This is a genomic window from Streptomyces hiroshimensis (genome assembly GCF_014650335.1).
Taxonomy (GTDB): Bacteria; Actinomycetota; Actinomycetes; order Streptomycetales; family Streptomycetaceae; genus Streptomyces; species Streptomyces hiroshimensis.
Genome location: NZ_BMUT01000001.1, coordinates 350,051 through 407,721, shown reverse-complemented (window position 1 = coordinate 407,721; position 57,671 = coordinate 350,051). Strand labels below are relative to the sequence as shown.

Sequence of the window (57,671 nt, the reverse complement as noted above, 5' to 3'; positions counted from 1 at the left end):
GCTGATGCAGTCGGCGCGCGAGGGCGGCGCGATGATCGCGATCGAGGCCGGCGAGGCCGAGGTGGCGGCTTCCCTGGAGGGCCACGGGCGGGCGGTGTCGATCGCCGCGGTCAACGGGCCGGCGGCCGTGGTCGTCTCCGGCGACGAGGACGTGACCGAGGAGGTCGCCGCGCACTGGCGTGCGCAGGGACGGCGCACCCGCAGGCTGCTGGTGAGCCACGCCTTCCACTCCCCGCACATGGACGAGGTGCTGGAGGAGTTCCGCGCGGTCGCGGAGTCTTTGACGTTCCACGAGCCGTCGGTGCCGCTGGTGTCCACGGTCACCGGAGCGCTCGCCACGGAGGGCCTGCTGACCGACCCCGGCTACTGGGTGGGGCAGATCCGCGAGACGGTGCGCTTCCTGGACGCCACACGGACCCTGGAGGAGCAGGGCGCGACGGTCTTCGTCGAGGTCGGGCCCGACGCCGTCCTCACGGCGATGGCGCAGAACTCCTTCGCCACGGAGGGCCGCACGGCCGTGCCGCTGCTGCGCGCGGGCCGCCCGGAGGCGGCCGCGTTCGCCGCGGGGGTGGGCCGCGCCCACACGGCCGGCGCGCCGCTGCGCGCGGAGAGCTTCTTCCCCGGCGGCACCCGCGTGGACCTGCCCACGTACGCCTTCCAGCGCGAGCGGTTCTGGCTGGCCCCCCGGGCCCGCACGGACGCGCGCAGCCTGGGGCTGGACGCCGGCGGGCACCCGCTGCTGGCGGCGGCGATCGGGCTGGCCGACCGGGAGGACGTGGTCCTCACGGGCCGGCTCTCGGTGGCCGACCAGCCGTGGCTGGCCGACCACGCGATCGGCGGCACGGTCCTCGTGCCGGCCACCGCGTTCCTGGAGCTGGCCGTCGCCGCGGGCGACCGGACCGGCGCGGCGGGCGTGGCCGAACTGACCCTGCAGGTGCCGCTGGTGCTCGACGAGCGCCTGGGGGCACGGGTGCAGGTGACCGTCGGCGCCGCGGAGGCGGCGGGCGGGCGCCCGTTCACCGTGCACGCGCGGCCCGACTCCGGGGACGAGACGCTGCCGTGGACGCTGCACGCCTCGGGTGTGCTGGGCGACGGCGTAGGCCCGGAGGACGGGTCCGGCGAGCTGCGCGAGTGGCCGCCGGCGGGCGCCGTGTCCGAGCCGCTGACGGACGTGTACGAGCGGCTTGCCGGTCTCGGCTACGGGTACGGGCCGGCCTTCCAGGGCCTGAAGGCCGTCTGGCGGGAGGGCCGCGACCTCTACGCGGAGGTGCGGCTGCCGGAGGACCTGCACGAGAGCGCGGGCCGGTTCGGGCTGCACCCGGCGCTGCTGGACGCGGTCCTGCACCCGCTGGTGCTCGACGCCGCGGGCCGCAGCGGGGCGGGCGAGATCCGGCTGCCGTTCGCGTGGAGCGGCGCGGTGCTGCGGGCGGCGGGCGCGAGCGCGCTGCGGGTGCGGATCGCCGCCACGGGCGACGACACCGTCGCCCTCACCCTCGCCGACGCCTCGGGCGCCCCGGTGGCCTCGGTGGAGTCGCTGACGCTGCGCCCGGTGGCCAAGGACCGGCTCGCGCCGGCCGCCGGCGGCGCGGCGGACGCGCTGTTCGCCGTGGAGTGGCCCGTGATCGGCGCGGCCGGGCCCGCCGGTGACGCGCGCTGGGCCGAGGTCACCGGCGCGGACGGCCTGGCGGACGCCGCCGGGGCCGGCGTGGTGGCCGTCCGCCTCCGCGCGGACGACGCCGCCGCGCACACCCCCGAGGCGGCCCGTGCGGCGGCCGCGGGCGCGCTGGAGGTGCTGCAGCGGTTCCTGTCCGGGGAGGAGTTCACCGATTCCCGGCTGGTGTTCGTCACCCGCCGCGCGGTCGCGGCCGTGCCCGGGGAGGACGTGACGGACCTGACGCACGCCCCGCTGTGGGGGCTCGTGCGCGCGGCGCAGTCCGAACACCCGGGCCGGGTGGTGCTGGCCGACCTCGACGAGGACACGGCCGGGAGCGAGGAGCTGCTGGCCGCCGGCGTGGCCGCCGGGGAACCGCAGTTCGCGGTGCGCGACGGGCGGCTGCACGTGCCGCGCCTGGCCCGCGCCACGGTGCCCGCCCCCGCCGGGGAATCCGGCATCGATCCGGACGGGACCGTGCTCGTCACGGGCGGCACCGGCGGCCTGGGCGGCCTCTTCGCCCGGCACCTGGTCACCCGGCACGGCGCGCGGCACCTGCTGCTGAGCAGCCGCCGCGGCGCCGCCACCCCCGGCGCGGACGCCCTCGTGGCCGAACTCGCGGCGCTGGGCGCCGAGGTGACCGTGACGGCGGCCGACGCGGCCGACCGCGACGCCGTCGCCGCCCTGCTGGCGTCCGTACCCGCGGAGCACCCGCTGACCGCCGTGGTGCACACGGCCGGCGTCCTGGACGACGCGACCGTCGCCTCCCTGACCGGGGAGCAGCTGGACGCCGTGCTGCGGCCCAAGACGGACGCGGCCTGGCACCTGCACGAGCTGACGGCGGAGCTCGGCCTCGCGGCGTTCGTGCTGTTCTCGTCGGTCTCCGGGCTCACCGGCACGGCGGGGCAGGCCAACTACGCCGCCGCCAACACCTACCTCGACGCGCTGGCCGCCCACCGCCGGGCGCAGGGGCTCGCCGCGACCTCCCTCGCCTGGGGCCTGTGGGACGCCACCCACGGCATGGGCGCCACCCTGACCGCGGGGGACCTGGCCCGCTGGGCCCGCGCGGGCATCGCGCCGCTGACTCCCGGTCAGGGCCTGGAGCTGTTCGACGCGGCGCTGGCGGGCGACGCCGCGCTGGCCGTCCCGGCGGCCCTGGACCTGCCCCGGCTGCAGCGCTCCGAGGAGCCCCTGCCGGCGCTGCTGCGCGGCCTGGTCCGCCCCCGGCCGCGGCGTGCGGCGGCCGCCGCGTCCTCCGACGCCCCCTCGTGGGCACGGGAGACGGCGGCGCTGGAGGACGAGAAGCGGCAGGCGGCTGTGCTGGAGCTGGTGCGGGGCGTGGTCGCCTCCGTGCTCGGGCACGCGGGCGCCTCCTCCGTCGCCCCCGAGCGGGCGTTCAAGGAGATCGGCTTCGACTCGCTGGCCGGGGTGGAGCTGCGCAACAGGCTCGCCGCGTCCACGGGGCTGCGGCTGCCGGCGACGGTGGTCTTCGACCACCCCTCCCCCGGCGCGCTGGCGGCCTACCTGAGCGCGAAGGTGTCCGACACGGCCCCGGCCGCGGCGGCTCCGGCGGTGCGCACCGCGGCCCCCGCCGACGACGACCCGGTCGTCATCGTGGGCATGGCCTGCCGCTACCCGGGCGGCGTGAGCTCGCCCGCGGACCTGTGGCGGCTGGTCTCCGAGGGCGCCGACGCGATCAGCGAGTTCCCCGTCAACCGCGGCTGGGACCTGGACGGCCTGTACGACCCGGATCCGGAACGGACCGGCGCCTCGTACGTGCGGCACGGCGGCTTCCTGCACGAAGCCGACCGGTTCGACCGGGAGTTCTTCGGCATCTCGCCGCGCGAGGCGACCGCGACGGACCCCCAGCACCGGCTCCTGCTGGAGACGGCCTGGGAGACGTTCGAGAGCGCGGGCATCGACCCGGCCCTGCTGCGGGGTTCGAACACCGGGGTGTTCACGGGCGCGATGTACGACGACTACGCGTCCCGGCTCGCGGCCTCCCCGGCGGAGTTCGAGGGCTTCCTGCTGGCGGGCAACCTCTCCAGCGTCGTCTCGGGCCGCCTCTCCTACACCTACGGGCTGGAGGGCCCGGCCGTCACGGTGGACACCGCGTGCTCGTCGTCGCTGGTGGCCCTGCACCTGGCGGCGAACGCGCTGCGCACCGGCGAGTGCGACCTGGCGCTGGCCGGCGGCGTGACCGTGATGTCCGGCCCGAGCGTGTTCGTGGAGTTCTCCCGCCAGCGCGGCCTCGCCCCCGACGGGCGCTGCAAGTCCTTCGCGGCGGGCGCCGACGGCACGGGCTGGTCGGAGGGCGTGGGCCTGCTGCTGGTGGAGCGCCTGTCGGACGCCGAGCGCAACGGGCACCGGGTGCTCGCGGTGCTGCGCGGCTCGGCCGTCAACCAGGACGGCGCCTCCAACGGCCTGACCGCGCCCAACGGACCGGCCCAGGAGCGGGTCATCCGCCAGGCGCTCGCCGGCGCCGGGCTCACGGCCGCCGACGTCGACGCCGTCGAGGCGCACGGCACCGGCACGAGCCTGGGCGACCCGATCGAGGCGCAGGCCCTGCTCGCCACCTACGGGCAGGACCGCCCGGACGGGCGGCCGCTGTTCCTGGGCTCGCTCAAGTCCAACATCGGTCATGCGCAGGCCGCCGCCGGAGTGGGCGGGGTCATCAAGATGATCGAGGCGATGCGGCACGGCACGCTGCCCCGGACGCTGCACGTGGACGAGCCTTCCCCGCACGTGGACTGGGAGTCGGGCGCGGTCGCCCTGCTGACCGAGGAGCAGGCCTGGCCCGAGACGGGCCGGCCGCGCCGCGCGGGAGTCTCCTCCTTCGGCATCAGCGGCACCAACGCCCACGTCATCATCGAGCAGCCCGCCGGGGCCGCCTCCACCGCCGGGGCCCGGGCTGCGGCGCCCGCCGCCGGCGCCGTGGCGTGGGTGGTCTCCGGCCGGGACGAGACGGCGCTGCGCGCCCAGGCCGGGCGGCTGCACGCCCACGTCACCGCGCACCCGGAGCTGGACCCGGCCGACGTCGGCTTCTCCCTGGCCACCACGCGCGCGGCCCTGGAGCACCGCGCGGCGGTCGTCGGGACGGACCGCGAGGCGCTGCTCGCCGGGCTCGGTGCACTGGCCCGCGGCGAGGCGTCGCCCGCCGTGGTCCCGGGCGGCACCGACCGCCCGGGCGGCATCGCCTTCCTGCTGACCGGCCAGGGCAGCCAGCGCCTGGGCACGGGGCGGGAGCTCTACGCCTCCTCCCCCGTCTTCGCCCGCGCCCTGGACGAGGTGTGCGAGCTGCTCGACGCCGGGCTGCCGCAGCCGCTGAAGAGCGTGCTGTTCGCCGCGCCGGAGTCCGCCGAGGCGGCGCTGCTGGACCGCACGGTCTTCACCCAGGCGGCGCTGTTCGCCGTCGAGACCGCCCTGTTCCGGCTGGTGGAGCACCTGGGGCTGCGGCCCGGCTACCTGCTGGGCCACTCCATCGGCGAGGTCACCGCCGCCCACCTGTCCGGGGTCCTGGACCTCGCGGACGCCTGCACCCTGGTCGCCGGGCGCGGCCGGCTGATGGAGGCCGCCCGGGAGGGCGGGGCGATGGCGGCGCTGGAGGCCTCGGAGGACGAGGTCCTGGCCTCCCTGGAGCCCTACGGCGACGCGATCGCCGTGGCCGGCGTCAACGGGCCGCGGTCCACGGTCGTCTCCGGCGACGAGGACACCGTCGAGGAGGTCGCGGCGCTCTGGAAGTCCCTGGGCCGCCGGGCCAAGCGGCTGCCGGTCAGCCACGCGTTCCACTCCCCGCACATGGAGGAGGTGCTGGACGAGTTCCGCACCGTCGCCAAGGGCCTGGAGTTCCGCGCCCCCTCGATCCCCGTGGTCTCCAACGTCACCGGCGCCCTGGCCACGGCCGAGGAGCTGGCCTCGCCCGACTACTGGGCGCAGCACATCCGCCGGCCCGTGCGCTTCCTCGACGGGGTGCGCACGCTGGAGGCCGAGGGCGTGACGCGGTTCCTGGAGCTGGGCCCGGACGGGGTGCTCACCGCGCTGGTGCAGGACTGCCTGGCCGGGGAGCCGGGGACGCTCGCCACGGCCCTGCGCAAGGGACGGCCCGAGGCCGAGACGGTCACCGCGGCCGTCGCACAGCTGCACATCGCCGGTGCCCGCCCGGACTGGGCGGCGCTGTTCCCCGGCGCGCGCCGTGTCGACCTGCCCACGTACGCCTTCCGGCACGAGCGCTACTGGCTGGACGGCCCGGCCGCGGCCGGCGACGCCGCCGGGCTCGGCCTGATGACGGCGGATCACCCGCTGCTCGGTGCGGCCGTGGCCGTCGCCGACCGTGACACGTACCTGCTCACCGGCCGGCTCTCGCGCCGTACGCACCCGTGGCTGGCGGACCACGCCGTCTCCGGCACCGTCCTCGTCCCCGGCACGGGCCTGCTGGAAATGGCCCTGCGCGCCGCCGAACAAGCAGGCTGCGACGAAGTCGAGGAACTCACCCTCGCCGCCCCGCTCGTCCTGCCCGAGAAGAACGGCGTACAGCTCCAGCTCTCCGTCGGGGAAGCCGACGGCTCCGGCCGCCGCAGCCTGCACGTCCACTCGCGTCCCGACAACGCCGGGGCGCAGGAGCCGTGGACGCTGCACGCCACCGGCACCCTCACCGCCGGGACCGGGCAGGCTCCTGCCGCCGGGCTGCCGGTGTGGCCGCCGGCCGGCGCCGCCGAGGCGGACCTCACCGGCGCCTACGAGCGGCTGGCGGAGCGCGGCTACGCGTACGGCCCGGCCTTCCAGGGTCTGCGCCGCGCCTGGACCCTGGACGGCGACCTCTACGCCGAGGTCGCCCTCGGGGAGGGGCAGCACGCCGACGCCCGCCTGTTCGCCCTGCACCCCGCGCTGCTCGACGCCGCGCTGCACACCCTGCTGCCGGGGGTCGTGGAGGAGGACGGCCCATCGTGGCTGCCGTTCTCGTGGGAGGACGCGGCGGTGCACGCCACGGGCGCGTCCGTGCTGCGGGTCGGGCTGTCGCTCAGGAGCCCGGAGCCGGGTGCGCTGACGGCCGCGCTGACGGTGGCCGACGGCGCCGGGCAGCCGGTGGCCACGGTCGGCTCGCTGAGCCTGCGGCCCCTGTCGAAGGAGGCGCTGGCCGCGGCCGGGAGCACGGCGCGCGACGGCCTGTTCGCGGTCTCCTGGACCGAGCCGCAGGCCACGGACGGCGCTCGCCGCCCGGCGGACCCTGCGGGCTGGGCGGTGCTGGGCGAGGGCCTGCCCTCCCTGGACGGGGCCCGCCGGTACACCGGTCTCGACGCGCTCGCCGCGGACGTGACCGCCGGCGCCCCCGTGCCCGACGTGGTCCTCGCCCCGCTCACCGCCCCGCGCGGCGCGGACGTCGCGGAGTCCGCCCACGGTGCGCTGCTGGACGCGCTCGGCCTCGTCACGGCGTGGCTGGCCGACGAGCGGTTCGAGGGGGCCCGGCTCGCCGTGGTCACCCGCGGGGCCGTGGCCACCGGCGCCGAGGACGTCACCGACCTGGCACACGCCGGCGTGTGGGGCCTGCTGCGCTCGGCGCAGACCGAGAACCCGGACCGTCTGGTGCTCGTGGACCTCGGCGACGAGGCGGGCGAAGCCGGCACGCTGGAGGCCGCGCTGGCCACGGGCGAGCCGCAGATCGCGGTGCGCTCGGGCCGTACGCTCGTGCCGCGCCTGGCCCGGACGGGTCCGGCGGCCGGCGAGGTCACCACGCCCCGCTGGGGCGAGGGCACGGTGCTCATCACCGGTGCGACCGGCGCCCTGGGCGCCGTCCTGGCCCGCCACCTGGTCACCGAGCACGGCGCGCGGCACCTGCTGCTGCTCAGCCGCCGCGGACCGGACGCCCCCGGCGCCGCCGAGCTCCGCACGGAACTCGCCGAGCTGGGCGCCGAGGTCACCCTCGCCGCCTGCGACGTCACCGACCGCGCAGCCCTCGCCGGCACCCTGGCGCAGATCCCCGCCGAGCACCCCCTGACGGCCGTGGTGCACACCGCGGGCGTCCTGGAGGACGGCGTGGTCGCCCGGATGACGCCCGCTCAGCTGCGCAACGTCCTGCGGCCCAAGGTGGACGCTGCCTGGAACCTGCACGAGCTCACGCGCGACGCGGACCTGTCGGCGTTCGTGCTCTACTCGTCGGTGGCGGGCCTGCTGGGCACCGCCGGCCAGGCCAACTACGCCGCCGGCAACACCTTCCTCGACGCGCTCGCCGCCCACCGCCACGCCCAGGGGCTGCCCGCCACCTCCCTGGCCTGGGGACTGTGGGAGCAGGCCAGCGCCATCTCGGGGCACCTGGCCGACGCGGACCTCAAGCGCCTGGCGCGCTCGGGCCTGCTGCCGCTGGCCTCCGACGAGGCGATGGCCCTGTTCGACGCGGCCCCCGCCACGGGCGAGCCGGTCCTCGCGGTCACCCGCCTGGCCCTCGCCGCGCTGCGGGACTCGGGCGCGGAGCCCCCGGCCCTGCTGCGCGGCCTGGTCCGCAGCGCCCCCCGCCGTCCGGCTGCGGCCGCGGCGGGCAGCGCGGAGGCCGGGCCTGCGCTGGCCGAGCAGCTGGCGGCGCTGCCCGCGCCCGAGCAGGAGCGGGTGCTGACCGATCTGGTCCGCACCCATGTGGCCGGGGTGCTGGGGCACTCCGACATCACCTCCGTGGAGGCCGGCCGCGCCTTCCAGGAGCTGGGCTTCGACTCGCTGACCGCCGTCGAGCTGCGCAACCGGCTGGGCGCCGCGACCGGCCTGCGGCTGCCCACCACCCTGGTCTTCGACCACCCCAGCCCCGGCGCCCTCGCCGCCCACCTGCGCGGGCAGCTCGTCGACGACACGTCGGCGGCCGGCCCCGTCCTCGCCGGACTCGACGGCGTGGAGGCGGCGATCCGGGCGGCGGCCCTGGACGGGGACGCGCACGAACTGATCACCGCACGCCTGCGCGCCCTGCTGGACCTCGCCGACGGCAGCGGCGGCGCGGCGGACGGGTCCGCGCCCGGCGACACCGCACACGACGACCTCGAATCGGCAAGCGACGAAGAGCTCTTCGCGCTCGTGGACGAACTCGACTGACCGAGCACCTCGGAAACCGCACACACCACTTTCGACCGGCACCGGCCGGGCACGACTCTCTGGGGGCTGAACCCACGTGGCTGACGAGAAGGAACTCCGCGAGTACCTCAAGCGGGCCATCACCGACGCGCGCGAGGCGCGCAAGCGCCTGCGCGAAGTGGAGGAGAAGGCACAGGAACCCATCGCGATCGTGGGCATGGCCTGCCGCTACCCGGGCGGCGTGGCCTCGCCCGAGGACCTGTGGCGCCTGGTCGACGACGGGGTGGACGCGGTGACGGGCTTCCCCGTCAACCGCGGCTGGAACCTGGAGGACCTCTTCGACGCGGACCCCGGGGCCACCGGCAAGAGCTACGTGCGCGAAGGCGGGTTCCTGCACGACGCCGACCTCTTCGAGCCGGAGTTCTTCGGCCTCTCGCCGCGCGAGGCGCTCGCCGCCGACCCGCAGCAGCGGCTCCTGCTGGAGACCGCCTGGGAGGCCATGGAGCGCGCGGGCATCGACCCGCAGGAGCTCCGCGGCAGCCGCACGGGCGTGTTCACGGGCCTGATGTACCAGGACTACGGGTCCCGCCCGCACCTGCCCGCGGAGGGCTTCGAGGGCTACCTCTACAGCGGCAGCGCCGGCAGCATCGCCTCGGGCCGGCTCGCCTACACCTTCGGCCTGGAGGGGCCGGCGGTCGCGGTGGACACCGCGTGCTCGTCGTCGCTGGTGGCCCTGCACCTGGCGGTGAACGCGCTGCGCCGCGGCGAGTGCGAGCTGGCGCTGGCCGGCGGCGCGGCGGTGATGTCCACGCCGACCGGGTTCGTCGAGTTCTCCCGGCTGCGCGGGCTCGCCCCGGACGGGCGGTGCAAGCCGTTCTCGGCGGCCGCCGACGGCACCGCCTGGTCCGAGGGCGTCGGCCTGCTGCTGGTGGAAAGGCTGTCGGACGCGCGGAAGAACGGCCACCGGGTCCTGGCCGTGATCCGCGGCTCGGCCGTCAACCAGGACGGCGCCTCCAACGGCCTGACCGCCCCCAGCGGCCCCGCGCAGGAGCGCGTCATCCGCCAGGCGCTCGCCAACGCGGGCCTGGCCCCCGCCGACGTCGACGCGGTCGAGGCCCACGGCACCGGCACCACGCTCGGCGACCCCATCGAGGCCCAGGCCGTCCTCGCCACGTACGGCCAGGGCAGGCCCGAGGGGAAGCCGCTGTTCCTGGGCTCCTTGAAGTCCAACACCGGCCACACGCAGGCGGCCGCGGGCGTCGGCGGCGTCATCAAGATGGTGCAGGCGATGCAGCACGGCGTCCTGCCCCGCACGCTGCACCTCGACGAGCCGACCCACCACGTCGACTGGGAGTCCGGCGCCGTCGAGCTCCTCACCGAAGCCCGCGACTGGCCCGAGGCGGACCGGCCGCGCCGGGCCGCGGTCTCCGCGTTCGGCATGGGCGGCACCAACGCCCACGTCATCATCGAACAGCCCGCCGAGGACGCCGAGACGGCCGGAGCGGCGCAGGACGCCCCCGCCGAGCCCGCCACGGCCACGGCCCCCATGGCGCTCGGCACCGTGCCCTGGGTCCTGTCGGCCAGGACCCCGGCCGGCCTCACCGCCCAGGCGGAGCGGCTGCTGGCCGCCCTCGGCGACGACCCCGCCGCCGGTCTCGCGGACGTGGGCCGCTCTCTGGCCACCACCCGGGCCGCGTTCGACGAGCGGGCCGTCCTCGTCGCCACCGACCGGGACGGCGCCCTTGAGCAGCTGCGGGCGCTGGCCGCGGACGAGCCGGCCCCGGGCGTGGTGCGCGGCCGCGCCGCACCGGGCGCGAAGACGGCCTTCCTCTTCCCGGGGCAGGGCTCGCAGTGGGCCGGCATGGCCGTGGACCTGCTCGACTCCTCCCCCGTGTTCGCCGCCCGGATCGCCGAGGTCGGCGCGGCCCTGGCGCCGTTCACCGACTGGTCGCTGGAGGACGTGCTGCGCGGCGCCGAGGGCGCGCCGCCCGTCGAACGCGTCGACGTCATCCAGCCCGTCCTGTTCGCCGTGATGGTCTCGCTGGCCGAGCTGTGGCGCGCGCACGGCGTGCAGCCGCAGGCGGTCGTGGGCCACTCGCAGGGCGAGATCGCGGCCGCCTGCGTGGCCGGCATCCTCTCGCTGGAGGACGCCGCCCGCGTGGTGACGCTGCGCAGCCAGGCCATCGGCCGCGGCCTGGCCGGCCTGGGCGGCATGGTGTCGGTGTCGCTGCCCGCCGACGAGGTGCGCGGGCGCATCGCCCCGTGGGGCGAGCGCATCCAGCTCGCCGCCGTCAACGGCCCCTCCTCGGTGGCCGTCGCGGGCGAGAGCGAGGCCCTGGAGGAGCTCCTGGCCTCCTGCGAGGCCGACGGCGTCCGGGCGCGGCGGATCAACGTCGACTACGCCTCCCACTCGGCCTACGTCGAGCTCCTGCGGGACGAACTGGCCACACTGCTGGCCCCCGTGAAGCCGCGCAGGGCGAGCATCCCGTTCTTCTCCACGGTGACCGGCCGGTGGGTCGAGGGCACCGAGCTCGACGGCGGCTACTGGTACCGCAACCTGCGGCAGACGGTCGAGCTGGAGCAGGCCGTACGGACCCTGCTGGAGCAGGGGTTCACCACCTTCATCGAGTCGAGCCCGCACCCGGTGCTGGCCATGGGCGTGCAGGAGACCGCCGAGGCCGCGGGCCGCGACGCCGCCGTGTTCGGCTCGCTGCGCCGCGACGAGGGCGGCCCGGACCGGTTCTGGCTCTCGCTCGGCGAGGCCTTCACGCGCGGCGCGGCCCTGGACTGGGAGTCGGTCTTCGCCGGCAGCGGGGCGCGCCGCACCGGCCTGCCGACCTACGCGTTCCAGCGCGAGCGCTACTGGCTCGACCCCTCCGCCGCACCCGGTGACGCGGCCGGGCTCGGCCTGGTCACCGCGGGCCACCCGCTGCTGGGTGCCGCGCTGGGCGTCGCCGGACGCGACGCCTACCTGCTGACCGGCCGGCTCTCGCGCCGCACCCACCCGTGGCTGGCGGACCACGCCGTCTCCGGCACCGTCCTCGTCCCCGGCACGGGCCTGCTGGAAATGGCCCTGCGCGCCGCCGAACAAGCAGGCTGCGACGAAGTCGAGGAACTCACCCTCGCCGCCCCGCTCGTCCTGCCCGAGAAGAACGGCGTACAACTCCAGCTCTCCGTCGGAGAAGCCGACGACTCCGGCCGCCGCAGCCTGCACATCTACTCCCGCCCGGACGGCGAGGACGGCACCGGTCTGCCCTGGACGCTGCACGCCGACGGCACCCTGCGCCCCGCCACGGGGCCGGCCCCGGACGCGGAGCTGCTGGTGTGGCCGCCGGCCGGCGCCGCCGAGGCGGACCTCACCGGCGCCTACGAGCGGGTGGCCGCCGAGGGGTACGAGTACGGGCCGGCCTTCCAGGGCCTGCGCCGCGCGTGGACCCTGGACGGCGACTTCTACGCCGAGGTCGCCCTCGCGGACGAACAGCACGCCGACGCCCACCTGTTCACCCTGCACCCCGCCCTCCTCGACGCCGCCCTGCACACCCTGCTGCCCGGCGTGACCGGTGAGGACCGGCCCGCGCTCCTGCCGTTCTCCTGGGCCGGGGTCGCCGTGCAGGCCACCGGCGCCACGGTCCTGCGCGTCCGCCTGAGCCTCACGGGTCCCGACGGGCAGAGCGCCGCGCTGACGGTGGCCGACGGCACCGGTCAGCCCGTCGCGACCGTCGCGTCCCTCACCCTGCGGCCCCTGTCGAAGGACGCGCTGGCCGGGGCGGGCAGCTCCACGCGGGACGGCATGTTCCGCGTCGAGTGGACCGAACTGCCCCTGGAGGCGGGCACCGACGACTCGGCGACGTGGGCCCTGCTCGGCGACGCCGCACACGGCCCCGGCCTGGGGGCGGGCCACACGTACGCCGGCCTGGACGAGCTGGCCGCCGCGGTGGCCGACGGGGCTCCCGTACCTCCCGTGGTCGTCCTGCCCCTGCTCCCGGCCGGTGCCGCCGGGGACAGCCCGGCCGGCCGTGCCCGCGCCGCCACGCAGCAGGTGCTGGAGACGGCACGCGCCTGGCTCGCGGACGAGCGCTTCGCGGACGCGAAGCTGCTCGTGGCGACCCGTGGCGCCGTCGCCGCGGGCGCCGAGGACGTCACCGACCTCACCCACGCGGGCGTCTGGGGGCTGCTGCGGTCGGCGGCCACGGAGAACCCGGGCCGGTTCCTGATCGCCGACCTCGGCGGAGCCGCGGACGCCGGCCGGGACGGCGACGGCCCCACGGCGGGCGCGCTGCTCTCCGCGGCCGTGGCATCCGGCGAGACCCAGGCCGCGGTGCGCGGGGGCCGGATCCTCACCCCCCGGCTCGCCCGGGCCCGCCGCTCCCCCGAAGCCGCGGACGGCACCAGGCCGCGCTGGGACGAGGGAACGGTGCTCATCACCGGCGCCACCGGCACCCTGGGCGCCGCCCTCGCCCGCCACCTGGTCACCGAACACGGTGCGCAGCGCCTCCTCCTGCTCAGCCGCCGCGGACCGGACGCCCCCGGCGCCGCCGAGCTCCGCACGGAACTCGCCGAGCTGGGCGCCGAGGTCACCCTCGCCGCCTGTGACGTCGCCGACCGCGAGGCTCTCGCCGGCACCCTGGCGCGGATCCCGGCCGAGCACCCCCTGAGCGCGGTGGTCCACACCGCCGGTGCGGTCGACGACGGCCTGCTGTCCGGCCTGACCCCCGAGCGCCTCGACGCGGTGCTGCGGCCCAAGGTCGACGCCGCCTGGAACCTGCACGAGCTCACGCGCGACGCGCGCCTGTCGGCCTTCGTGCTGTTCTCCTCGCTCGCGGGCCTGCTGGGCACCGCCGGCCAGGCCAACTACGCCGCCGGCAACACCTTCCTCGACGCCCTCGCCGCCCACCGCCGGGCCCACGGCCTGCCCGCCACGTCCCTCGCCTGGGGACTGTGGGAGGAGACCAGCGCCAGCACCGGCCACCTGGCCGACGTCGACCTCCAGCGCATGGCACGCTCCGGCCTGCTGCCGCTGGCGACCCGGGACGGCATGGAGCTCTTCGACGCCGCCGGTTCTCTGGACAACGCGGCCCTGGACGACGCGGTCCTGGCCGTCACCCGCCTGGACACCGCGGCCCTGCGCGGCCGGGAAGACGTGCCGCCGCTCCTGCGCGGGCTGGCCCCCGCCGCCCGCCGCCGCGCCGCCTCCGGCACCGGCGACGGCGCCACGCCCGCGCAGCGGTTCGCCGCGCTCGCCCCCGAGGAGCGGGACCGCGTCCTCACCGACCTGGTCCGTACGCATGTCGCCGGGGTGCTGGGGCACTCCGCGAACGCCGCCGTCGACGGCGACCGCGCGTTCAAGGAGCTGGGCTTCGACTCCCTGACGGCCGTCGAGCTGCGCAACCGCCTGCAGACGGCGACCGGCCTGCGGCTGCCCACCACCCTGGTCTTCGACCACCCCAACACCACCGCCCTCGCCGCCTACTTGTCGGCGCAGGTCGCGGGCGTACGGCCCGCGGAGCCTCGTACCGCCGCCGCGCCGGCGGGAAGGGCGGGAACGGCGGGGACGGCCGACGACCCCGTCGTGATCGTGGGCATGGCCTGCCGCTACCCCGGCGGCGTCACCTCCCCCGCGGACCTGTGGCGGCTGGTCGCCGACGGCCGCGACGCGGTCACCGAATGGCCGTCCGACCGCGGCTGGGACGTGGAGGCCCTCTACGACCCGGACCCCGAGCGCTCCGGCACCTCCTACACCCGCAACGGCGGCTTCCTGCACGACGCCGACCGCTTCGACCCCGAGTTCTTCGGGATGTCCCCGCGCGAGGCCCTGGCCACGGACCCCCAGCAGCGGCTGCTGCTGGAGACCGCGTGGGAGACGCTGGAGAGCGCCGGCATCGCGGCGGCCTCGCTGCGCGGCAGCCGCACGGGCGTGTTCACCGGCGTGATGTACCACGACTACGCCTCGCGCGTGCACACCGTCCCCGAGGACCTGGAGGGCTACCTGCTCAGCGGCAACGCCGGCAGCGTCGCCTCGGGCCGGGTGGCGTACACCTTCGGCTTCGAGGGCCCCGCGATCAGCGTCGACACGGCGTGCTCGTCGTCGCTGGTGGCCATCCACCAGGCCGCGAACGCCCTGCGCAACGGCGAGTGCGACCTGGCGCTGGCCGGCGGCGTGACCGTGATGGCGACGCCCATGGGCTTCGTGGAGTTCTCCCGCCAGCGCGGGCTCTCCCCGGACGGCCGCTGCCGCTCCTTCGCCGACGGCGCCGACGGCACCGGCTGGTCCGAGGGCGTCGGGCTGGTGCTCGTGGAGCGCCTGTCGGACGCGCGGCGCAACGGGCACCGCGTGCTCGCGGTGATCCGCGGCTCGGCCGTCAACCAGGACGGCGCCTCCAACGGCATGACCGCCCCCAACGGCCCCGCCCAGGAGCGCGTCATCCGCCAGGCCCTGGCCGGCGCCGGGCTGAGCAGCGCCGACGTGGACGCCGTCGACGCCCACGGCACCGGCACCACGCTCGGCGACCCCATCGAGGCGCACGCCCTCCTGGCCACCTACGGTCAGGACCGGCCGGACGGGCGCCCGCTGTGGCTGGGCTCGCTGAAGTCCAACCTCGGCCACACCCAGGCCGCGGCCGGCGTCGGCAGCGTCATCAAGATGGTGCAGGCGCTGCAGCACGGCGTCCTGCCCCGGACCCTGCACGTCGACCGGCCCACGCGGCACGTCGACTGGGAGTCGGGCGCCGTCGAGCTCCTCACCGAGACCCGCGACTGGCCCGAGACGGACCGGCCGCGCCGGGCCGGCGTCTCCTCCTTCGGCATCAGCGGCACCAACGCGCACATGATCCTGGAGGCGGCCGCTGCGGAGCCCGCCGGGGAACCTGACGGGAAGTCCGGCGGGAAGCCCGGTGGGAAGCCCGCGGCGGGGGTGGTGCCGTGGGTGCTGTCGGCGAAGACACCGGAGGCCCTGGCCGGCCAGGCGGAACGCCTGCTGGCCTTCACCAAGGCGAACCCGGACGTGCGCCCGCTGGACGTGGCCTGGTCGCTGGCCACCACCCGCGCCGCCCTCGACCACCGCGCCACCGTGGTGGCGGGAGACGACCGGGACGAACTGATCACAGCCCTTGCCGCACTCGCCGCCGGGCAGAGCGCCCCCGGCACCACGCGAGGCACCGGAGTCCGCACCGGCCGGACCGCGTTCCTGTTCACGGGACAGGGCGCGCAGCGTGCGGGCATGGGCGAAGAGCTCTACCGGGCCTTCCCCGCCTACGCGGCCGCCTTCGACGCCGTCACCGCCGCACTCGACCCGCTCCTCGACCGCCCCCTGCGCGACGTCATCACCTCGGGCGACGGGCTGGACGACACCGGCTTCACCCAGCCCGCCCTCTTCGCCGTCGAGACCGCGCTGTTCCGGTTGCTGGAATCGTTCGGCATCACACCGGATCACGTGGCCGGGCACTCGATCGGCGAGATCACCGCCGCCCACGTGGCAGGCGTCCTGTCGCTTACGGACGCGGCGAAGCTCGTCGCCGCGCGCGGCCGGCTCATGCAGGCGCTGCCTGCGGGCGGGACGATGATCGCCGTACAGGCCACCGAGGACGAGGTACTGCCGTTCCTCGAAGGCCACGACGGGCAGGTCGGGATCGCCGCCGTCAACGGCCCCCGCGCCGTGGTCATCTCCGGCGAGCACGAGACCACTGCCCGTATCGCCGACGAACTGCGGGCACAGGGGCACAAGACCAAGCAGCTCACGGTCTCCCACGCCTTCCACTCGCCCCTCATGGAACCGATGCTGGAGGACTTCCGGTCGGTCGTCTCCGGCCTGGCCTTCCAGCCGGCGCTGCTTCCCGCCGTCTCCACGGTCACGGGCGACGCCGTCTCCGAAGCCTGGACGTCTGCCGACTACTGGGTCGACCAGATCCGCCGCCCCGTCCGCTTCGCCGACGCCGTCCGCACCCTCCACAACGCCGGAGCCACCACCTTCCTCGAACTCGGCCCCGACGGCGTCCTCAGCGCCCTCACCACCGACACCCTGGACGCCTCCGGCAGTGCGCACGCCGCCGTGGCCGTACTCCGGCGCGACCGGCCGGAGGACCGCTCCCTCGTCACGGCCGTCGGCGAACTCCACAACCACGGCGTGCCGGTGGACTGGACCGCCTACTTCGCCGGAACCGGCGCCCACCGCACCGAGCTGCCCACCTACGCCTTCCAGCACCGGCGCTACTGGCTCGACGCCGGCACGGCACCGACCGACACCGCCGGCCTCGGGCTCACCCCCACCGGGCACCCGCTCCTGGGCGCCGCGGTCACCGTGGCGGGCACGGGCGAGACGCTGTTCACCAGCCGCGTATCCGAGCGCGCCCACCCGTGGCTCACCGAGCACGGCACGTCCACCCTGCTCACGTCCGCCCTGGTCGAACTGGCCGTGCGGGCGGGCGACGAACTCGGCTGCACGGTGCTCGACAGCCTCACCGTCCGCACCCCGCTCGTCCTGCCCGCGGACGGCGCCCTGCAGCTGCAGATCCGTGCCGGGGCGCCGGACGCGGACGGCCGGCGCAGCCTCGCCGTCCACGCCCGCCCGGACACCGGGGACGCGCAGTGGACCGCGCACGCCGAAGGCGTCCTCGCGGCGGACGATCCGCAGGGGCCTGCCCGCCGGCCGTCGGGCGAGCCCGGCGCCGAGGTCGCCCTCGCCGAGGACCTGCACGAGGAGGCCGTACGGTACGGGCTGCACCCCGTGCTCCTGGACGCGGCGGTCCTCGGCCACCCGTACACCGCGCGGGAGGGATTCACGCTCGTCCCGGCCGGCTGGCAGGGCGTCCGGCTCTACGCGACGGGGGCCGAAGCGGTCCGGGCCCGCCTGACCGGTACCGAGACCGGGACCGGGGAGAACACGGTCGCGGTGGAGCTGACCGACGACGGCGGGCGGCTCGTCGCCACCGTCGACGCACTCGTCTACCAGGAGGTCGCCGACGAGCAACTTGTCCGCGCCGCCCGGGGACCGGAGCTCCTGCACGTCGGATGGACGCCGGCCGCCACGGACGGCGGGCACGCCTCGCTGCGCTGGGGTGTGCTGGGTGAGGGCGAGGGCGAGTTCGCCGGGCGCCGGTTCGACGGCGTGGCCGCAGTGGCCGCGGCCGCGGAGTCCGGTGAGCCGGTCGACGCCGTCGTGGTGCCCTGGGTGCCCGAGGCCGGAGGCGACACCGTCGCGGCCGTGCACACCGCCGCGCTCCGGGTGCTGCGGCTGGTGCAGGAGTGGCTGGCCGAGGACCGGCTCGCCACCACCCCGCTCCTCGTCCTCACCCACGGAGGCGTCTCCACCGGCGACGAGGACGTCCACGACCTCGCAGCCGCCACCATCTGGGGACTCGTACGCTCCGCGCAGACCGAGGCCCCAGGCCGCATCGTCATCGCCGACACCGACAGCCCCTCACCGCAGAGCGGCACCCCCGCGGTCCTCGCCGGGCTCATCGCCTCCGGCGAACCGCAAGCGGCGCTGCGCAACGGCACCGTGCTCCTCCCCCGCCTGGCCCAGGTCACCGGCATCGGCGACGACGCCCGGCCGTGGAACCCCGAGGGCACCGTCCTCATCACGGGCGGCACCGGCTCCCTGGGCGCACTCTTCGCCCGCCACCTGGTGACCGAGAAGGGCGTACGCCACCTCCTCCTCACCAGCCGCAGCGGCCCGGACGCCCCCGGCGCCGGCGAACTCGCCGCCGAACTCACCGCACTCGGCGCCCACGTCACCATCACCGCCTGCGACGTCAGCGACCGCGCAGCCCTGGTCCGCACACTGACGCAGATCCCGGCCGGGCACCCCCTCACCGCCGTCCTCCACGCCGCGGGCATCGTGGACAACGCCTTGGTACCGTCCTTGACGAGTGATCAGATAGGGACGGTCCTGCGGCCGAAGGCCGACGCCGCCTGGCACCTGCACGAGCTCACGCGCGACATGGACCTCTCCGCGTTCATCCTCTTCTCCTCCGCCGCGGCGGTGATCGGCGGCCCGGGCCAGGCCAACTACGCGGCCGCCAACGCCTTCCTCGACGCCCTCGCCGCCCACCGCCACGCCCACGGCCTGCCCGCCACCTCCCTCGCCTGGGGACTGTGGGAACAGACCACCGGCGTCACCGCGGGCCTGGAGCGGGCGGACCGCAGCCGGATCGCCCGCGAAGGGTTCCGGCCCGTCACGGCCACCGGCGGACCGGATCTGTTCGACGCCGCGCTCGCGACGGGTCTCCCGGCCCTGACGGCCCTTCCCCTGGACCCGGCGGCGGCGCGCGCCCACGGCCGGGTCCCGGCCCTGCTGCGGGGCCTGGTGAAGGTGCCGTCCCGCAGGCCCGTGGCCCGCGCGGGATCCGGCGCGCCGGAGTCGCTGGCGCAGCGCCTGACCGGGCTGACCGGCGCGGAGGCTCAGCAGGTGGTGCTCGACGCGGTACGGGCGGAGGTGGCCTCGGTGCTCGGCCACGCCGACCACCGGGCGATCGAGCCCGAGCGGCCCTTCCAGGAGCTGGGGTTCGACTCGCTGACGGCGGTCGACCTGCGCAACCGGCTCGGCACCGCGGCCGGGCTGCGGCTGCCCGCCACCCTGGTCTTCGACCACCCCACGCCCGGGGCACTGGCGGCGTACCTGTACGCGGAGCTCGCGCCGGAGGGTGCGCAGGCCGCCCGTGCCGGGCTGGCCGAACTGGACGGCCTGGAGGCGGCGTTCGCGGCCATCGTGGCCGACGACCAGTCCCGTACCGCGGTCTCGCGGCGGCTCCGGACGCTGCTGTCCAAGCTCAACGAGGCCGAGGCCGGGGCGGCCGAAGAGGGCCCCGGCGCGGCGGAGTCGATCGCCTCGGCCTCGGCCGACGAGATCTTCGCCTTCATCGACAACCAGCTCGGCCGCGCGGCCGACTGACCGGCAGACTCACCGACTTTGTTTCCCGAGGAGATTTGGGTTTCGCATGCCTAGTGAAGAGAAGCTGGTCGAATACCTCAAATGGGTGACTGCCGACCTGCAGAAGGCGCGGCAGCGGCTCGCCGAGCTGGAGGCGGGCGACCAGGAGCCGATCGCGATCGTCGGCATGGCCTGCCGCTACCCCGGCGGGGTCGGCTCGCCGGACGAGCTGTGGCAGCTGGTGGCGGAGGGCCGCGACGCGATCTCGGAGTGGCCGTCCGACCGCGGCTGGGACGTGGACGGCCTCTACGACCCGGAGCCGGGCAAGCCGGGCCGCTCCTACACCCGCCACGGCGGTTTCCTCGACGGGGCGACGGGCTTCGACGCGGCGTTCTTCGGCATCTCGCCGCGTGAGGCCGTGTCGATGGACCCGCAGCAGCGCGTGCTGCTGGAGACCGCGTGGGAGGTCTTCGAGCAGGCGGGGATCGACGTCGCCACGCTCAAGGGCAGCCGGACGGGCGTCTTCGTGGGGGCCGTGGAGGAGAGCTACCTCGGGCTGAACGCCCCCGAGGAGTTCGAGGGCTACCTGATGACCGGCAAGCTGAGCAGCGTGGCCTCCGGCCGCATCGCCTACACCTTCGGCTTCGAGGGGCCGGCGGTGACGATGGACACCGCGTGCTCGTCGTCGCTGGTGGCCCTGCACCTGGCCGTCCAGTCGGTGCGGTCGGGCGAGTCGGCGCTGGCGCTGGCCGGCGGCGTCACCGTCAACGGCGACCCGGGCGGCTACGTCGACTTCTCCCGGCAGCGGGGGCTGGCGGCCGACGGCCGCATCAAGTCCTTCGCCGCCGCGGCCGACGGCACCTCCTGGGCCGAGGGCGCGGGCCTGGTGCTGGTGGAGAAGCTGTCGGACGCGCGGCGGAACGGGCACCGCGTGCTCGCCGTCGTCCGCGGCTCGGCCGTCAACCAGGACGGTGCGTCCAACGGTCTGACGGCGCCGAACGGGCCCTCGCAGGAGCGGGTGATCCGCGAGGCCCTGGCGGCCGCGAAGCTCACGCCCGCCGACGTGGACGCGGTCGAGGCCCACGGCACCGGCACCCGGCTCGGCGACCCCATCGAGGCCCAGGCCCTGCTGGCGACGTACGGCCGGCAGCGGTCCGGCGGGCGGCCGCTCTACCTGGGGTCGATGAAGTCCAACATCGGTCACTCGGTCGCCGCGGCCGGTGTGGGCGGTGTGATCAAGATGGTGCAGGCGATGCACCACGGCGTCCTGCCCCGCACCCTGCACGTCGACGAACCCACCCCCTTCGTCGACTGGGAGTCCGGCGCCGTCGAGCTCCTCACCGAAGCCCGCGACTGGCCCGAGACGGGGGCACCCCGCCGCGCCGCCGTCTCCTCCTTCGGGGTGAGCGGCACCAACGCGCACGTGATCCTGGAGGCGGCCCCCGCGGAGCCTGACGGGGAGCCCGGGGCGGAGGTGGAGCCGACGGTGGAGTCGCCGGTAGTGCCGTCGGTGGTGCCGTGGGTGCTGTCGGCGAAGACACCGGAGGCCCTGGCCGGCCAGGCGGAACGCCTGCTGGCCTTCACGAAGGCGAACCCGGACGTGCGCCCGCTGGACGTGGCCTGGTCGCTGGCCACCACCCGCGCCGCCCTCGACCACCGCGCCACCGTGGTGGCGGGAGACGACCGGGACGAACTGATCACGGCCCTGGCCGCACTCGCCGCCGGGCAGAGCGCCCCCGGTGTGGTCCAGGGCGACGGCACCCGTACGGGAAGCACCGCGTTCCTGTTCACCGGGCAGGGCGCGCAGCGCGTGGGCATGGGCGAAGAGCTCTACCGGGCCTTCCCTGCCTATGCAGCCGCCTTCGACGCCGTCGCCGCCGCACTCGACCCGCTCCTCGACCGCCCCCTGCGCGACGTCATCGCCTCGGGCGACGGGCTGGACGACACCGGCTTCACCCAGCCCGCCCTCTTCGCCGTCGAAACGGCCCTCTACAGGCTCTTCGAGTCCTTCGGCATCACCCCCGACCACGTGGCCGGGCACTCCATCGGCGAGATCACCGCCGCCCACGTCGCAGGCGTCCTCTCCCTCGCGGACGCCGCGAAACTGGTGGCCGCCCGCGGCTGCCTGATGCAGGCGCTGCCGGCGGGCGGGACGATGATCGCCGTCCAGGCCACCGAGGACGAGGTACTGCCGTTCCTCGAAGGCCACGACGGGCAGGTCGGCATCGCCGCCGTCAACGGCCCCCGCGCCGTGGTCATCTCCGGCGAACACGACACCACCACGCGCATCGCCGAACAGCTCAAGGCACAAGGGCACAAGACCAAGCAGCTCACCGTCTCCCACGCCTTCCACTCGCCCCTCATGGAACCGATGCTGGAAGACTTCCGCACCGCCGTCGCCGGTCTCGACTTCCGGCCGGCCCGGATCCCCGCCGTCTCCACGGTCACCGGCGAGCCCGTCACCGAAGCCTGGACCACCCCCGACTACTGGGTCGACCAGATCCGCCGCCCCGTCCGCTTCGCCGACGCCGTCCGCACCCTCCACAACGCCGGAGCCACCACCTTCCTCGAACTCGGCCCCGACGGCGTCCTCAGCGCCCTCACCACCGACACCCTGGAGACGGTGGACGGCGAGCACCTCGTGCTCTCCTCGCTGCGACGCGACCGGCCGGAGGACCGCTCACTCGTCACGGCCGTCGGCGAACTCCACAACCACGGCGTAGCGGTGGACTGGACCGCGTACTACTCGGGGACCGGCGCGCATCGCACCGACCTCCCGACCTACGCCTTCCAGCACCAGCGCTACTGGCTCGACGCGGGCTCCACGCAGTCGGGCGCCGCCGACCTCGGGCTCGCCCCCACCGGGCACCCGCTCCTGGGCGCCGCAGTGACCCTCGCGGGGTCCGACGACGCCGTGTTCACGAGCCGCGTCTCGCTGCGGACCCATCCCTGGCTCGCCGGGCACACGGTGCACGGTCTGTCCGTCGTGCCGACCGCCGCCCTGGTCGAACTGGCCGTCCGTGCCGGTGACGAGCTGGGCTGCACGGCCGTCGACGAGCTCACCGTCCACACGCCCCTCGTGCTCCCCGAGCGCGGCGCCCTGCAACTGCAGATCCGCGTCGGGCGACCGGACGCGGACCACCGCCGGGCGCTCACCGTCCACGCCCGCCCCGACACCGCCGGCGCCCCCTGGACCACCCATGCGGCGGGCCGGCTGAGCTTCAGCGCGCCCAAGGCGTCGTTCGGCCTGGCCGAGTGGCCGCCGGCGGACGCGGACGCCGTCGCGACCGAGGACGCGTATGCCGCGCTGGAGGCGGCGGGCGCGGGGTACGGCCCCCTCTTCCAGGGGCTTGCGGCCCTGTGGCGGCGGGGCGACGAGCTGTTCGCCGAGGTGCGGCTGCCGGAGGACGCGCAGGCGGGGGCGGCCGGGTTCGGCATCCACCCCGCGCTGCTGGACGCGTCGTTGCACGCCCTGCTGGTGGCCGGGGAGGGCGGGGCCCCGACGGCTCGCATCGCGGCCGGGTGGAGCGGGATACGGCTGTACGCGACGGGCGCGACCGCCCTGCGGGTCCGGCTGACGCCCGCCGGCGGCGGGGCGTACGCGCTGCAGCTCGCCGACCGCGCGGGGCGGCCCGTCGGATCCGTCGACTCCGTCGCGCTGCGCCCGGTTACGCCGGAGGAGGTCGGCGACGTCCGGGAGCGGCGCCAGGACGCGCTCTTCCACCTCGGGTGGACGCCGATCGCGCTCGCCGGGGCGGAGGCCCGATTCCGCTGGGGCGTCCTGGGCTCCGGGGAGTTCGAGGGTGCCCGGTTCGAAGGTGAGCAGTCCGCCGCCGAGCGGTTCGACAACGTGGCCGCCGTGGCCGCGGCCGTGGAGGCCGGCGGCGCATTCGGGGCCGTCGTGCTCCGTACGGAACCGGCGGACGGTGCCGACGTGGCCGGTGGCGTGCACGCGGAGACGCTCCGGGTGCTGGGGCTGGTGCAGGAGTGGCTGGCCGAGGACCGGCTCGCCACCACCCCGCTCCTCGTCCTCACCCACGGAGGCGTCTCCACCGGCGACGAGGACGTCCACGACCTCGCAGCCGCCACCATCTGGGGACTCGTACGCTCCGCACAGTCCGAAGCCCCCGGCCGCATCGTCATCGCCGACACCGACAGCGGCACCCACAACCTCTCACCGCAGGCCGGCACCCTCGCCGCGCTGATCGCCTCCGGCGAGCCTCAGGCTGCCCTGCGCGACGGCACCGTGTCCGTCCCCCGCCTGGCCCGCGTCACCACCACGGCCGGTGACGCACAGGAGTGGGACCCGGAGGGCACCGTCCTCATCACGGGCGGCACCGGCTCCCTGGGCGCACTCTTCGCCCGTCACCTGGTGACCGAGAAGGGCGTACGCCACCTCCTCCTCACCAGCCGCAGCGGCCCGGACGCCCCCGGCGCCGACGCGCTCACGGCCGAACTCACCGCACTCGGCGCCCACGTCACCATCACGGCGTGCGACGTCACCGACCGCACCGCACTCGCCGCCCTCCTCGCCGCCGTCCCCACCGCACACCCCCTCACCGCCGTCCTCCACACCGCAGGCGTCGTGGACGACGGTCTGGTGTCGGCCCTGACCCCGGAGCGGCTGGGGCGCGTGCTGAGCCCGAAGGCCGACGCCGCCTGGCACCTGCACGAGCTCACGCGCGACGCGAACCTCTCCGCGTTCATCCTCTTCTCCTCCGCCGCGGCGGTGATCGGCGGCCCGGGCCAGGCCAACTACGCCGCCGCCAACGCCTTCCTCGACGGACTCGCCGCCCACCGCCACGCCCACGGCCTGCCCGCCGCCTCCCTCGCCTGGGGACTGTGGGAACAGACCACCGGCGTGAGCGGCCACCTGGAGGAGGCCGACTACAAGCGCATCGCCCGCTCCGGCCTGCTGCCGATCACCGAGGCCGCGGGGCCGGCGCTGCTGGACGCCGCGCTGGGCCTGGGCCGGCCCGCGGTGGTCGTCACGCCCATGGACCTGGCGGCCCTGCGGGAGAACGCCGCCCAGGCGCCCCTGGTCATGACCGCCCTGGCCGGGCCCACGGTGCGCCCGGCGGCCCGGAACACCGACGCGGGGCCCGGCTCGCTGGCCGGCCGCCTCGCGTCCATGGACGAGGCCGGGCAGCAGCAGGTCCTCCTCGACCTGGTGCGCGGGGAGATGGCGGCGGTCCTGGGCCGTACGGACCCGGGCGCCATCGAAGCGACGCGCCCGTTCCAGGAGGTGGGCTTCGACTCGCTGACCTCCGTCGAGCTGCGCAACCGCCTGGGCGCCGGCACCGGGCTGCGGCTGCCGTCGACGCTGGTCTTCGACCGGCCCACGCCGGCCGCGCTCGCCGCCTACCTGCGCGACGCCCTGCTGGAGTCGGTGGCGGGGGCGGGCACGTCCGCCCGCCACACGGTCGACTTCGCGGCCGAGGTGCGCCTCGCCGAGGACGTCCGGCCGGCGGCGGAGGTCGTCCGCGGGGCCGACGACCCCGTGGAGGTCTTCCTGACCGGCGCCACGGGCTTCCTCGGGGCGTTCCTGCTGCGCGACCTGATGCGCTCCACGCGGGCGACGGTGCACTGCCTGGTGCGCGGCGAGGACGAGGCGGGCGCCCTGCGGCGGCTGCGCGCGAACATGGAGTGGTACCGGATCTGGGACGAGGTGGACCCGTCCCGGCTGAGGATCCTGGTCGGCGACCTCGCCGCGCCCCGGCTGGGCCTGACGGAGGAGCGGTTCGACGCCCTGGCCCGCAGCGTGGACGTGGTCTACCACGCGGGGGCCACGGTGCACTGGCTGCGCCCGTACACCGAGCTCAAGGCCGCCAACGTGGACGGCACGGAGGAGGTGCTGCGGCTGGCGGCACGCCACCGGACGGTGCCGGTCCACTACGTGTCGACCGTGGGCGTCTTCGCGGGCGCCGTCACCGAGGGCGTGCCCCTGAAGGTGGACGACGTCACGGGCCCGGCGGAGATCCTGCCCACCGGCTACGTCCAGAGCAAGTGGGTCGCCGAGCAGATGATCGGCCTGGCGCGGGAGCGCGGCCTGCCGGTCTCCGTCTACCGCGTCGACGTGATCTCGGGCGACCAGGTCAACGGGGCCTGCCAGACGCGGGACTTCGTGTGGCTGAGCCTCAAGGGGCTGATCCAGGCCGGCGCCGTGCCGGACAACCTCGCGGGCGCGGTCCACGCGGTGCCGGTGGACTACGTCAGCTCCGCGATCGTGACGATCTCCCGGGAGGGCGCCCACACCGGCGGGACGTACCACCTCTACAACCCGAGCGCCCTGTCGTTCACCCAGTTCGCCGACCACCTCCGGTCGTTCGGGTACGCCCTGGACGACCTGGACTGGCGGACGTGGCGGGCACGGGTGACGTCGGACCCCGACAACGCCATGACCCCGCTGCTGGAGGCGTTCGAGGTGATGGTCTCCGACAGCGGCTCCTTCTACCCGCCGTTCGACACCTCGGACACGGAGGCGGCACTGCGGGGCACCGGGGTGGAGTGCCCGGAGCTGAGCGGCGAGCTGTTCGGGAAGTACGTCGACTTCTTCGTCGAGGAGGGCTGGTTCCCGCGCCCGCGACCCGCCGTCACCTCCCCGTGAAGAAGTCCCGCACCCTGCGCCGCCCCCGGCGCTCCGCCGTGTAGTCGTCGTCCGCGTCCTCGTCGGGCCCCTGCAGGACGGTCCAGCTGACGGCCGAGACCGCGGGTTCCAGGGAGAGGCGGCTGACGGCCTCCTCCAGGAGGCTGTCGTCGCGGCGCTCGGTGGTGAGGTCGGCCGACACGACGACCTTGCCGGGGGCCTCGGCGTCCGCGCTGTAGACCGAGCGCAGCCGGAAGCCGGGGCGGGCGACGGCCTGGACGGCGAGGGTGCGGACGTGGGCCTCCTCGGGCTCGGTGCACACGACCTCGAAGTGGTAGTCCGTGGCCACTTCGGCGCCGCCGTGCGGCCCCCGGTCGAGGCCGCGCGCCAGCGGCCTGAGCAGGGTGTTGGCGCCGACCACGCCCACGGTGCCGAGCGCGGCCACCACGTACAGCCCGGTCCCGGCGAGGGCGCCGACGGCGGCCGAACACCACAGGGTCGCCGCGGTGTTGAGGCCGCGCACGCTCAGCCCGTCCCGCATGATGACGCCCGCGCCGAGGAAGCCGATGCCGGAGACGATCTGCGCGGCGACGCGGGAGCCGTCGTAGCCGGTCGTGCTGGTGGCGGAGGCGAAGCCGTACTGCGAGAGGAGGACGAAGAGGGCGGATCCGGCCGCGACCAGCGCGTTGGTGCGCAGGCCCGCCATCCGGGCCCGCCACTGGCGTTCCAGTCCGATGATCGCACCGAAGCCCAGGCCGGCCGCGATGTTGGCCGCCATGTGCCACTCGTTGACCACAACCATGATCCACCTTCCTCGTCGGTATCTCTATCGGCCGGTCACGGCCAGGTGTTGAATCGGCCGGTCACAGCCAGGTGTTGAATCGCCGGATGTACCAGGTCTTGACCGCCTGGGTCAGGGCGCAGTACGCCAGCAGGATCGCGATCAGCCACGGGAAGTAGCCCATCGGCAGCGGCTCCATCGAGAGCGCCGGGGCCAGCGGCGAGAACGGCAGGAGGATGCCGAACGCCATCACCACGGCGGTCATCACCATCACCGGGGCCGAGGCCCGGGAGCCGATGAAGGGCACCTTGCGGGTGCGGATCATGTGGACGATCAGGGTCTGGGACAGCAGGCCCTCGATGAACCACCCGGACTGGAACAGCGTCTGGCCAGCCTCGCTGTCCGCCCCGAAGACGTTCCACAGCACCAGGAAGGTGGTGATGTCGAAGACGGAGCTGATCGGCCCGATGAAGAGCATGAACCGGGCGATGCCCTTGGCGTCCCACGTGCGCGGCCTGCGCAGGTACTCCGGGTCCATCCGGTCCCAGGGCGTGGCGAGCTGCGAGACGTCGTAGGCGAGGTTCTGCACCAGCAGGTGGATCGCCAGCATCGGCTGGAAGGGGATGAAGGCGCTGGCCACCAGGACCGAGAAGACGTTCCCGAAGTTCGAGCTCGCCGTCATCTTGATGTACTTGATGGTGTTGCCGAAGGTCGTGCGCCCCTGCTCGACGCCCTGCTCCAGGACCGTCAGGTCCTTCTCCAGCAGGATGATGTCGGCCGACTCCTTGGCGATGTCCACGGCCGTGTCGACGGAGATGCCGACGTCGGCGTCCCGCAGGGCCGCGGCGTCGTTGATGCCGTCGCCCAGGAAGCCCACGGTGTGCCCCTCGGCCTGGAGCGCCCGGACGATACGGGCCTTCTGTACGGGGTTGGTCTTGGCGAAGACCGTGGTGGCACGGACCAGGGCGCGCAGCTCCGCCTCGTCCAGGGTGTCGATGACGGCCCCGGTCACGACGGCCCCCACGTCGATGCCGACGTCGGCGCAGACCCGCGCGGCCACGAGCTCGTTGTCGCCCGTGACGACCTTGACGGCGACGCCCTTCTCGGCGAGGGCCTGCAGGGCCGCGGCGGCGTCCGCCTTCGGCGGGTCGAGGAAGGCGAGGAAGCCGACGAGGGTCAGCCCGTCCTCGTCCTCGACGGTGTAGGTGTCCCGGCCGGCGGGGAAGGCGCGGGTCGCGACGGCCAGGACCCGCAGCCCCTGCCGGTTGTTGTCCTCGGCGGTACGGGTCACGCGGCGGCGCAGCCCGGCGTCGAGCTCGACGCGGCGGCCGTCCTCGGTCATGTGGGTGCACAGCGCGAGGACTTCCTCGACGGCGCCCTTGGTGATGAGGCGGTGTTCTTCGACTGCGTGCTCGGCGGCACCGGCAGGACTGCCGAGGTCGTTGCGGCTCAGGACCACCGACATGCGGCGGCGGGCGAAGTCGAAGGGGATCTCGTCGACCTTGGTGAAGCGGGCGTCGACGACAACCTCCTCGGCCTCGAGCACGCGGTCGATGACCGCCTGGTCCATGAGGTTGCGCAGCCCCGTCTGGAAGTGGCTGTTGAGGTAGGCGTATTCGAGGACCTCGGCGTCCTCCCGGCCGTGCACGTCGAGGTAGCGGTCGAGGACGATGCGGTCCTCGGTGAGCGTGCCGGTCTTGTCCGTACACAGCACGTCCATGGCGCCGAGGTTCTGGATGGCGTTCAGGCGCTTGACGACGACCTTGCGGCGCGCCATGGCGACGGCGCCGCGCGCGAGGTTGGTGGTGACGACCATCGGCAGCATCTCGGGCGTGAGCCCGACGGCCACGGCGACGGCGAACATGAACGCCTCGTTCCAGTCGCCTTTGGTGAAGCCGTTGACGGCGAACACGAGCGGGACCATGACGAGCATGAAGCGGATCAGCAGGAAGCTGACCTTCTTCACGCCGGCGTCGAAGCTGGTCTCGGGGCGCTCGCCGACGAGCGATCCGGCCATCGACCCGAAGTAGGTGTCCGCACCGGTGGCGACGACCACGCCGGTGGCGGTGCCGGAGGTCACCGAGGTGCCCATCAGGCAGAGGTTGTCGGCCTCTACGGGGTCGGTGGTCGTGGACTGCCCGTAGTCGTGGGTGCGCGTGTCGGCCTTGGCGACCGGCAGCGACTCGCCGGACAGCGCCGCCTGGCCGACCATGAGGTCCTTGGCGGTGAGCAGGCGCAGGTCGGCGGGGACGAGGTCGCCCGCGGACAGGCTCACGACGTCGCCCACGACGACCCTGTCCATCGGGATCTCGACGGTGGCCGGGGCCGTGTTGCGGCCGTCGCGGCGGCGGACGGCGGTGGTCGTGGTGACGAGGGCGCGCAGGGCGGCCGCGGCGCCCGCCGAGCGGTGCTCCTGCCAGAACCGCAGCAGGCCGCTGACCAGCACCATCGCACCGATGATGGGGATCTTGGGGTCGAAGGGCTCCTCGTCGGCGGCCTGCAGCCACTGCACGTACATGATCGCCAGCAGGGCGACCAGGATCATGATGAAGGGGTTCCAGAACGCCTTGGCGAGCCGGGCGTACCAGCGGGGGCCGGTGTCGTGTGCGACGACGTTGGCCCCGTCGCGCGCGAGCCGCAGCTCGGCGTCCTCCTGGCGCAGGCCGTGGGGCGTGGCGCGGGTGTCCTGCAGGACCTGCGCGGCCGGCCATCCGCTGATCCGGGCCAGCCGGTCGCCGGCGGCCCGGGTACGGGCCTCCAGCTCGGCGGTCTTGCGCTCGCGGCGCGTGCGGCCCGGCGGAGCGAGCTTGCCGGGGGTGAGGGTGGTGTTGGTCATGGCGGAACCTCTCTCCGGGCACGACGGCACGACGGCATGACGGCATGGCCGAGCGGCCGGGCCGTGGGCACGGAAAAGTCGGTGGGAAGCCCGATGAAATCGGCGAAGACAGCCGAAAGGACTACGGGAACGGCCGGGAAACGGCCGGATCAAGCCCGGATAAGGGCCGGGTAAGGGGAAATGCGCGCAACAGCGCCGGGGTACACGACCCCGTACGTCAGCTCAGCGAATCAGTTCAGCGAGTCAGCGCACTGCGCAAGCAGAAACCGCACTGAAGCGAGGACTTCCCTCGGGACTCCGACTGGTCATCCCGATCACCTCCTCGCTCGTACGAACAGTGCAGGCACCGCGCGGAATACACGCCAAATGCGGCCGGAGCGGCACCTTCAGCGTCTAGCTTGCCATATGACGTCAAGCCGTCCGCAATCAGTAGGTCATACAAGGGTCAAAATCATGGAAGAGACCGGCCCGGGGCCCGGGGAGGAGCAGGCGCCGCCGCCGCTGGTCCGGCGGAAGGCCGCCCGCTGGTGCGCGTGGCTGCTCCTGCTGCTGGTGAGCGGGCCGCTGCTGTGCCGGGCGTGCGACGTGGACGGCGTCACGCCGATGCCCCAACTGCTGGCGTTCCTCCCCTGGTTGCTCGCACCGGCCGGGACGGCGCTGGTGCTCGCGGCGGGCACCCGGTGGCTCACCGGCTGTGCGTGGGCGCTGGTGGCGGTCCTCGGCACGCTGTACTTCCTGCCCCCGTACGCGGCGGGCCGGGCGCCGGCGTCCGGGCCGGTGGTGGCCCGGCTGCGCATCCTGACGGCCAACCTGGAGTTCGGCGGGGCCACCCCGGGTCTGCTGGAGGCGCTGCGGCGCGAGAAGCCGGACCTGGTCTCGGTGCAGGAGTGCGCACCGGAGGAGTGCGCACCGGCCCTGGAGGGCGCGCAGGTGCGGGCCGCGTTCCCGTACCGGGTGATCGTCGGCGGCGGCAGGGCGCAGGGGTCGGCGCTCCTGAGCCGGTTCCCGCTGCGGCCGGACGGCGCGGTGCGCGGGACGCTGGCGATGCCCCGGGCGCTGGTGCAGGTGGCGGGGGCACAGGTGCTGTTCCAGGTGGCGCACCCGATGCCGCCGGTGGCGGGCGGGCTGGAGCTGTGGCGGACGGAGCTGGGCCGCATCCGCGCCATGGCCGCCGGCCGCGGCGAGGGCCCGGCCGTCATCGCGGGCGACTTCAACGCCTCGCAGGACCACGCGGCCTTCCGCTCCGTCCTGGACACGGGGATGCGCGACAGCGCGGCCGTGCTCGGCCGCTCCCGGACCCCCACCTGGCCGTCGCTGACGGCGCCGCCGCTGGGCGCCCAGATCGACCACGTCCTCCTCAGCTCCGCCCTGCAGCCCGACCGGGCCCGCTTCCTGGACCTGCCGGGCACCGACCACCGGGCGCTGGTGGTGGACACGACGCTGCACGGGTGAAGGCGGGCCCCTGGCCGGCCCGGACGTCACACGGGCGTCAAACGGGCGGCAGCACGTCCGGCCCGATGACGGGCGTGTCGTCGTCGTGCAGCCCGCTGCACGGGGGGCGGTGCTTGCAGGAGAAGCCGCGGCCCGTGCAGTACTGGCAGAGGTGAGCCCCCGTCATATTGCCGCCCTGGCCGGACTGGTTCAGGTAGAGGACCGCGGCGTGGTAGTCCCCGCTCCCCCTGCACCCTTTGCAGAAGGCGTGCGGGCCGGGGCATGCCTCTTCGGGCTCACTCATATCCGTGATGATGCGCGCCTGCCGCAGGAGCCGTACCCCACTTGGGCACGACTCCTCCTTTCTGCGTACGGCCCCCGCCCTTCGGCGTAGGTCCCTCAGCTCATCCGCAGCGCCAGGAAGAAGTCCAGCTTGTCCTCCAGGCGCGACAGGTCCCGGCCCGTCAGCTGCTCGATCCTGCCCACCCGGTACCGCAGGGTGTTGACGTGCAGGTGCAGCCGCGTCGCGCACCGCGTCCAGGAGCCGTCGCAGTCGAGGAACGCCTCCAGCGTCGGGATGAGCTCGGCGCGGTGGCGGCGGTCGTAGTCGCGCAGCGGGTCCAGGAGCCGGGCCGTGAAGGCGCGGCGGACGTCGTCGGGGACGAAGGGGAGCAGCAGGACGTGCGAGGCCAGCTCCTGGTGACCGGCCGCGCACACGCGGCCCGGGCGCGCGGCGGCGACCCGGCGGGCGTGGCGGGCCTCCTCCAGCGCCCCGCGCAGGCCCTCCGCCGAGTGGACGGCGGCGCTGACGCCGAGCGTGAGGCGGCCGTCGTCGTCGAGGCCGCGGGAGAGCGGCTCGCGGACGGCGTCGAGGATCCGGTCCGCGTGCAGGCCGGGGACGCGGCCCTCCTCGCCGCCCTCCGGTCCGGCGGGCACCGCGGGCAGCGGCACCAGCGCGACCGCCTCGTCGCCCAGGTGGGCGACGGCGATCCGGTCGGACGGCTCGGGCCCGGCCGCCTCCGGGGCGACGAGCATCTCCTCCAGCAGGGCCTGGGCGACGGGGCCGCCCGGGATGTCGCCGTCCTCCCACTCGACGCGGGCGACGACAACCTGCCAGTGCGGCGCCGTGCCGAGGCCGGGCAGCAGGACGGGCGCGGCGACGCGCAGGCGGGCGGCGATCTCCGCGGGGGCCGCCCCCGTCTGGACGAGTTCGAGGACCTCCTGGGCCAGGCGGCGGCGCACCGTGCGGGCGGCGTCACGCCGGTCCCGCTCCACGGCGATCAGCTGGGTGACGCCGTCGAGCAGGTCGAGCCGCTCCGGCGACCAGTCCCCGGCGTCGGCCTCGACGGCCAGCAGCCAGTCCGACAGGACCGTCTCGCGCACGTCGCGGGCCGCCAGGGCGCGGCCGCTGTGGCTGATGGGGAAGAGCGAGTAGGTGTCGCCGGCGACGGTGACCCGGTGCGGGCCGCGCCGGCCCGTGCGCGAGGCGGCCAGGTGCTCGCCGGCCAGGGCCGCGCTGACCGCGGCGGGCAGCTCGGGCCCGGCGCCCGCCAGCGAGGAGCCGGCGATGGGGCGGCCGGTCGGGGAGAGCACCCACGCCCGCAGGTCGAGGTCGGAGCCGAGCAGGTCGAGGACGACCTCGGGGCCGCCGCCCGCCGGGCCGGACGTCATCAGGCGGCGGTGCCGGTCGACGACCGCCGCCAGGTCCCCGGCGCGCTCGCTCGACACCTGCCGGACGACGTGCTCGGTGATGGACGCGAAGGAGACGTTCTCGTTCACGGAGAACAGCGGCAGGCGGTGGCGGGCGCACGCCCGGATCAGGTCGTCCGGGATGGAGGCCATCTCGGCCTCGCCCGCCGCGAGCCCCGCCACGCCCGCGCCCGTGAGGATCCGTACGAACCGCTCGGAGTCCTCCGGCTCCCGCCGCCAGGCGAGGCCGGTGAGGACCAGCTCGCCGCCGGAGAGGTAGCGGCTCGGGTCGCGCAGGTCGGTCGTCATCACGCCGCGCACCGTGCGGTCCAGCTCGTCGTCGCCGCCGAGCAGTCGGAGGCCCAGCGCTTCGGTCTCCAGGAGTGCGCGCAGCCGCATCGTGGTCGCCGCCGATCTGTCTTGTTGTTACCAGTGGAATGCAGTGAGGTTTCCCAACCCCGTCTTTCGTTCGAATCTACAAGATGAGCGCTCTGGCCAGCCAACCGCTTCATGTTTTCAGTGACTGCACCGCCCCGCCGGGCGCTCTGTGTACTGGGCCCACAGCGTGCGGCACGGCCGCGGAGCGCGAAGGACCGCCACGCGGCACATCCCTCGGACGACCCCTGCGAGACCGATCGAGAAGAGAAGCCCCATGGAGTTCCTGCGCCCCGGCAGCTGGGAGGAGGCTCTGGCCGCCAAGGCCGAGCACCCGGCGGCCGTCCCCGTCGCGGGCGGCACGGACGTGATGGTCGAGATCAACTTCGACCGGCGCCGGCCGGAGTACCTGCTGGACCTGAACCGCATCGGCGATTTGTACGAGTGGGAGACCGGGGAGGACGAGGTCCGGCTGGGCGCCTCCGTCCCGTACGCACGGATCATGGAGGAGCTGCGGGCCGAGCTGCCCGGCCTGGCGCTCGCGGCGCACACCGTCGGCTCGCCGCAGATCCGCAACCGGGGCAGCGTCGGCGGCAATCTCGGCGCCGCCTCCCCCGCCGGGGACTCCCACCCGCCGCTGCTGGCGGCGGGCGCGCGGGTGGAGGCGGAGTCCGTGCGCGGCACCCGTCTGATCCCCGCCGAGGAGTTCTACACCGGCGTCAAGCGCAACGCCCTCGCGCCGGACGAGCTGATCCGGGCGGTGCGGATCGCGCGGGCCGACGGACCGCAGCAGTTCTCCAAGGTCGGCACCCGCAACGCCATGGTCATCGCCGTGTGCGCGTTCTCCCTCGCGCTGCACCCGCGCAGCCGCACGGTGCGCACCGGCATCGGCTCCGCGGCCCCCACCCCGGTCCGGGCCCGCGCCGCGGAGGACTTCCTCGCCGCGGCCCTGGAGGAGGGCGGCCACTGGGAGTCCGGGCGGCCCGTGCCGCCCTCCGCCGCCCGGCGGTTCGCCGAGCTCGCCGCCGGGGCGTGCAACCCGATCGACGACGTGCGCGGCAGCGCCCGCTACCGCCGGCACGCGGTCGCCGTGATGGCGCGCCGCACGCTGGGCTGGACGTGGGAGGCCTACCGCGCCGGGGGGAGGGAGCACCGATGCGCGTGAACTTCACGGTCAACGGCCGGCCGCAGCAGGCCGACGACGTGTGGGAGGGCGAGAGCCTGCTGTACGTCCTGCGCGAGCGGCTCGGGCTGCCGGGCTCGAAGAACGCCTGCGAGCAGGGCGAGTGCGGCTCGTGCACCGTCCGCCTCGACGGGCTGCCGGTGTGCGCCTGCCTGGTCGCGGCGGGCCAGGCCGAGGGGCGGGAGGTCGTCACCGTCGAGGGGCTCGCCGAGCACGCCCGGCGGCGCGCCGCGGGCGACGGCACGACGGCTCGGGCACCCGCGGGCACAAGCCTGGACGAGGCCCGCCGCTGGACGCCCGCACCGGGCGGCCCCGGCGCCCAGGCGCTCTCCCCCGTCCAGCAGGCCTTCGTCGACGCCGGCGCCGTCCAGTGCGGCTTCTGCACCCCCGGCCTGCTCGTCGCCGCCGACGAGCTCATCGAGCGCAACCCCGAGCCCTCCGACGCGGACATCCGCGAGGCCCTCTCGGGCAACCTGTGCCGATGTACCGGCTACGAGACGATCCTCGACGCGGTCCGCCTCGCGGCCGCCCGCGCCGGAGAGGCGGGCTGACCATGGCCACCGCACGCACCCCCGCCGGCCTCGCCCACGGAACCCACGGCGGCGTCGGCGAGTCCGCCCCGCGCCCCGACGGCACGCTCAAGGTCACCGGCGAATTCGCCTACGCCTCCGACCTGTGGCACGAGGACATGCTGTGGGGCGTCACGCTCCGCAGCCCCCACGCCCACGCCCGGATCCTCTCCGCCGACGTCTCCGCGGCGCTCGCCACCCCGGGCGTGTACGCGGTGCTGACCCACGCCGACCTGCCCGCCGCGACCCGCTACGGGCTGGAGATCCAGGACACCCCCGTCCTCGCCGACGGCGTCGTGCGCTACCACGGCGAGCCCGTGGCCCTCGTCGCCGCCGACCACCCCGAGACGGCCCGCCGCGCCGCCGCCCGGATCCGTATCGCCTACGAGGAACTCCCCGTCGTCCACGACGAGGAGAGCGCCACCGCCCCCGGCGCGCCCGTCCTGCACCCCGGCCGCGACGACGACCACGCCGTCCACGTCGCGCACCCCAACATCGTCCACCGCCAGCCCGTCGTCCGCGGCGACGTCGCCGCCGCCCGGGCCCGCGCCGATGTCGTCGTCAGCGGCGACTACGAGGTGGGCATGCAGGACCAGGCGTTCCTCGGCCCGGAGTCCGGGCTCGCCGTGCCCGCCGGGGACGGCGGCGTCGACCTCTACATCGCCACCCAGTGGCTGCACGCCGACCTGCGCCAGATCGCCCCCGTCCTGGGCCTGCCCGAGGACAAGGTCCGCATGACCCTCTCGGGCGTCGGCGGCGCCTTCGGCGGCCGCGAGGACCTGTCCATGCAGGCCCACGCGTGCCTGCTCGCGCTGCGCACCGGCAGGCCCGTGAAGATGGTCTACAACCGCTTCGAGTCCTTCTTCGGCCACGTGCACCGCCACCCGGCCAGGCTCCACTACGAGCACGGGGCGAGCCGCGACGGGCAGTTGCTCTACGTGCAGGCGCGCATCGTCCTCGACGGCGGCGCCTACGCCTCCTCCTCCCCGGCCGTCGTCGGCAACGCGGCGTCCCTGGCCGTCGGCCCGTACGTGGTCGACCACGTGGACGTCGAGGCGCTTGCGCTCTACACCAACAACCCTCCGTGCGGGGCGATGCGCGGCTTCGGCGCCGTCCAGGCCTGCTTCGCCTACGAGGCGCAGATGGACCGGCTGGCGGAGCGGCTGGGCCTGGACCCGGTGGAGTTCCGGCAGCGCAACGCCATGGCGCAGGGCGCCGTGATGCCCACCGGGCAGGTCGTCGACGCCCCCGCGCCCGTCGCCGAGCTGCTGCGCCGCGTCAAGGCCCGGCCGATGCCGCCCGGGCGGCCGTGGGAGACCGCGGGGGGCGCACCCGACGTCCGCGCGCTGCCGGGCGGGCTGTCCAACACCACCCACGGCGAGGGCGTCGTCCGCGGCGTCGGCTACGCGGTGGGGATCAAGAACGTCGGCTTCTCGGAGGGCTTCGACGACTACTCGACGGCCCGGGTGCGCCTCGAAGCGGTCGCCGGGCAGCCGGTGGCCACGGTGCACACCGCGATGGCCGAGGTCGGCCAGGGCGGGGTGACCGTCCACGCCCAGATCGCCCGCACCGAACTCGGCGTCACCCAGGTCGTCCTGCAGCCCGCCGACACCCGTGTCGGCTCGGCCGGCTCCACCTCCGCCTCCCGGCAGACCTACGTCACCGGCGGCGCCGTCCTCCACGCCTGCCGGGCCGTCCGCGAGGAGGTCTTCGCCCTCGGCCGCGCCAGGCTCGGGGCGTACCACCCCGCCTGGGCGCACGCCGAACTGCTGCTGGAGGGCGGCAAGGTCACCACCGAGGCGGGCGAGGTGCTCGCGGACCTCGCCGACGTCCTGGAGGACGAGGTGATCGAGGTCGAGCGCGAGTGGCGGCACCGGCCCACCGAGCCCTTCGACCTGCGCACCGGCCAGGGCGACGGCCACGTCCAGTACTCCTTCGCGGCCCACCGCGCCGTCGTCGACGTCGACACCGAGCTCGGGCTCGTCAAGGTCGTGGAGCTGGCCTGCGCGCAGGACGTCGGCAAGGCGGTCAACCCGCTGGCGGTCACCGGCCAGATACAGGGCGGCACGGTCCAGGGGCTGGGCCTCGCCGTCATGGAGGAGATCGTCGTCTCCGCGGACGGGCTGGTGCGCAACCCGTCCTTCACGGACTACCTGATCCCCACCGTCCTCGACACCCCCGCCATCCCCGTGGACGTCCTCGAACTCGCCGACGAGCACGCCCCGTACGGGCTGCGCGGCGCGGGCGAGGCCCCCACGCTGTCCTCCACGCCGGCCGTCGTCGCGGCGATCCGGGCGGCGACGGGGCTCGCGCTGAAGCGGGTGCCGGTGCGGCCCGAACACCTCACCGGCACCTGAGTCCTCACCGGAATCCGGAAGTCCCTCGCAGGGCACCACCGACACCGTGTCCCGGGCCGCGGCCCTCGGCACCCCCCACCGGCCGGTGACGTGCCGTCCCTTCGTCTCGGGCCGTCCCCCGGGTCGTGCAGCCGAACCACCCACCCGGACCCCATGGGAGCAGGCATCCATGACCCAGCCATCCGTGGAGCCGAGGGCCGCGGCGGAGGACGCGGGCGCGGGCCCGCGCCGCTCCGCCGGCGCCTCCCGGCTCGACCGCTACTTCCGCATCGGCGCACGCGGATCCACCGTCGGGCGGGAGGTGCGCGGCGGCATCACCACCTTCATGGCGATGTGCTACATCCTCCTGCTCAACCCCCTGATCCTGTCCGGCCCGGACGCCGCCGGGAACCGCCTCGGCCACGCCGGGCTGATCACGGCCACGGCGCTCGCCGCGGCGGTCTGCACCCTCCTCATGGGCTTCGCCGGCCGGGTCCCGCTCGCCCTGGCCGCCGGGCTGGGCGTCTCCGGGGTGCTCTCCACTCAGGTGGCGCCCCACATGACCTGGCCGCAGGCCATGGGGATGTGCGTGCTGTACGGCGCGGTGATCGTGCTGCTGGCCGTCACCGGCCTGCGCGAGCTGATCATGAGTGCGATACCGCTCGCCCTCAAGCACGCCATCACCATGGGCATCGGCATGTTCATCGCCCTGATCGGGCTGGTCAAGGCCGGTTTCGTGCACGCGTCCAAGGGCGGCGGGCCGGTGACGCTCGGCCCCGCGGGCGAGCTGGCCGGCTGGCCCGTCCTCGTCTTCTGCGTCACCCTGCTGGCCGTCCTCATGCTGCAGGCCCGCGATGTCCCCGGCGCGATCCTGATCGGCATCGTCGTCGGCACGGTGCTGGCCGTCGTCGTCAACGCCGCCGCGGGCCCCGGGCCCGCCGCCTGGCAGAACGGCGCGCCCTCGCTCAAGGGCGGGGCGGTCTCCATGCCGGACTTCTCCCTCCTCGGGCACGTGGAGTTCGGCGGCTGGGGGTCGCTGGGCGTCATGAGCGTCGCGATGATCGTCTTCACGCTCGTCCTGGCCGGCTTCTTCGACGCCATGGCCACGATCATCGGCGTCGCCACGGAGGCCCGGCTGACCGACGAGCGCGGCCGGCTGCCGGGCCTGAGCACGGCGCTGTTCATCGACGGCGCGGGCGGCGCGATCGGCGGCGTCGCGGGGGCCTCGGGGCAGACGGTCTTCATCGAGTCGGCGACCGGCGTCGGCGAGGGCGCCCGGACGGGGCTGTCGTCCGTCGTGACGGGGCTGCTCTTCACCGCCTGCCTGTTCTTCACCCCGCTGACCCGCATCGTGCCCGGCGAGGTCGCGGCCGCCGCACTCGTCGTCATCGGCGCGATGATGATGAGCAACGCCCGGCACATCGACTGGAGCGACCGGGCGATCGCCGTCCCGGCCTTCCTGACGGTGGTGCTGATGCCGTTCACGTACTCCATCACGGCGGGCGTCGGCGCCGGCGTCATCGCCTTCACGGCGATCAAGGCCGCTCAGGGGAAGTGGCGCGAGCCGGGCGTCTTCATGTGGCTGCTGACGGCCGTGTTCACCGGCTACTTCGCGTTGCACCCGATCGAGCACTGGCTGGGCGTCAAATAGCAGTACATAACGGTAGATAACGGTACGTACGGAAATCCGCGGGTACGGAGAGAGGCCGTCATGCTGGACATCGCCGAGGAGCTGCACCGCTGGTGCGGGGAAGGGCGGGCGTTCGCCGTCGCCACGGTGGTCGCCGTGGAAGGCAGCGCGCCCCGGCAGCCGGGCGCGGCCCTCGCCGTCGACGCCGAGGGGCGCGCGGTCGGTTCGGTCTCGGGCGGGTGCGTCGAAGGCGCGGTGTACGACCTGTGCCGTGCCGCTCTGGAGAGCGGCGTGAGCGTGCGGGAACGGTTCGGCCATTCGGACGAGGACGCCTTCGCCGTGGGCCTGACCTGCGGCGGCGCCGTGGACGTCCTGGTCGTCCCGGTCCCGCCGGACGCCCCCGGGCGGGCCGTGCTGGCCGAGGCGCTGGCAGCGGCTGCGGCGGGCGAGCCGGTGGCGCTCGCCCGCGTCGTCGCCGGCCCGGACGGCCTGCCGGGCGGGGCGCTGCTCGTCCGGGCGGACGGCGGGTACGCGGGGACGCTGGCGGAGTCCGGCGGACCGGACGGTCTGGACCGTACGGTCGCCGCGGAGGCCGCCGCGCTGCTGGCCGCCGGCCGGACGGGCACGGTCACGGTGGGCTCGGAGAGCGCAGCCGGGGTGCGCTGCGGGGACCCGGTGACGGTGCTGGTGGAGTCGCGCCTGCCGCCCCCGCGCATGATCGTCTTCGGGGCGGTGGACTTCGCCGCCGCGCTCGTCGGGGCCGGCAAGTTCCTCGGCTACCACGTCACGGTGTGCGACGCGCGGCCCGTGTTCGCGACGGCTGGGCGCTTCCCCGGGGCGGACGAGGTCGCCGTCGACTGGCCGCACCGCTACCTCGACGCCCAGCAGGCGGCCGGGGCGCTCGACGCCCGGACGGTCCTGTGCGTACTGACCCACGACGCCAAGTTCGACGTACCGCTGCTGGAACGGGCCCTGCGGCTGCCCGTGGCGTACGTCGGCGCGATGGGCTCGCGCCGTACGCACGAGGACCGGCTGGGGCGGTTGCGCGAGGCGGGCGTCGGCGAGCGTGCCCTGGACCGGCTGCGCTCGCCGATCGGCCTCGACCTGGGAGCGCGCACCCCGGAGGAGACCGCGCTGTCCATCGCGGCGGAGATCGTCGCGGTCCGGCACGGAGGGACGGGGGCGCCGCTGACGGGCGTACGGACGCCGATCCACCGCGAGCGGAGGCAGGAGCTGGGGTCGGTGGCCCGAAGTCCGGTGGCCTGAAAGGAGCGCACAAGAGGACCTCTGATAGAACGTGAGTCGCATTTTTGAGTTGCCCGCGTTCCTTTCATGTCCTTGTCCCATCAGCACAATGAGGCCTTTTGTCTCCCTTCAGACGGACCTGGCCCCTCGCCGTCGCCCTGAGCGTGGCGGGCCTGGCCACCTGCGGCACGGCCGCCGCGGCGCCCGCCGCCCCGTCCCCGGCGGCCCCCTCCCCCGCCCCGTCCGCGGCCGCCGCCGCCCGTTCCGCCGAGACGTACTGGACGGCCGAGCGCATGGCCGCCGCGAAGCCGCTGACCCCGCGGCGGGCGAAGCCGGCCTCCGGGGCGCGCCCGGCCGCCCCGCGCACGTCGCTCGCGTCGTTCGTGTCGTTCGTGTCTTTCACGTCGGCCACCTCGGTCACATCGGTCACGTCGGTCGCGGCACCGGCCGGCACGCCGCAGGGCACGTACGGCGACGGCATACCCATGGTCGGCACGTTCTTCAGCAGCACCCCCGACGGACCCACGTACTGCACCGCGAGCGTCGTGCAGAGCCCGGGCCGCAACCTGGTCCTCACCGCCGGGCACTGCGCCCAGGGCCTGGCCGGGAGCAGTCAGCAGATCTTCGTGCCGCAGTACCGCAAGGGCCAGGACGCGGCCCACCAGCCGTACGGGGTCTTCCCGGTGCAGCGGGTCTTCGGCGATCCGCGCTACACCCGCAACAGCACCGGCCCCGACTCCGACCTGGACTCCGGCTTCGCCCGCCTCGGCCCCAACTCCCGCGGCGAGCAGGCGGAGAACGTCACCGGCGGCCTGCGGCTGACCCCCACGCCCCGCTGGACGAGCACCGTCACCGTCGTCGGCTACCCCGGCTCGCACAACACCGGCCAGCAGGCGCTGAGCTGCACCGTGCCGACGTCGCACCTGGCCGGCCAGCACCAGCTGCAGATGAAGTGCGGCGGCTTCTACGGCGGCACCTCCGGCAGCCCGTGGATCGCCAACTACGACGCCGCGTCCCGCACCGGCGACGTCATCGGCAACCTGGGCGGCTGGAACGGCGGCGGCAACCTCACCGGCGACGACTGGATCAGCTACTCCCCCGTCTTCGGCCGCGAGATCCAGGACCTCTACCGGGACGCGGTCGCCGACCGGACGCCGGTGCGCAACCCCTACCAGCGCCCCTCCGACAGCGCCCGGCTGCCCGGCGCCGCCACCACCTGGTCGCACGCCAGGCACCTGGTCTCCGCCGACTTCACCGGCGACGGGCGCGACGACCTGCTGACGATCTGGAGCGACGGCGAGGTCAGCCTCTACCCCGGCGACGGCCGCGGCGGCTTCGGGGCCGAGCAGCAGCTCGCCCGGGCCGAAAGCTTCTGGAAGCGCGCCGTGACGGTCACCGCTGGCGACTTCGGCGGCACCGGCAAGCCCGACCTGATGGTCCGCTGGGACACCGGCAAGCTGAGCTACTACGAGGACTTCCAGGCCTCCGGCTCCGGCCCGGAGTACACCCTCGGCGCGGGCGGCTCGTACTGGAAGTACGCCTCGCAGATCACGGCCGGCCGCTACAACTCCACCGACCGCTCCGCGGACCTGGCCGTCCGCTGGGTCGACGGCAGCCTCAGCGTGTACTCCGGCGCAAGCCCCTCCGGGCCCGGCACGGAGCGCCGCCTGATGGACGCCGGCTCGTACTGGAAGTACGCCACCGCGCTCAGCAGCCCCCGCCCGGCGGGCCAGGACCGCAGCAGCCTCCTCGTCCGCTGGGCGGACGGCTCCCTCGGCTCGTACGCCACGACGGGCACCGACCTCGGCAAGGGCACCCGCCTGCAGGCCCCCAACCCCTCGTGGACGGACTCGGCCATGACCACGGGCGACCTCGGCGGCACGGGACGCCCCGACGACCTGGTCGTCCGCTGGTCCGACGGCGAGACGTCCCTGTACGACGGGGTGAGCGGCGACGGTCCGGGAACGTGGGCACCGCTGGTGAACAACGGCTGAGGCGCCCCGTTTCGCGCTCGGCCCGGACGCCGTCCGGGAGCCGGGCGCGCAACCGGCCTCCTTCGTGAACGCCGCGGGCACCGGTTCGAAGCATGACCTCCATACAGGACAGGACGCGTCCGATATCCGGCTGATCGGCGACTTCAGGGATATAGGACATGAATAGACCTATATCGATGTCAGCCTGTGCATACGACTTCACGAGGCACGGAAAGGCCGGCAGCCATGAGCAGCAACACGGACGTCAACGAGCTCGTTCACGAGTGGGTGGATGCTTACAACCACCAGGACTTCGACCGGTTCGGGGCGGTGCTCACCGACGACGTCGTCTACACCTGCGGGGCCTTCCAGCTCGCCTTCACCGGCCGCGATGCCTTCGTGGACCACATCCGGGAGTACGCGGGCGCAGTCCCGGACCGGAAGCTGACCCTCAAGCGCGTCATCGCCGAAGGGGACGCCATCGCCATCGAAACCGACTTCGCGGGCACCAGCTCCGGAGCCCACCCGGCCCTGCCCCCGGCCGGACAGCCGGTCACCGCCACCTTCTGCACCGTCCTGCACCTGCGCGGAGGCCGGATCGCCTCGCAGACCGACTACGTCGGCGGACAGTAACCCCCTCCATGAGACGGCTGCGGGGACCGCGCATCACGCGATCCCCGCAGCGCCTCTGCCGGAAGGACGGTGGTCAGCCCGGGACGGGCGGCGCGAGGGGCACGGGCACGCTCAGCGGCGAGGGCACGCTGACCGACGCTCTCGGGCCCGCCGACAACCCCCTCGGCGTCCAACGACAGCTGCCCGGGTCGGCAACCGGACTCATGCTCGCGCCGCGGACGGACCGGGCCGTACCGCCGTCAGATGGCGCAAGTACGCCGCACGGTTGAGCGGGTTGCCGTCCGTGCGCGGGCGCCGCGGGGGAGGGCCCTGGTGGGGGCGGTCCTCGGTCGGGTGGGTCCACCAGAGGGCCTCGCCGCGGGTGAGGGCGGGCAGGCGGCGTTCGGCGTCGGGGGCGTGGCGGGCCGGGATGGCGCCCTTGAGGGTGCACACCTCCGGGCCCGTCTCCGTGTCGTGGATCTCGGCTCCCAGGGCCGCCAGCGCCCCGGCGACGGCACTCAAGGTGTCGGCGGGGACCTCCAGTTCGTAGGCGTGACAGGGTTCGTAGACCCTTGTTCCCGCCTGCGTCAGGGCGGCCATCAGGACCAGCGGGGTCAGCCGGCGGAAGTCGGCCGCGGTGCTCACCGGCGCCGCGTAGCCCGAGCGGGTCAGCGTGACGGTGCAGTCGGCGACCGGCCAGCCGAACAGCCCCTGGGCGAGGGTGCGGTGGACGGTCTCCTCGATCGCGCGGTCGAAGGCGAGCGGCAGGGCGCCGAGTTCGGTCTCGCGGCGGAAGACGGTGCCGGAGCCGGGGACGCCCGGCCCGACCCGCAGGCCGACCGTCGCCCAGAAGACGTGACCGCCGTGCCGGTCGATCTCCTCGTACGCCTCGCCCGTGCCGGTGACCCGCTCGCGGTGGACGGTGCTGCTCGGCTCGAAGACGGCGTCGATGCCGAACTCCTCGGCGAGCGTCGCCGCGACGATCTCCTTCTGCACCTCGCCGTAGAGCAGCACGGACGTGCCGCCGCCCGCCGGCAGGGTGCGGGTGCCGATGAGCGGGTCCTGGTCGGCGAGGGCCGCGAGGGCGGTGTGCAGCCGGGCCGCGTCCTCGGGGCGCACGGGCCTGACCACCGTCTCCAGGCCGGGCGGGGCGAAGTGCGGCCGGTGCGCGCCGTCGCGCACGGGGCCGAGGCGGTCGCCCACCCTGACCTCCGCCAGGCCCCTGACCCGGGCGATGTCCCCGGCCGTGGCGCGGTGCCGGGCATCGGCCCCTTCCGCCGGGGCCTCGACCACGTCGAGGGAGGTGACGCGGCCGCTGTGCTCCTTGTGGCTGCCGTCGGCCTCCCGCCGGTGGAGCGTGATCCGGTCGCGCTGGGCCACGGCCCCCGAGAAGAGCCGCAGGTAGGCGGTCTTCTCGCCGGAGGGGCCACGGTCGACGGCGAAGACGGTGCCGGTGGCGTCCGGGCTCGTGCACTCCGTACCGGCGGTCGGCGGGGTGAAGCCTCCCGCAGGCCGCAGGTAGCGCGCCATGCCGTCGATCAGGTCCGCCACGCCCTGGCCGGACACGGCCGAGCCGAAGTACACCGGGTGTACGAGCCCGCCCGCCGTCTGCCGCGCGAGCGCCTCCCGCACGTCCCCGGCGCAGACGGGGCGTCCCTCCACCAGCTGCGCCAGCAGCGCCTCGTCCTCCTCGGCGAGCACCTCGGCCACCGCCTCGCGGAAGGCGGCGTCCTCGTACGAGCCGGGCACGGTGCGGGCGCCGGGGGTACCGATGCCGCGGACGGTGCCCATGGGCACCACACGCGGGGTCAGCCGGCGGCGGACGGCGGCGAGCGTCTCCGCCTCCCGGGCACCCGCGCGGTCGGTCTTGTTGACGAACAGGAGGGTGGGCAGGCGCAGCCGCCGCAGCGTCTTCATCAGCACGCGCGTGTGGGCCTGCACCCCCTCGACCGCGGACAGCACGAGGACCGCGCCGTCGAGGACGCCGAGGGCGCGCTCGACCTCGGCGATGAAGTCGCTGTGGCCGGGGGTGTCGATGAGGTTGACGCGCAGGCCGCGGGCGCGGAAGGGGGCGACGGCGGTACGGATGGTGATGCCGCGGCGGCGTTCGATCTCGCCGCTGTCGGTGCGGGTGCTGCCGGCGTCGACGCTGCCGAGCCGGTCGATGGCGCCGGTGTCGAAGAGCAGGCGCTCGGTGAGGCTCGTCTTACCCGCGTCGACGTGGGCGAGGATGCCGATGTTCAGAGGGGGCAGGGTGTGCCGGGACGGCACGGGAAGCTGGGGGTGCATACGCGAAGGAGTCCTCGGGAACGGTCGTCCGGTCAGGGCGCTGGGGGTTTCCGAGGCTCTGGCGCATGGGTCCGCTTCTCCTGTGGTCCGAGGGTTCCGAAGGCTCCGAAGACTCCGAGGCGCATCCGAAGGCGCGCGAGGACGCGCGCGGTCATCCTGCCAGCGACGGCCCGGCGCGATCGAGCGATTTTCCCGGCACCCGCAGACCACCCGCAGACCACCCGAGGTCGTCCGAAGACCACCGAAGAGCCACCCGAAGGGCACGTATGAGCAGCCCGTTGCTCATCAGCTGTTCACTCTTGGTAATCTGTCGTCACCGCTGGGAGTCGCGTGGGGTGCGGCAGGCCCGTGTTTGTGAATTGGTTCACACCGGACCCTTGGCCGGGCGAGCGTCTTCGTGCTGAGATGCGGTCACGGCTTCCAGCTCGACGGCGCGCTTGGGGAGGGCACTGTGGCGGACACCGCCATGCGTAATGCGGGGTTGCCGGAGCCGCGGGGACCGCAGGACGGGGACCCGCGGGGGGACGATCCACTGGAGCGGGCCGTGTGGCGGTTGCGCTCGCGCGCCTGCTGGGACGACGCCGCGGCCCTGCTCGCACCGCGCGCGGCCGCCGAGCCCGGGCCGGCCCTGCAGCGGACGGCGGTGCTGACCGAGCGGTGCATGTTCACAGGGGAGGGCTGGGGGGCCGCCGAGGACGCCTTGCGCGCGGCCGAAGCCCTGGCCACGGACGACGAGGGGCGCGGTGCGGCGGCCTGCGAGCGGGGCCACCTGGCCTACGCCTCCACGCTCCTGGGCGTGCGCGACCGGGCCGACGAGGCGCGTTCGGCCCTGGGCAGGGCCGCGGCCCTGCTCGCGCCGGGGTCGCCCACCCGTCCCTTGCTGCACTTCCGCCGCGGCCTGATCGCCCAGCACCTGTCGGACAACCCGTCCGACGCGACGGCCGCGTTCCAGCGCGCCCACGCGGGGGCGACGGCGCAGGGGCAGCGGCTGCTGCTGTCCTTCACCTGGCGGCACGTGGCGGCCATGGCCGAGCACGAGGGCAAGCCCGCCGAAGCGCGCTACGGCTTCGCGGAGTCGCTGCGCATCCGGGAGGAGCTGGGCTATCTGGTGGGCATCGCCCCGGCGCTGGCCTCGCTCGCCGCGGTCGTTCCCGACGAGGGCGAGGCCGCCAGGCTGCGCGAGGAGGCGGCCAGGCTGGTCCGGCTGCTGGGCGGTGTCCCGTGCTGGCTCGCGGAGCGGCTGGCACCGGCGGCGGACTGACCACCGCTCCCGGCCGGCACCCGTCGCCGGCCCGTCGTCACTCCGCCGCCGCGAAGTGCCCCCGCACCAGCGCCTCGGCCCGCTCCACGTCGTACGCGGCCAGCGCCTCCAGCAGGGCGAGGTGTTCGGCCGCGTCCGCGACGAGGTCGGCCGCACGGTGCGGCCGGCCGTGCGCCGCCGGCCACTGCGCGCGGCGGTGGAGCTCATCGGCGACCGCGACCAGCTGGCCGTTGCCCGCAAGGCCCAGGAGCGCGCGGTGGAAGGCCCGGTCGGCCTCGGCGTAGAGCACGCGGTCGCCGGTGGCCGCCGCGATGCACGCGGCCTCGGCGAGCGGCCGGAGCCCGTCCCAGCGGGCGGGCGGGACCGTACGGGCCAGCCGCAGCAGCACCGGGACCTCCAGCAGAGCGCGCACCTCGGCGAGCTCGGCGAGGTCGCGCGCGGTGCGCGAGGTGACGCGGAAGCCGCGGTTGGGGACGACCTCGACGGCGCCTTCCAGGGCCAGCTGCTGCATCGCCTCCCGCACGGGCGTCGCCGACACGCCGAAGCGCTCGCCGAGCGCGGGGCCGGAGTAGACCTCCCCCGGTATCAGCTCGCCGCCGACGAGGGCCTTGCGCAGGGCGTCCAGCACCTGGCCGCGCACGGAGTGGCGCTGGGGCATCCTGCGGGCGGGAGCGTGCGCGGGGGCGCCGCCGCGGCCCCCGTGCTCCGGATACTCCTGCTCGCCGTGGACGTGCTCGCCGCGGGCGCCCTCGCCGCGGACATCGGCACGGCCGCCGGCGGGAGCGCCGACGGGCACGGCCTCGCCGCGCGCGACCTGCGCCGGCACGTCGGCGAACAGGCTCGCGGCCGGCGCGGCGGTGCGGGATCTTCCCTGCTCCATTGGGGTCCTCCTGATGTCCTTTCTGAACCATAGGCGGCCCCTGCGGCAGTTCAAACCCCGATCAACCGGGGTAAGGTAAGCCTTACCCGTAGAACGATCGCGATTCGGTGGTCCCGCATGACGTCCGCCCCGACTGCCCCGCCCTCGCTCTCGGACTCCTACGCCCGGCTGGCCGAGGTCTTCCCCGGCCTGTCCGTGACCGCCGGGCCCCCGTGCACCGGCGAGGGCTGGGTGACCGCCGCGGGGCTCGCGGAGGGCGGCGGCGAGCTGGACGCCTTCCTCGCGTGGGACGCCGAACAGATCCGGCGCGACCACGGGGCGCAGGCCCGCGCCGACGTCGTCGCGAGCTTCGGCCTGCACCGCTACGCCTGGCCGTTCTGCCTGCTCGTCACCGTCCCCTGGTTCCTGCACCGCAGGGTGCCGCGGCTGCCCGCGGAGAGCGTCTCTTTCCATCGCACCATGGGCCGGATGACCGCCGACGCGGCGGAGTTCACGTGTTTGGCCGGCGATCCCGCGGCTTGCCTGCCGGGCGCCCGGACCGTCCCCGGCGAAGAGGCGCTGCGGGCGGAAGTGCGCGCCTCCATTGCCGCGCATTTCACGCCCGTACTGGCCGGTTTCCGGCTGCGGATGCGGCGCGGTCCGCGCGCCCTGTGGGGCATGGTGACGGACGAACTGGCCGAATCCTTGTGGTATGTGGGACAGCTGCTCGGCGAGGAGGAACGCGCGCGGCGCGAGCTGGCCCTGCTGCTGCCGGGGGTGACGCCGCCGTACGTCGGCGGCGCGGCCTTCCGGATGCTTACCGGCCGCCTGGGAGAGCCGATTCCGACCCGCGACAGGGTCAGTTGCTGCCTCTTCTACACCGTGCGTCCCAAGGACACCTGTACGACCTGCCCCCGGATGTGCGACACGGACCGGGTACGGCGGCTGTCCGTAAGCTGACCGGCCTCACACCACTCGATCGGGTGAGGTGAAGGGAACGCAATTCCCTCTTCCCTTAATGACGTTCGAATTTCTTCGCACCTATCCGTATGCCGTTGCCCTCCATTGGCAGGCAGTTGGCGCGAAACCCCTTGGCGAACGGGCCGATTCCGCGAGGATGGCGCGCGAAAGGCCGTACAGCTATGCAAGGGACGCAAGATGAGAGTGACCGATATACCGCTGAATTGGATGCTCCCCTGTGTCGTGGCGCTCGCCGGGGCCGTGGTGGCGGTGACGGTGCTCGCACGCGGCCGGCACGGCGCGGACGACGCAGGAGGCGGCACGGACTCCTGGGAGCGCAACGAGGAGCGCAGACGGCGCAAGGAGGCCATCTACGGGAGCGCCTCGTACGTCCTTCTGTTCTGCTGCGCCGCGGTGGCCGCCGCCCTCTCCTTTCACGGCCTCGTGGGGTTCGGGCGGCAGAACCTGGGGCTGACGGGCGGCTGGGAGTACCTGGTGCCCTTCGGCCTCGACGGGGCCGCCATGTTCTGCTCGGTGCTGGCGGTGCGCGAGGCGAGCCACGGCGACGCCGCGCTCGGCTCGCGCATGCTCGTGTGGACCTTCGCCAGCGCGGCCGCCTGGTTCAACTGGGTGCACGCCCCCCGGGGCCTGGACCACGCCGGGGCACCGCAGTTCTTCGCCGGCATGTCGCTGTCGGCCGCGGTCCTCTTCGACCGCGCGCTCAAGCAGACCCGCCGGGCCGCTCTGCGCGAACAGGGCCTGGTGCCCCGGCCGTTGCCGCAGATCCGGATAGTGCGCTGGCTGCGGGCTCCTCGCGAAACCTTCGGCGCCTGGTCCCTGATGCTCCTGGAAGGCGTCCGTTCGCTGGACGAGGCCGTGGAGGAGGTCCGCGAGGACAAACGGCAGCGGGAGCAGGCCAGGGCCCGCAGGAGGGAGGCCGGCAAGCTGGAGCGCGCCCGGCTCAAGGCGTACAACCGCCAGAACCGGGTGTGGGGCCGGGTCCGGGGCGGCCGGCAGGTCGAGGTCGGCGGGGCCGCGGTGCCCGCCCCCGCGCAGCCGGCGCAGATCGGGGCGGACCCTTCCATAGTCGACCAGGGACAGCTTCCCGTCCGCGCGCGTCCACTGCAGGCGGTCGGCCGCCCTGATCCGATCGACCTCACCGCGGAGGACGACACCCAGGCGATCCCCCGCCTGGACTCCCTTGAGGCCAAGCTCGCCCAGATCGAGCGGCAGTTCGGCTGACCCCTGAGCCCTGGGTCGTCGCGAAGCGGCGGTTCAGGGCTCCCGGGTGTCAGCACCCCTGGACGCGAAGGCCTCCGGGTGTCAGGGCTCCTGGGCGGCCAGCTCGAACCAGACCGACTTCCCGACGCCGTGGGCGCGCACGCCCCAGCCGTCCGACAGGGCGTGGACGAGCAGCAGCCCCCGCCCCGACGTCGCCGCCTTCTCGATGTCGCTCATCTCCGGCACGAGGTCCCTGACCGGCCCGAGATCCGTGCCCGGCCCGCCCGGCGCCGGATGGCCCGTCATGAAGTCCCGCACCTCCACCCGCAGGCGCCCCCTCGCATGGACCGCCGCGCCCGTGAGCGCAGCGCCCGATATCGCCGCCTTGACCACGGCGCCCCCGTCGGTGTGCACCAGCGCATTGGTGACGAGCTCGCTCGTGAGCAGCTCGGCGGTCTCCGCACGGCCCGGCGCGCCCCAGCGGGCCAGAAAGCGCCGCAACTCGGCCCGGACTTCCCGGACACCGGTGAGATCCCGGCGGCGAAGCCTTCTTTCGAATAGCGGCCCGGAATGCGCCGCACCTTCCCCGTACCCGCCCCTGTGGTCCGTACGGTCCTCCCGCTCCCCCGCATAGCCCTCAGCGCCCGCCCGGCCTGCTGCCTGCCGTTTCATCCTCCCTGACCCGACCCCTCCCCGGCGCCCCGGCCTCGAACACGCTCGCGCTCACTCACCGCAATGCATGCCCCGGACCACCCGGGACAACGCCTGTTGAGCCATCAACATGGTGATATGACCAAAATCCCGGAGCCTCTTGCGCGGTACGCGAATATGCCGTTGGCGTGCGCCGGACCGGGAATTTGTGCGGGGCTGGAGGGAATTCCCGGCGCGGCGGTCCGTACCTTGCCGGCAGCGCTGCGCCGCGCCGGGCCCGCAGACGGCCGGGCGGGGCGGTGACCACGCCACCGCCCCGCCCCGGAACCGGCCCGGCTACGCCTCCCAGACGGCACACGCCGTACGGTCGTCGGCGTATCCCTTGACCCGCAGCTGGGTGTCGGCGAGGAACGCCGCGAGGCCCGGCGGCCGCTCCCCCGCCCAGCGCTCGGCCAGCCTGCCGCCCAGCTCCGGCTCACCGCGCATCGGATCGGCCAGGCCCGCCGTGCACAGCATCAGGGTGTCCCCCGGGCGGGCCACGGACGCCCGGAAGCGGAACGGCTCGCCCGGCGCCTCCACCTCGACGGGCTCGACGGGCGGCGCGAGGCCCGGCGTGGGGATGCCGAGGTCCACCGTCATCGAGTCGGCGGGCGCCGAGCCGTAGCCGATGACCGGCTCACCCGTGCGCTCCGCCGGCGGGTCCGGCTCCAGGTCCTGCCAGACCCCCTCGCGGAGGCGGAACAGGCCGCCTGCGCCGACGCCGAAGAACACGCGCGTACGGCACTGCGGGTCGGCGGTCAGCAGCAGGCAGCGGACGGTGGCCGTGTACTCGTCCGGCCGCAGGTCCAGTTCGGCGGCGCGGGCGCGCAGCCGGCCGTAGGAGCGGTCGGTGAGGCGGTGCAGGCCCGACTTCAGCTCGCCGCGGCGGCCGCCGCGGATGTCGTCGGCCAGCCGGGCGTGGCTGCGGCCGACGGCGCCCGCCAGCCACATGCAGGCGTCCCGCGCCGCGCGCGGCGCCACGTTCGACCCGCGCGTGCCGCTGGCCATCGCGACGAGCAGCAGGGCGCTGTCGCCGTCACCGAAGCGGGCGGTCAGCAGGGAGTCCCGCCGGGGCTCGCCGCGGTAGCGCGCGGAATCGCCGCGCAGGGACAGGGCCCGCAGGGTGACGGCGCCGTACTGCGCACCGTCCAGGACGGTGTCCGGCACGAGGCCGTCCAGGTCCTGCGGGTCGGCTGCGGGCCAGGCCGTGGGCTCGGCGTCGTACGTGGGCGGCCGCTCGCCGACGTAGTCCGTCGGGCGGGCCGGCCCGCGCGACGGCTGCGGGGGCGCGGCCAGGGGGTGGCGCCGGGGCGGCGTGGAGTCGCGCGAGACGACGGGCGGGCGGGAGGCCGGTTCGAGAGACGCAGCCGCCCGGGCTGCGGGTCCGGCGGGCTCGACGGGCTGGGCGGGCTCGACGGGCTCGGCGGGTTCGCCGCCGGGCTCGGGGACGGCCGGCCGGGCGTCCCGCGCGGTGATGCGGGCGGGGCTCGGCACGGGCTCCGGGAGCTCCGGGAGCCCCCTGTCCGCACGGACGTCGGGCAGGCTTCCGGCGGGCTCCGGGCGCTGCTGGGCGGGGATCCCGGAGAACTCCGGCCGCCCGTACGGCTCGGGGAGCTCCGGCGGCTCCGGCCGGTGCCGGGGCTGCGGGGCGGGCGGCTCCACCCGGGGAGGCCGCGGCCGCAGGGGCCGCTCGACCCGCACCGGCCTGGTCGGCCTCTCAAGCCGCCCCGAACGCCGCGGCGCCGGCGGCTGGGCGGGACGGTCGGGATCGTCCGGCCGGTCCGTGCGCTCGGCGAGGCCGGCACGGCCGGAGGGATCCCTCCGGCCGGCACGGTCCCCGCCGCCGGAGAGACCCGGGCGCCCGGGGGCGTCCCCGGCGGCGGCGCGGTCCGGCTGCGGAGAATCCGGGTCACCGGCCTGTTCCGCATGTCCGGAACGGCTCGCCTGCGCGGAACGGCTGGGGCGGCCCGGGGCGTCCCCGGTGCCGGAGCGGTCCACCGGCTCCGGAACATCCGGTTCACCGGACCGGCCCACAGGCTCCGAACGGCTCGTCTGCGCCGGACGGTTCACGCGGCCGGAGACTTCCCCGTCGCCGGAGCGGTCCACTTCCTCGCCGTCCGGATCGTCGGAGCGGCGCGCATCATCGGAGGCTCGCGCACGTTCCATACGGCTCGCCTGCGTTGAGCGGCCGGGACGGCCGGGGGCGTTCCCGCCGTCGATGTCGTCCGCCGGCTCCGGAACATCCAGGTCATCGAAGTGTTCGGCGCCTTCCGAACGGCTCACCCGCGCCGGACGGTTCGAGCGGCCGGAGACTTCCCCGTCGCCGGAGCGTTCCGCTTGCGCACTGCCCGGGGCGTCGGAGCGGCCCGCACGTTCCGTACAGGCGGCGCGGTCGGCTTGATCAGCTTGATCGGAAGCGTCCGCATAATCCGAGCGGTCCACACGCTCCGCGCGGCGCGGCGGTGCCGAACGATCCGGGCGGTCGGCCCGGTCCGTATCCCCGGAGCGGGAGCGGCGGTCGGTGCCGCCGAAGAAGAGGTCCGCGCCTTCGCAGCGGTCCGACCGGGCCGGACGGCCGGGGCGCTCCCCGGCCACGGGCCGGGCGGGGCGCTGGGAGCGGGCCGGGCTTCCCGCCGCAGTGCCGTCAGGCTCCCGCCGGGGCGGCCGGGCGGGGCCCGAGGCCCCCATGGACCCCGGTGGCTGGTCCTCCCGCGGCAGCCGGGGCGGCTCGGGGCGGCTCCGGGGGTCCTGCCGCTCCGGCCGCTCCGGCCGCTCCGGCCGCGGCGCCCGCTCCGGTTCTACCGGCCCGTCAGGGCCGACCGGCTGCCGCGGTACCTCCGCCTGCCTGCGGGGGTCGCTCTTGCGCCACTTCTGCGGCTTCTCCAGGAGTTCCGGAAGCAATCCCGCCGAATGCAGATCCGGCGGTTTCGGAATCCTCGGCAGCGGAACCCGGGCCGTCCGCCCGGGCGCGGGCCCGTCGTCAAGCCGTTCCGCGCGCGAAGGCGGGGGCAGCTCGGGCGGGGGCTCCGCCCCGGGCGGCGGGGGCGTGAATTCGGAACGCCCCGGCACGCCGCGCGAACGGGGCGCCCCATATCCCTTCGGCAGCGAAGGAAGCCCGCTCGGGGGGACGGCGACGGGGTCCGGAGGCCGCGGCGGATCAGGGGGCTCGGCTCTCGGCGCCCTCACCGTCCTTTGGGCCCTTTTCGGCCGTTCGCCGCCGGACTCCGCCCTCACCACCGCCGAGGCGGAGGTGAATCGCTCGTCCAGGCTGCTGTCGTCCCCGGCGGCGGAGCCGATATCCGGTTCATTCTTGTCGTACAACTCGCCCCACCAGGCGTCCTCTTGGCCGGTGCGCGGGTCCCCCTGCTGGCTCATGCCCTTATTGTCCATACTCTGGGGCATACGGGAAGAGTGCACGGCAGACCTCACCCGGGGATGATGACCGAGTCGAAAAGCGGTCGCGGGGAGGGATGTCGTGTGCTCGGTGCCATTGGACTGGAAGAGCCTGCCGCAGTCCGGGAGATGGGCCGTCGCGGGGGGACGGAAAAGGAACGGCAGCAGCCCGCAGGACACAGTGGTGTGGAACTGATTACGGGAGCACGCGCTGTTGACGAACGACTGCGGCACATACGGCGCGGCGCCGCCGTGGAGATATGCACACTGCTGGCGGGAAGACCCCGGCGCGCGGCCGGGACGGCCGTCCCGGCCGCACCGGAGGGCCCGAACAGCTCGAACGGCTCAGCCGTTTCGTCGGTCACAGCGTCCGGCATACCCCACCGCACGGTGGTCGAACGTGCCGGCCTCGCCGCAGTGCCGGATTCCGGGGATCCGGCCCGGATGCGCGTCGCGGAGCGCATTCCCGCCGAACTGGTGATCGCCGACCGTGCAGTTGCCCTGCTCCCGCTCACTCCCCGCACGGCCGGGCTCGCCGCGCTTCCCGAGCTGCCCGAGCCGGCGGCCCTGGTCGTCCACCCCGGCCCGCTGCTCGCCTCGCTGGTGAATCTGTTCGAGGACATCTGGAACGAGTCCCTCCCCATACGGGTCTGCGCGGACGCCGCCCGGCGCGCGGCCGACGGCTCCCCGGCCGGACCCGACGCGCTCGACCTCGCCGTGCTCTCGCTGCTGATGGACGGCCTGACCGACGCGAGCGTCGCCAAGCAGCTCGGGCTCGGGCTGCGGACGGTGCAGCGCCGGGTGAAACGGCTGATGGAGCTGGCGGGGGTGACCACCCGGCTGCAGCTGGGGTGGCACGCGGCCGCGCACGGCTGGACGGCACGCCTCTGACGGGAGGCGAGGGTCGGGTCTCGGCCACGTGGCCGCAATCGTCCGGGGGCGCCGCCGCCCGGCTTCCGGCAACCTTGGTGCATGGGGACGTGGCAGCTGCTCCTGGTCGGCCTCGTGATGCTGCTCGGCCTGCTCGGCGTGGTCACTCCCGGGGTGCCGGGGCCGCCGATCGTGTGGGCCGGCGTGCTGTGGTGGTCGATGACCGACCGGACCGCCCTCGCGTGGGCCGTGCTGGCGGGGGCGACGGGCGTGCTGCTGCTGGAGCGGGTGGTCGGCTGGCTGCTGCCGCCCCGCCGCCTCCGGGGCGCGGGCATCACGCGCCGCGCCTTCCTGGTGGCGGGGGTCTCCGGCATCGCCGGCTTCTTCCTGATCCCGGTGCTGGGCGCGGTCCCCGGGTTCGTCGCCGGGCTCTACGGCGTCGAGCGCAGGCGTCTGGGCGGGCACGGCGCGGCGTGGGCGTCCACCCGGAACGTGATGCGGGCGCTGGGCACGAGCGTCCTGGTGGAGCTGTTCGCATGCCTGCTGGTGGTGGGGATGTGGATCGGCGCGGTCACCGCAGGATGAGCAGGGGCCGGGGGCCGGGCGGGCCCCCGGGCCGGCCGGGCCCGGCTCACCGGGCCGCCGCGCCCCCGAAGCCTTCGAGGGCGAGCAGCGCGCGCTTGCGGTCCAGGCCGCCCGCGTAGCCGGTGAGCGAGCCGTCCGCGCCGATCACGCGGTGGCAGGGGCGCAGCACGAGCAGCGGGTTGGCGCCGACGGCCCCGCCGACCGCGCGGACCGCGGCCCGGGAGGCGCCGATGCGGGCGGCGAGTTCGCCGTAGGTGGTGGTGGCGCCGTAGGGGATGGCGTCCAGGGCGTCCCAGACGCGGCGGCGGAACTCCGTGCCCTCCACGGCGAATTCGAGGCGGAAGTCCTGGGACTCGCCCGCGAAGTAGGCGGTGAGCTGCCGCTCGGCCTCGGCGAAGGCGGCGGCTTCGCGCTGCCAGCCGGGGTCCACGGCCGGGGCGTTCTTCTGGTCCGGTACGGACAGGGAGGCGATGGCGGTCCCGCCGGGGGCGGTGGCGGAGGGCCGGCCGGTGACGAGGAGCGGGCCGAGGGGGCTCGTGATCTCGCTGTAGAGGGTGGTCATGGTCAGGAGTCCTTGCCGGTCGGGGCGGCGGTGGCCGCCAGGTGCCAGAGGTGGTGGAGGGCGTAACTGCGCCAGGGGCGCCAGGCGTCGGCGGCGCCGGGGTCCGCGCCGAGCGCGGTGAGGCCGTGCCGGACGCCGGCGTCGGCGGTGAGGAGGACGTCGGGGTCGCCGAGGGCCCGCATGCGGATGTAGCCGGTGGTCCACGGGCCGATGCCGGGGAGGCCGAGGAGGGCGCGGGCCGCCTCCTCGCGGTCCGCGCCGGGGTCGAGGCGGACCGTGCCGTCGGCGAGGGCCGTGGCCGTCGCACGCAGGGCGCGCTTGCGGGCGTCCGGCATGTCGAGCTCGTCGAGGGCGGCGTCGGCGAGGGTGGCGGGGTCGGGGAAGAGGTGCGTGAGGCCGCCGTCGGGGGCGGGCAGGGGCTTGCCGTAGGCGGCGACGAGGCTCTCGCCGAGGCGTACGGCGGCGGCGACGCTGACCTGCTGCCCGAGCACGGCCCGTACGGCCAGTTCCTCGCCGTCCGCGGCGCCGGGCGAGCGCAGGCCGGGCCTGGCGGCGACGAGCGGGCGCATCAGGGGGTCGGCGCCGAGCCGCTCGGCGACGGCGTAGGGGTCGGCGTCGAGGTCGAACAGGCGGCGTACGCGCTGGACGGCGGTGGCCAGGTCGCGGGGGTCGGTGAGGTGGAGCCGGCAGTCGAGCCAGGCTCCGTGCCGGCTGTCTCCGGGCCGGGGTTCGTGGACCTCGGCGATGCCGGTGCCGTAGGGCAGCCGCAGGGTGCGGCGGTAGAGGCGGGCGCCTGCGGTGCCGAGGACCTCCTCGGCACCGGGGACGGCGCGGCGCTGCAGGAAGCCGAAGATCTCGCGTGCGGCGTACGGGCCGCGGTGGGCCAGCCGCAGCGGGATGCCGGCGCCGGAGGCCCGGCGGCTCTTGCCCCCGCGCAGGCCGCTGGGGGTGGACGCGTAGATCTCACGGATCGTGTCGTTGAACTGGCGCACGCTCGCGAAGCCCGCGGCGAAGGCGATGCCGGTGACCGGCATGTCCGTGGTCTGCAGCAGGACGCGCGCGGTGTGGGCGCGCTGGGCGCGGGCGAGGGCGATGGGGCCGGCGCCGAGCTCCTGGGTGAGCTGGCGGTGCACCTGCCGGGCGCTGTAGCCGAGGCGGGAGGCGAGCCCCGCGACGCCGTCGCGGTCGACGACGCCGTCGCCGATCAGCCGCATGGCGCGGCCGACGAGGTCGGCGCGGACGTTCCACTCGGCGGAGCCGGGGGCGGTGTCGGGGCGGCAGCGGCGGCAGGCGCGGTAGCCGGCGCCCTGTGCGGCGGCGGCCGAGGGGTAGAAGCAGGCGTTGTGGCGCTTGGGGGTCACGGCGGGGCAGCTGGGACGGCAGTAGATGCCGGTGGTCTTCACGGCGAGGAAGAACTCGCCGTCGAAACGGGCGTCCCTGCCGTGTACCGCTTGGTAGCGGGCCTCGTCGTCCATGCGTCCAGTCTGCGGCATGGGGGTGCGTGCGACTGGCGGAAATCGGACGGGGGCCTTCGGGCCTGTGAGGCAGACCCGAAGGCGCGTCCCGGCGGTGCCGGGCCTGCCCGGGGCAGGTCCGGCACCGCCAGGGGGAACCGCGACTACCGCCCGCCCCGCTTGCGGGCGTACGCCTCACGGCCCTCCGCCGACTTCATCTTCCAGTCGCGGCGGATCTCCGCCCGCAGCCGGGCGTCGGTGCGGGAGGCGATCCACGCGTTCTCGCGCTGCAGCTTCCTGTAGCTGTCGAGGCGCCGCTGCCCCAGCTCCCCCGAGTCGACCGCCGCGAGGACGGCGCAGCCCGGCTCGGCGTCGTGCCCGCAGTCGTGGAACCGGCAGCGGGCGGCCAGCTCCTCGATCTCGGCGAAGGTCTGCGAGAGGCCGCTTTCCGCGTCCCACAGGCCGACGCCGCGCAGCCCCGGGGTGTCGATCAGGACACCACCGGAGGGCAGCTTGAGCATGTTGCGTGTGGTGGTGGTGTGACGGCCCTTGCCGTCCCGGTCGCGGGCGGCGTTGACGTCCTGGACGTGCTCGCCGACCAGGGCGTTGGCCAGGGTGGACTTGCCGGCGCCGGACTGGCCGAGCAGCACGGACGTGCCCCCGGCCAGCGAGGCGGCGAGGACGTCGACGCCCTCGCCGGTCTCCGCGCTGACGGCGAG

27 protein-coding genes (2 of these 27 running past the window's edge) are annotated in these 57,671 nt (G+C 75.1%); 16 read left to right on the top strand and 11 right to left on the bottom strand.

All coding sequences use genetic code 11. The features are described from left to right. The 3 genes from IE241_RS01580 to IE241_RS01570 form a co-directional block, all read left to right on the top strand. A protein-coding gene (locus tag IE241_RS01580; RefSeq protein ID WP_229898672.1) for an SDR family NAD(P)-dependent oxidoreductase crosses the window boundary here: on the top strand, positions 1-8,719 show its 3' portion. 5,084 nt of this gene lie to the left of the window's left edge; the window shows 8,719 of its 13,803 coding nt (coding positions 5,085-13,803); its start codon lies off the left edge, out of view; the stop codon is at positions 8,717-8,719. Positions 8,720-8,795: 76 nt separating this feature from the next. After that, the gene (locus IE241_RS01575; protein ID WP_190019724.1) at positions 8,796-19,583 is read left to right on the top strand and encodes a type I polyketide synthase; all 10,788 of its coding nucleotides are present in this window, start codon (positions 8,796-8,798) and stop codon (positions 19,581-19,583) included. Between the two features lie 85 nt (positions 19,584-19,668). After that, the gene (locus IE241_RS01570) at positions 19,669-26,169 is read left to right on the top strand and encodes a thioester reductase domain-containing protein (RefSeq protein WP_444545143.1); all 6,501 of its coding nucleotides are present in this window, start codon (positions 19,669-19,671) and stop codon (positions 26,167-26,169) included. Here the strand turns inward: IE241_RS01570 and IE241_RS01565 are convergent. Together IE241_RS01565 and mgtA are read right to left on the bottom strand one after the other, a co-directional pair. Then, positions 26,156-26,950 (bottom strand): MgtC/SapB family protein, encoded by a 795-nt coding sequence (locus IE241_RS01565; protein WP_229898671.1) that lies wholly within the window; start codon positions 26,948-26,950, stop codon positions 26,156-26,158. The genes IE241_RS01570 and IE241_RS01565 overlap by 14 nt on opposite strands. Positions 26,951-27,011: 61 nt before the next feature. Further along, positions 27,012-29,765: a magnesium-translocating P-type ATPase gene (gene mgtA, locus IE241_RS01560; protein ID WP_190019722.1), complete on the bottom strand. Its 2,754-nt coding sequence runs from the start codon at positions 29,763-29,765 to the stop codon at positions 27,012-27,014. Between the two features lie 453 nt (positions 29,766-30,218). On the opposite strand from mgtA, the gene IE241_RS01555 reads away from it, so the two are divergent. Beyond that, on the top strand, positions 30,219-31,217 hold the full coding sequence (locus IE241_RS01555) for an endonuclease/exonuclease/phosphatase family protein (protein ID WP_190019721.1): 999 nt from the start codon (positions 30,219-30,221) through the stop codon (positions 31,215-31,217). A 37-nt stretch (positions 31,218-31,254) separates the two neighbouring features. On the opposite strand, the gene IE241_RS01550 is transcribed toward IE241_RS01555, so the two are convergent. Both IE241_RS01550 and IE241_RS01545 read right to left on the bottom strand, forming a co-directional pair. Beyond that, positions 31,255-31,500: a hypothetical protein gene (locus IE241_RS01550; RefSeq protein WP_190019720.1), complete on the bottom strand. Its 246-nt coding sequence runs from the start codon at positions 31,498-31,500 to the stop codon at positions 31,255-31,257. A gap of 95 nt (positions 31,501-31,595) precedes the next feature. Then, positions 31,596-33,284: a PucR family transcriptional regulator gene (locus tag IE241_RS01545; protein WP_190019719.1), complete on the bottom strand. Its 1,689-nt coding sequence runs from the start codon at positions 33,282-33,284 to the stop codon at positions 31,596-31,598. 253 nt (positions 33,285-33,537) lie between these two features. On the opposite strand from IE241_RS01545, the gene IE241_RS01540 reads away from it, so the two are divergent. The 7 genes from IE241_RS01540 to IE241_RS01510 all read left to right on the top strand — a co-directional run bounded on the left by IE241_RS01540 (position 33,538) and on the right by IE241_RS01510 (position 42,829). Further along, a complete protein-coding gene (locus IE241_RS01540; RefSeq protein WP_190019718.1) occupies positions 33,538-34,425 on the top strand; it encodes an FAD binding domain-containing protein in 888 nt (295 codons plus the stop codon). After that, positions 34,416-34,994, top strand: coding sequence for a (2Fe-2S)-binding protein (locus IE241_RS01535; RefSeq protein WP_190019717.1), 579 nt, complete (start codon positions 34,416-34,418; stop codon positions 34,992-34,994). Before IE241_RS01540 ends, IE241_RS01535 begins: the two co-directional genes overlap by 10 nt. A 2-nt stretch (positions 34,995-34,996) precedes the next feature. After that, positions 34,997-37,369: a xanthine dehydrogenase subunit D gene (gene pucD / locus IE241_RS01530; protein ID WP_190019716.1), complete on the top strand. Its 2,373-nt coding sequence runs from the start codon at positions 34,997-34,999 to the stop codon at positions 37,367-37,369. Positions 37,370-37,538: 169 nt separating this feature from the next. After that, on the top strand, positions 37,539-38,999 hold the full coding sequence (locus IE241_RS01525) for an NCS2 family permease (protein WP_190019715.1): 1,461 nt from the start codon (positions 37,539-37,541) through the stop codon (positions 38,997-38,999). 60 nt (positions 39,000-39,059) lie between these two features. Continuing rightward, positions 39,060-40,244: an XdhC family protein gene (locus IE241_RS01520; protein WP_190019714.1), complete on the top strand. Its 1,185-nt coding sequence runs from the start codon at positions 39,060-39,062 to the stop codon at positions 40,242-40,244. A gap of 98 nt (positions 40,245-40,342) precedes the next feature. Continuing rightward, positions 40,343-42,217 (top strand): FG-GAP-like repeat-containing protein, encoded by a 1,875-nt coding sequence (locus tag IE241_RS01515; RefSeq protein ID WP_190019713.1) that lies wholly within the window; start codon positions 40,343-40,345, stop codon positions 42,215-42,217. Positions 42,218-42,442: 225 nt separating this feature from the next. Continuing rightward, on the top strand, positions 42,443-42,829 hold the full coding sequence (locus tag IE241_RS01510; protein WP_190019712.1) for an ester cyclase: 387 nt from the start codon (positions 42,443-42,445) through the stop codon (positions 42,827-42,829). Between the two features lie 201 nt (positions 42,830-43,030). Here IE241_RS01510 and IE241_RS01505 read toward each other — a convergent pair whose 3' ends face one another. Continuing rightward, complete coding sequence (locus IE241_RS01505; protein ID WP_190019711.1) at positions 43,031-45,097, bottom strand: elongation factor G; 2,067 nt, start codon at positions 45,095-45,097, stop codon at positions 43,031-43,033. A 466-nt stretch (positions 45,098-45,563) separates the two neighbouring features. On the opposite strand from IE241_RS01505, the gene IE241_RS01500 reads away from it, so the two are divergent. After that, on the top strand, positions 45,564-46,358 hold the full coding sequence (locus IE241_RS01500; protein WP_190020394.1) for a hypothetical protein: 795 nt from the start codon (positions 45,564-45,566) through the stop codon (positions 46,356-46,358). 37 nt (positions 46,359-46,395) lie between these two features. Here IE241_RS01500 and IE241_RS01495 read toward each other — a convergent pair whose 3' ends face one another. Next, the gene (locus IE241_RS01495; protein WP_190019710.1) at positions 46,396-47,238 is read right to left on the bottom strand and encodes a GntR family transcriptional regulator; all 843 of its coding nucleotides are present in this window, start codon (positions 47,236-47,238) and stop codon (positions 46,396-46,398) included. A gap of 117 nt (positions 47,239-47,355) precedes the next feature. On the opposite strand from IE241_RS01495, the gene IE241_RS01490 reads away from it, so the two are divergent. Both IE241_RS01490 and IE241_RS01485 read left to right on the top strand, forming a co-directional pair. Continuing rightward, positions 47,356-48,177: a (2Fe-2S)-binding protein gene (locus tag IE241_RS01490; protein ID WP_190019709.1), complete on the top strand. Its 822-nt coding sequence runs from the start codon at positions 47,356-47,358 to the stop codon at positions 48,175-48,177. Positions 48,178-48,375: 198 nt separating this feature from the next. After that, positions 48,376-49,419, top strand: a complete 1,044-nt coding sequence (locus IE241_RS01485) for a DUF2637 domain-containing protein (RefSeq protein WP_190019708.1) — start codon at positions 48,376-48,378, stop codon at positions 49,417-49,419. A gap of 81 nt (positions 49,420-49,500) precedes the next feature. Here IE241_RS01485 and IE241_RS01480 read toward each other — a convergent pair whose 3' ends face one another. Beyond that, entirely contained in the window at positions 49,501-50,070 is a 570-nt protein-coding gene (locus IE241_RS01480; protein WP_190019707.1) for an ATP-binding protein, read from the bottom strand. A gap of 315 nt (positions 50,071-50,385) precedes the next feature. Beyond that, positions 50,386-51,750, bottom strand: coding sequence for a protein phosphatase 2C domain-containing protein (locus tag IE241_RS01475; protein WP_229898670.1), 1,365 nt, complete (start codon positions 51,748-51,750; stop codon positions 50,386-50,388). Between the two features lie 2,121 nt (positions 51,751-53,871). On the opposite strand from IE241_RS01475, the gene IE241_RS01470 reads away from it, so the two are divergent. Together IE241_RS01470 and IE241_RS01465 are read left to right on the top strand one after the other, a co-directional pair. Further along, the gene (locus IE241_RS01470; RefSeq protein ID WP_190019706.1) at positions 53,872-54,372 is read left to right on the top strand and encodes a helix-turn-helix transcriptional regulator; all 501 of its coding nucleotides are present in this window, start codon (positions 53,872-53,874) and stop codon (positions 54,370-54,372) included. 81 nt (positions 54,373-54,453) lie between these two features. Then, the gene (locus IE241_RS01465) at positions 54,454-54,936 is read left to right on the top strand and encodes a DUF456 domain-containing protein (protein WP_190019705.1); all 483 of its coding nucleotides are present in this window, start codon (positions 54,454-54,456) and stop codon (positions 54,934-54,936) included. Positions 54,937-54,982: 46 nt separating this feature from the next. Here the strand turns inward: IE241_RS01465 and IE241_RS01460 are convergent, their stop codons facing one another. The 3 genes from IE241_RS01460 to rsgA form a co-directional block, all read right to left on the bottom strand. Further along, positions 54,983-55,498, bottom strand: a complete 516-nt coding sequence (locus tag IE241_RS01460) for a methylated-DNA--[protein]-cysteine S-methyltransferase (protein ID WP_190019704.1) — start codon at positions 55,496-55,498, stop codon at positions 54,983-54,985. Positions 55,499-55,500: 2 nt separating this feature from the next. Next, on the bottom strand, positions 55,501-56,973 hold the full coding sequence (locus IE241_RS01455; RefSeq protein WP_190019703.1) for a DNA-3-methyladenine glycosylase 2 family protein: 1,473 nt from the start codon (positions 56,971-56,973) through the stop codon (positions 55,501-55,503). Positions 56,974-57,116: 143 nt separating this feature from the next. Beyond that, on the bottom strand, positions 57,117-57,671 hold the 3' portion of the coding sequence (gene rsgA, locus IE241_RS01450; RefSeq protein ID WP_190019702.1) for a ribosome small subunit-dependent GTPase A. It continues 540 nt past the right edge of the window; the window shows 555 of its 1,095 coding nt (coding positions 541-1,095); its start codon lies beyond the right edge, outside the window — the gene reads right to left on this strand; it ends in the stop codon at positions 57,117-57,119.

Bases quoted from the DNA above. Each gene is read 5' to 3' on its own strand.
- IE241_RS01565 (WP_229898671.1), bottom strand. From the start codon at position 26,950: ATGGTTGTGGTCAACGAGTGGCACATGGCGGCCAACATCGCGGCCGGC.
- mgtA (WP_190019722.1), bottom strand. From the start codon at position 29,765: ATGACCAACACCACCCTCACCCCCGGCAAGCTCGCTCCGCCGGGCCGC.
- IE241_RS01555 (WP_190019721.1), top strand. From the start codon at position 30,219: ATGGAAGAGACCGGCCCGGGGCCCGGGGAGGAGCAGGCGCCGCCGCCG.
- IE241_RS01550 (WP_190019720.1), bottom strand. From the start codon at position 31,500: ATGAGTGAGCCCGAAGAGGCATGCCCCGGCCCGCACGCCTTCTGCAAA.
- IE241_RS01545 (WP_190019719.1), bottom strand. From the start codon at position 33,284: ATGCGGCTGCGCGCACTCCTGGAGACCGAAGCGCTGGGCCTCCGACTG.
- IE241_RS01540 (WP_190019718.1), top strand. From the start codon at position 33,538: ATGGAGTTCCTGCGCCCCGGCAGCTGGGAGGAGGCTCTGGCCGCCAAG.
- IE241_RS01535 (WP_190019717.1), top strand. From the start codon at position 34,416: ATGCGCGTGAACTTCACGGTCAACGGCCGGCCGCAGCAGGCCGACGAC.
- pucD (WP_190019716.1), top strand. From the start codon at position 34,997: ATGGCCACCGCACGCACCCCCGCCGGCCTCGCCCACGGAACCCACGGC.
- IE241_RS01525 (WP_190019715.1), top strand. From the start codon at position 37,539: ATGACCCAGCCATCCGTGGAGCCGAGGGCCGCGGCGGAGGACGCGGGC.
- IE241_RS01520 (WP_190019714.1), top strand. From the start codon at position 39,060: ATGCTGGACATCGCCGAGGAGCTGCACCGCTGGTGCGGGGAAGGGCGG.
- IE241_RS01510 (WP_190019712.1), top strand. From the start codon at position 42,443: ATGAGCAGCAACACGGACGTCAACGAGCTCGTTCACGAGTGGGTGGAT.
- IE241_RS01505 (WP_190019711.1), bottom strand. From the start codon at position 45,097: ATGCACCCCCAGCTTCCCGTGCCGTCCCGGCACACCCTGCCCCCTCTG.
- IE241_RS01500 (WP_190020394.1), top strand. From the start codon at position 45,564: ATGCGTAATGCGGGGTTGCCGGAGCCGCGGGGACCGCAGGACGGGGAC.
- IE241_RS01495 (WP_190019710.1), bottom strand. From the start codon at position 47,238: ATGGAGCAGGGAAGATCCCGCACCGCCGCGCCGGCCGCGAGCCTGTTC.
- IE241_RS01490 (WP_190019709.1), top strand. From the start codon at position 47,356: ATGACGTCCGCCCCGACTGCCCCGCCCTCGCTCTCGGACTCCTACGCC.
- IE241_RS01485 (WP_190019708.1), top strand. From the start codon at position 48,376: ATGAGAGTGACCGATATACCGCTGAATTGGATGCTCCCCTGTGTCGTG.
- IE241_RS01480 (WP_190019707.1), bottom strand. From the start codon at position 50,070: ATGAAACGGCAGGCAGCAGGCCGGGCGGGCGCTGAGGGCTATGCGGGG.
- IE241_RS01465 (WP_190019705.1), top strand. From the start codon at position 54,454: ATGGGGACGTGGCAGCTGCTCCTGGTCGGCCTCGTGATGCTGCTCGGC.
- IE241_RS01460 (WP_190019704.1), bottom strand. From the start codon at position 55,498: ATGACCACCCTCTACAGCGAGATCACGAGCCCCCTCGGCCCGCTCCTC.
- IE241_RS01455 (WP_190019703.1), bottom strand. From the start codon at position 56,973: ATGGACGACGAGGCCCGCTACCAAGCGGTACACGGCAGGGACGCCCGT.